Source organism: Marinobacter lipolyticus SM19 (assembly GCF_000397065.2).
Taxonomy (GTDB): Bacteria; Pseudomonadota; Gammaproteobacteria; order Pseudomonadales; family Oleiphilaceae; genus Marinobacter; species Marinobacter lipolyticus.
This window is the reverse complement of the sequence record NZ_KE007326.1, coordinates 110995-168665: the sequence shown is the minus strand read 5'-3', so window position 1 is coordinate 168665 and position 57671 is coordinate 110995. Positions and strand designations below refer to the sequence as shown.

Sequence of the window (57671 nt, the reverse complement as noted above, 5' to 3'; positions counted from 1 at the left end):
GCGCTACTGCGAGCATCGACCGGGTGTTCTTTACTGGATGGTTCAGCCAGGCAATGACTACTGGGTAGGCAGCGGCACGTTCATCTGTGTGCGGCCGTGGAATGAGTGGGTGATGCTCTATATGTATGATCCGGCCGAGGGTGAGCCTGATCTGAGCGAAGCGGCTGTCACCGAACGGGCTCGCCGGGTTATCGGTGATGAGACAATCCCGATCGAGATACTTTCAACCAGTAAATGGCAGATTAACCACGTGGTTGCGCAGCGATACTCAGAGGGCAGAGTGTTCTGCGTCGGAGATGCTGTCCACCGCCATCCCCCTGCCAACGGACTGGGCTCCAATACCTCGGTGCAGGATGCCTACAATCTGGCCTGGAAGCTGGCCATGGTGATTCATGGCAAGGCTGGCCCTGGCCTGCTGGACAGTTACAGTGAAGAGAGGCAGCCAGTCGGTCGCCAGGTCGTCGACCGTGCTCTGGAGAGTGTACGAAACATGCGGCCCATAGCCGATGCCCTGGGTTTCAAACCCGGGCAGAGCGAAGAAGAGGGTTGGGCCAGCCTCCAGGAACTCTCCACCGACAGCGTTGCCGGGCAGGAGCGTCGTGCCGAACTGGACCAGGCCATTCAATTGCAGAACTATCAGTTCAATTGTCACGGCGTTGAACTTGGCCAGCGTTATCGAAGCGCTGCGGTCGTCACTGACGGAACGGATGAGCCTGGCTATCAGCGTGACGCCGAACTCTACTACCAGCCCACCACCTGGCCGGGTGCCCGCCTTCCTCACGCCTGGCTGACAGACCCTCAGGGTCATCGGGTTTCTACCCTTGATATCACCGGCAAAGGGCATTTCACCCTGTTAACCGGGCATGGCGGTGATGCCTGGTGCCAGGCGGCTACCACGATTGCTCGGGAGCTCGGTATTGAGCTTCCCGTACGACGCATCGGTCCCGGTCTGGACTATGCCGACAGCTACGGCGATTGGGCCCGACTGCGTGAGATTGATGAGGACGGGTGCATACTGGTGCGCCCTGATAACCATGTCGGTTGGCGCTCTCTCCACCGCCAGTCTTCCTGTGAGCAATTGTTGATGGACGTGATTCAGCACCTGCTGCATCGACGATAAAGCTTACTCCTTTTTCCCGATAGACAACGCCTTTTGCCAGGACCTTATGGACCTGGCCAGGAAGCATAGTGCCGCAAATAAGGTGGTTACCCCCTGCGGCTGGATTAGCAGCAAATAACTGGAGTTTCTGGAAATGACTGATAAACAACAAAAACCCTCTTCCATTTCCCGGCGTCATTTCATCAAGACCAGCGGAGCAGGGGTGGCTGCCGTCGCGTTGGGCGGGCTGTCAGCGGGCACGGTTTCGGCCGCTCCAGAGGCCTATGACAGTGAACATGACATTGTTGTCTGTGGGGGCGGAGGCAGTGGTCTGCCGGCTGCACTGTTTGCCCGCTGGCTGGGCAATGACGTGGCAATCCTCGAAAAAGCTGCCAGTCCGGGCGGTACGGCCGCCAAGGCTGCGTTCTGGTATTGGGTTCCGAACAACAAAGCGCTGCGTGATGCCGGTAATACCGACCCCAAGCCGGAATTCATGCGCTATGTCGCACGTCTCAGTCGGCCGCAGTCCTACGACCCCTCATTGCCAAAACTCGGTCTGAGTGACTGGGAATACGAAATGTGTGAGGCGATCTATGAAAGTGCCTCGCCGGCTGTAGAGCTTTTGGCGGAGAAGGGCGCGCTGCCCTATCGCCATGTGCCCGATGTGCCTGATTACTGGGCGGATCTGGCTGGAGAGAACGCGCCCATGGGCCGGGTGCTGATCCCGAAGGATACCAGCCCCAGTATGGCCGATGGCGGCCAGGTAGCCATTCGTACTCTGACAGTGGCGGCTCGCCGGGACGGTGTAAAAATCCAGACCGGGCAACGGGTTGTTAGTGTCATCCGTAATGAGAAGGGCAGAGCGGTTGGCGTTGAGGTGGAAACCGAGGAAGGGACGACACGCCGGGTACGTGCCCGCAAGGCGGTGATTTTTGCCAGCGGTGGTTTCACTCACGATCCGGAACTGCGCCGGAATTTTCTGAGCATGCCGGTCTATGGCGGGTGCGCCGCACTGACCAATGAGGGGGATTTTGTGCGGATCTCCAGCAGCCTTGGCGCGCAGCTTGGCAACATGAATTACGCCTGGTCCTGCCCGATCCTGCTGGAGAAGGCGCTGGCCAAAGATGGCTCCATGTCCGGCATTTTCACCATGACCGGCGATTCCATGTTGATGGTGAACAAATACGGACAGCGAGTGGTTAATGAAAAGACCTTGTACAACGAAATGGTGCCCACCTTCTTCCAGTGGGACGGCACCAGGGCGGAATATCCTAATCTGGTGATGTGTTCCATCTGGGACCAGCGCGCCCAGGACCACAGTGCCAGCAAGGATTATGGTTCCCAGATCGTTCCCGACGGCACAGACAATCGCCACATCATCAAAGGTGAAACCCTTGAAGATCTGATCGAAGGGATCGCCACCCGTTTACACCAGTACCGGTCAGACACTGGCAATCTCAAGCTGTCACCAGACTTCCTGAATAACCTCAAGGCAACCATTCACAGGTTCAACGACCTGGCCCGCAATGGCCAGGATCTGGATTTCCAGCGTGGTGAACGCGCCGTTGAGCGGATGTTTAACGGTCACGTGGCACCCGGTAGCAAATCCAGTAACCCCACCATGCACCCGATCGCGAGCGAGGGTCCCTATTACGCAGCACTGATTACTGGCGGCACCCTGGATACCAAAGGTGGGCCAAGAACGAACACCCACGGTCAGGTGCTGGATTACGCCAACCGCCCAATACCGGGTTTGTATGGGATTGGTAATTGCGTTGCGTCACCTTCCGGCCGGGCCTACTGGTCAGGCGGAGCCACCCTCGGGCCGATCATGGCATTTGCTTATCGGGCTGCTAACCAGGCCCATGCCGAGCCTCTCTCTCAGGATTGATAGCGCCTACTTACAGGAGATATGCAAATGCGTAGCACGACGAAAAGGCTAGTGATAGTGGGGCTGATTCTAGCGGGGTGGCAAGCCATGGCGCAGGGGAAAGAGGTCAGCCTGTCGGAAAAACTGACGGCCAGTCATTGCGGGGCCTGCCACACCTTCAAGCGCGATGAACCACACGGAATGGGTCCGAACCTGCATGGCCTGCTAGACAGGCCCGCGGGCTCAGCGCCCGGTTATGACTACTCGGACAGCTTCCTGCAGCGGCTTGGCGGCCAGCCCTGGAGCCGCGAACTTTTGGACGCCTGGCTTGCCGATACCCAGGCCCTCGCCCCCGGCAGTGCCATGACGTACTTCCAGGATGATCCCGGTAAGCGTGAGCTGATTATTCAGTATTTCGAGTCCAGTAACTGAGCGCAGTTCCCAATGAGTTCGGAGTGTTTGGAGGATCAAGTGAAACGAGTAATGAAATTTCTTATTTCCATGGTGCCACTGATGGTTGTCGGTGGACTGTTATATGCGGGCCTGTTTATCCGGCCGGAACCGGCGGGTTCAAGCGTCCTGAAACCCATCTTTGAACGAGGGGACAGCTTCTACGGTATTGCTCTGCCGTCGGCGGACGCGTTCTGGGCGGCGGGCAGCGGCGGAAAGATCGTGCACAGCACCGATCAGGGCAAATCATGGGAGCTCCAGCCAACTCCGGTCAATGACACCTTGCAGGATATAGAAGCCTGGGATTCAGAAAGGGCCGTTGCTGCCGGAAACGACGGAGTCGTGCTGACGACGAAGGATGGTGGCAGGTCCTGGCATGAGGTTGAGGTACCCCGTTCCGACATTGCCAACAAATTCGTTCGGGTCAGAACCATGCCGGGTGGTGTCGCCTGGGTTGTGGGCGCTGGTGGTATGGCGCTGCGCTCCAACGATTTCGGCATGACCTGGGAGTCGACCGCGGAGCAGGAGGATATCTCCTGGAATGACATCTTCTTCGTTGGTCGTCGCGGATGGCTGGTTGGCGAGTTCGGGAACCTCCGGGTTTCAGCCGATGGCGGGGACTCGTGGCAAGTTGTAGACAGCCCGGTGGAAGACAGCCTGATGGCGATTGCATTCAGGGATTCGCGTCATGGAGTGGCCGTCGGTATGTCCGGGCTGGTGATGACAACCAGCGATGGGGGCAAACAGTGGACGGTAAGGGCCCCGGTTACAGCGGAGCATTTGTTCGATGTGACATGGAACGGAACGCGTTGGATAGCCGCAGGTGGAGATGGCGTTGTACTCACTGCGGGTACCAGCGCAACGGAATGGAAACCTGCACGGAGCAGTCAGCAAACGCGTCGTTGGTATACCGAAGTAACGCATCAAAAAGACGGCTATTACCTGGCCGGCGCCACGTTGGCATGGGTAGAGAACGGGGCGCTGAAAATCCTTAGTCACTGATCAAACAATAATAGTTGGGGCCAAAGTGAAAGATTCCAATTTTCTGAAACTTCAGCATTTCGTTGAAGCTTGTATTCGTTATCGGCTGTTTGTTGTGTCTGCCTACATGGTGGTGACAGCGATCATGCTGGTTGCCGCGTCGCGGGTAGAAATCATGACGGTGTTTGAGGACCTGTTGCCACAGGATCACCCGTACGTGCAGGTTCATCAAAAGATCAAGAACACCTTTGGTGGTTCGAACCTGGTCAGCATTATGCTCGAAGTCGAGCAGGGTGACATTTTCAACCGGAACTTCCTGAGCAAGTTGCAGAAAGTGACCAAGGATCTGCAGCAAGTCGATGGCGTTAATCCGTTTCAGATTACCTCGTTAGCATCGAAGAAGCTGAAAGAGGTTCGAGGCTCGACCAACGCCATCGATGTGCGTTCGTTGATGTGGCCTGATGTACCAACGGATGATCAGGGGCTCGCGGAGCTGAAAGAATCGGTGCTATCCAATTCCCTGGTTCATGGGGCTTATGTTTCGCAGGATCTGAAGGCCGCGCTTATCACCGTTGATTTCTACGACGATGAGCTGGACTACTCGCGGATTTTCTCCCAGATCAGTGGCATTGCCGATACGGTGCAGGATGACGATGTCAGGGTCCGGATAGTCGGAGAGCCCATCCTGTATGGCTGGGTCAATCACTACCTGCCGGAAACGTTGCAGATATTTCTGCTGACGATCTGCAGTCTGATTGCCCTGTTGTTCGTCATTGCCCGGACCTGGAGGGGTACGCTGTTACCATTGTTGGCCGGGACAACAAGTGCCATCTGGGCACTGGGGTCCGCGCAATTGTTGGGATTCAACCTTGATCCCCTGGTCATCGTCATTGCCTTCCTGATCACCGCGCGCGCTATTTCCCATTCGGTTCAGTTAGTCACCCGTTTCGACGATGAGCTTGCCCGAGGCGCCGAAAGTACTACGGCGGCGGCCCAGGCAAGCATGCTCCAGCTTTTCAAGCCTGGTTTTCTGGGAGTCATGACCGATGCCGGTTGCATTATGGTCGTCATGCTTACCCCCATCCCCCTGCTGGAGAAAGTGGCGGTCATCGGAACCATCTGGGTATTAACCATTATCCTGACCGCCTGTGTCCTGACGCCTGTTTTGCTGTCCTGGATCAAGAAACCCGATGGCTATGTGCATGGATTGGACTTGTCCGCAGCTATCCAGCGTGTGCTGAGCCTGTGTATCCATATCGCAACCTCCCGCTGGCGCTTCGCCATGCTGTCGATGGCCGTATTGACCTTTGTCGTCTCCGGCCTCTACGCGACGAAAATCCAGGTGGGCGATGCTGAGCCGGGGTCGCCCATTCTGTGGCCGAATTCCACATATAACCAGGATTCTGCCGCCATCAACAGCCAGTTCCAGGGCGCCGACCAGATGCTGGTTGTGTTCTCAGGCAATGAGCCTGATGCGGTCAAGGAACCGTTTGTGCTCAGGAACATGGGCGAGCTGCAGAAGTTCATGGCTGCCCAGCCGGAAGTGGGGGGCAGCTTGTCGGTCTCCGATGTTATCCCGTCAGTGCGCAGTGTGCTTTGGGAAGGGAATCCACGTCATCTGGAGCTTGGTGCGGATCGGCGTGAGAACGGCGAACTTCTCTATATGTACACTTCCGGTTCTGATCCCGGCGATATGGCCCGCTTTGCTGATCCCCAGTACCAGGATGCCGCACTGACCTTCTACTTCCGTGACCACAAGGGAGAGACCATTCGCACGGCGATTGCCCGAGTCAAAGAGTATGTGGAACAGAACCCCATCGCCGAGGGCGAGTACCAATTGGCGGGTGGCCTGATCGGTACGCTGGCCGCTGTTAACGAAGTGATTCTGGTCGGGCAGGTGGAAAGCATCGCTCTGGCGCTGTTGGTTCTCGTTATTTTCTGCGCCATAGCCTACCGCTCGACCGTGGCGGGATTGTTCTTCATGGTCCCGGTCGTGCTCGCCAATACCGTCACCTTCAGTTATATGGCCTGGCAAGGCATCGGCATGAACATCAGCACATTGCCGGTGGCTGCCCTGGGTATAGGTCTGGGAGTGGATTATGCCATCTACATCGTCGATGGCATCCGTGAGCAGTTACATAAAGACAGCGATCTCAAAAAGGCGATCGTCAATTCTCTTCGCACCGCCGGCAAAGGCGTACTCATCACCGCGCTGACACTCACAGCCAGCGTTGTCCTGTGGTGGGCCTCATCCCTCCGATTCCAGGCCGATATGGGCATTTTGATGGGCATCTGGCTCTTCGTTTCTGCAGTCAGTGCCCTGCTTATCGTGCCCTCAATGGTCTATGTCCTGCGGCCGGATTTCATTACGGCTGGAAGTGTCCGCCCGGCGGATGTTGCAAGTGAAACACAGCCAAAACCTCAAAAACCGTTCGCCAGTCCGGCGACACAGACAATGGAGAAAGTCATGTAGTGGAAGTGAAGCGTGCTGGCTAGTGCAGAGGGAATGTGTAGTTCGGGCTCCGAAAGCCCCCGGCCAACTTGATAGGTAAACAACAAATATAAGTCAGTTATCGAGGATGGAATATGCAGACACTGAGTAAGTGGTATCGCCTCACGGGTCGTGGTGGCGCCGGAGCCTTAATTACTTGCATGGCTCTTGGTTCTGGCGTGGCCCATGGTGCCGATGAAATATTGGGCTGGGACACGAGTAACTTCCGTATTGGAGGGTATGTGCGTGCCTGGACGTCCTTTAACTTACAGAACCCTCCCGAAACGCCCGAAGACGATCGTTGGGATCCGTCCATGGTGCGTGGTTCATTGATGCTGGATGCGGATCTCAAAACCGGCCCCCTGTACTGGAAGGCCATCGGTCGGGCAGATGCCGAGTACAAAACGGATTATCTGGAACGACTGGAGGATCAGAACCAGGCTGCGACGCCCGGTGGCCCCGGCAGTGACCTGACAGATACCTACAACCAGGGCGAATTGCGGGAATTCTACTTTGATTACTCAGCCACGGACCGGGTCAGGTTCCGGGTGGGTAAGCAACAGGTGGTCTGGGGAGAAACTGATTTCTTCCGGGCTATGGATGTGGTCCATGGTTTCGACTACCGCTGGCGTTCCTTCCTGGAGCCGGAGAGTGATGAATTGCGTAAGCCCCTGATTCTGGTTGATACAACGATCGACATACCGGAAGCCGGTGGCAGCCTGCAGTTGCTTCTCCGTCCTGGCCTGGATCGTGATAAGGACATTGGCAATACCTACGACCTGTTCGGTGGGCGTTGGGCGTTGCAGCCGAACAAGGGCATTGATTTCCTGGCTCCTGGCTTACTCACCACTAACCATGACCATTCCGATGGTGATGCCGATGATCCAACCGGTGGTGTCCGCTGGTCTGGCTTTGCCGGTGGGATAGGTTACTCGATCGCTTACCTGAAGACGTTCAATAACGACCCGGTGGTCAACTCGGCCTTTGCTCCCTATAAGGAGGCACCGGAAGGTACGCTGGGTGACTTTATCCATCCCGAGATTGACCTGTTCGGGGTCACGCTCAATGGCTATGTCCCATCGATCGATTCGGTACTCAGCACTGAAATCGTTTACACCAAGGACGCCGCATTCAATGTCGGTACAAACTTCTTTGGCGGCGCGTTGCCCGGTTTTGGTGGCATCAAGAAGAAAGATGTTCTGCAGACCATGGTTCGGCTGGATAAGAACCTGAACCTGCAGTCATTGCTGGGAACCCAACGCCCGTCATTCTTCTCCGTGCAAGTGTTTGATAAATGGATCCAGTCCTATGACCGAGACGATGACATCGTAGAGCTGGTGGGCTTCGGAGCGCCGATCAAAGAACACACCACACTGCTGACCGCCATCCTCGGACTGAACTACAAGAACGACTCTATCAACCCGATGCTGGCTGTGGGTACCGATTTGAGTAACGGCGGTGGTTTTGTGATTCCGAGTGTTGAATTTGTCATGGGCGACAGCTGGCGACTGCGGGCAGAGGCTGATTTGTTCTTCCACGACGGACAGAAGGAACCCGGCGAGATTGAGCGGGACACCCATCTGTTCGGTGGATTTGCCAACAACAATCAACTTCTCTTCCGTCTGACGCGCCAATTCTAATCTGGGAGCTATCTCATGCTGAACGTAAAAAAACTCTGTGTCCCTTTCCTGTTTTCGGCCGTGGCCAGTCTGTCTGCGTCATGGTCCGTTGCGGCTGAATTGCCGGCAGGTACCGTGATTGATAAGTCCAACCTGGACGAGGTCATGAACGATACGTTTGAAGGCCACACCATTGCCAGTCTGTTGACCGATAAACTGGAATGGCAGATCCGTAACTGGAATCTCCAGATTCCGCTCAGCCACTCGGCTCCAATAGAGTTAGACCCGAGCTACATTGAAGCCACGGAAAAGTACGGCGGCCAGGCCACCTATGACCCCGAAACACGGGAAGTTACCGGGTGGGTGGCAGGCATACCTTTCCCCAACGTATCGGATGACGACCCCCACGCCGGCGAAAAGCTAATCTGGAACTTCTACTACGCATCGCCCGAAGGCGATGTGGTGGATAACAAAGCGACCTTCCTGCTGATTGACGGCGAGAACGGGTTGGAAAAAACCCAGGACTGGCTCTTTCAGCGCTACTACCACAAAGGTCGCCTGAGTGGGGGGGAACCGGTTCTGGGTGATGGTTCCATTCTGACGAAAACACTCTTTGTGGCGACAGCACCGCAGGACATCAAAGGGGTGGGCACTTTTACGGTTCGTTACGATGAGCCGAAAGTTGAAGACAGCTGGGCGTATATTCGCTCCGCCCGACGCACCCGGCGCCTCTCTGGCGGCGCCTGGATGGACCCGATCGGTGGCCTGGACTTTCTCAACGATGACATCTACGTGTGGAATGCCCGGCCTTCCTGGTATCCGGAAATCAAGGTGGTTGGTCGACGCTGGATTCTGGCGATCAGTGATGCGGATATGGGGTACAACCCTGATAAAGCAGGAACCCCGGAGGAATGGGCAACGGTGGATCTGAAGAATCCTCCTTACTGGAACCCTGTCCAGAAATGGCAGCCACGGGAAGTGTGGGTGATTGAGGGCACTGCCCCTGAAGAGCATCCGTACAGCAGGAAAGTGGTGTACATGGATGTTGATTATCCAAAGCTGTACCAGGGCGAAGCTTATGACAAGAAAGGTGAATTCTGGAAGTTCATTAACTTTCAAACGACGCCATCTGTCGGGAAGGATGGGATGAAGTATATCTCCTCGATTCAAGGTCATGTCATCGACTTCAAATCGAAGCACGCTTCGATATTCCTTTTCCGCGATTACAGCCTGAACGATCCTGACATTTCGCCTCGTGATATATCACTGAGCGCTCTGGAGATGATCGCCCGCTAACGGCCGTCGGGCTTGCCCGGAAGTGGCAAGCCCGCTTAGCCAGGGTTGAATCGATATTCGGATCAGCCATCTGGCGTGACAACTGGATTCAAAGACTTTCATGGTTAGAGGTTAGCTCTATGGAAACCAAAGTGATGACGGACGAACAGCGCAAGTCCATTGCGCTGGAATATTTCAGACGTATGGACCGTGGTGACAGCATCATTGAGCTGTTCGATGACCACGCCCAGGTGTTTTTTCCTAAATGGGGAATTGCGACCGGCAGGGCGGAAATCGAAACGTTGTTCGGGGACCTTCTGGGCATCCTCGCGGAAGTTAATCACAACGTGGCGTACACCAACCTGGTCCAGCAAGGCGATCTTGTGGTGGTGGAAGGTACCACCTCAGGAAAAACCAAGAGTGGTGTTGAATGGAGAGCCGGCGTAACACACGCGGGGCGCTGGTGTGATGTTTTTGAGATCCGGGATTTCAAGATCCAGCGCTGTTTCATATACCTGGACCCGGATTATGAGGGTGCCGATACCGAGCGTTATCCATGGTTAGCTGATGGCAAGGTCAGAGCCCTCTGAGCAACAACTGAAACAGCATTAGCGCCGGGTATGAATCAATGCCCGCCGATGTCCTGCCACCCACACATTTGAGCGTTGTTGTGCCTCTTGATAGGTCAGGGATGACCTCTTTTTTATGGCATCAGCCTCGACGCGCCGCTTCAATGGTCGCTATGTCGATCTTTCCCATCGTCAACATCGCATCGAATGCACGCTTGGCCGCGGCAGGATCGGGATCGGCGATCGCTTCTGTCAAAGCCACCGGCGTAATCTGCCAGCACAGCCCCCATTTGTCTCTGCACCACCCGCATGCGCTCTCTTCGCCGCCGTTGCCGACAATCGCGTTCCAGTACCGATCGGTTTCCTCTTGATCATAGGTGGCAACCTGAAACGAGAATGCTTCGCTGTGCTTAAAGGCTGGGCCGCCATTGAGCCCAAGGCAGGGAATGCCCAGGACAGTGAATTCCACCGTTAGAACATCTCCCTCCGATCCGGCCGGATAGTCTCCCGGCGCGCGAAGGACGGTACCAACCGATGAGTCGGGAAAGGTTTCCGCGTAGAAGTTCGCTGCCTCTTCGGCACCGCCGTCGAACCAAAGGCAAATGGTATTCTTTGCGTGCTCCGTCATGCTATTTCTCCTTGTTGTGTCTTACTGGCAATGTTCAATCTGACTGCTGATCATCCATTGAACGCCAAAACGATCCTTGGTCATTCCGAAACGATGTGCCCAGAATGTCTTTTCAAACGGCATAATGATCGCACCTCCGTCTGAAAGCGCATGGAAAACCCGCTCCGCCTGATCTGTATCTTCGTATTCGAGATGAATCTGGGCGCCCTGGGGTGGATGGTAGCAATCTCCCGACATATCCGCGCCCATTAGCCGACGGCCCCTGAGATTAAGGGACGCATGGATGACGCGATCATGCATTTCTGGGGGCACATCTTCAGCCGCCGGTGTTTCCCCGTAGGCAATCACGGCCTCCATGTTGCCACCGGTCACCGCTGCATAAAATTCCATGGCTTCCCGGCAGTTACCGGCAAACGCCACATGCACATTCATCTCCCGGGGTAGTTGTCCCAGAGATCGGTGTTGCTCAAGTGCCGGGCTGGGCTCGAAATCTTCAAGCGTAAAATACCTTCGTAACTCAAGGGTAACATTGCCGTTGGCATCTTCCGGGGGCCATTGTTTCGCCCAGGCGATAGCCTCTTCCAGGGAGTTCACCTCGAGCACGCTGTAGCCGGCCAGCTGCTCACCGGCTTGCTCGAACGGACCATGCACAACGGTCGGCTCGCCGTTGCGGAACAGAATGCGGCAACCTTCGCGGGTTGGTCTCAGTCCATTGCCATCGATGAACACTCCGGCCTGTGTCATACGGTCATTGTAGTCGGCCATCGCCTGAAAGATGTCTTCCGTGGGTAATACGCCATTCTCGGTGTCGGCATCGGCTTTGCGCATCAACATGTATTTCATACTGTCGTCCTCCAATGATTGTTGGTTGTCTTCACTGGTAAGTCGGACAGTGCGGGTGGAAATCGACACCGCTCGTTATATCTTATCTTCTTGGATTGGGACTGAGAGACTGATAAATACAGGCGAGCCCCTAAGGAGAGAATATGTTGGATGCAATGGTATTGAGGGCAAGCCGCCCGAACTTTCTGGTACTTGCACCCTTGTGCGTAGCGCTGGGCATTGTTTTGACCTGGCGGCAGATGGCAGCACTGGATGGCGTGCACCTGGCGTTGGTCCTGGTTGGGGCGCTGCTGGCCCATGCTGCGGTCAACCTGTTGAATGAGTATCAGGACTTCCGCTCCGGGCTTGACCTGGCCACCACCCGCACCCCGTTTTCCGGTGGCAGCGGCGCGTTACCGGACCGGCCAGAGGCGGCGCCAAAGGTTCTGGTTGCAGCACTGATGACCATGGCCACGATGTCGGCTATCGGCCTTTATTTTCTGTGGTTACGCGGCCTCCCCATGCTGCTGCTCGGGGTGGGCGGGCTTGTCCTGATCATCAGCTACACCCAATGGATCACCCGTTCACCCTGGTTATGTCTGCTCGCACCCGGACTGGGCTTTGGGCCGGTGATGATTTGGGGCACGCAGGTGGCCCTGGGCGCCCAGCCGGATGCGAGTTCTATCCTGGTGGCCGTGATGGTGATGCTGTGGGGCAGCGAGTTGCTGCTGATCAACCAGCTCCCCGACGTTGCGGCGGATCGGCAGGCCGGTCGTCGCCATCTGTCGATAGTGCTTGGCCTGAAGGTGGCTGCAGCGGTGGTGGCGGTGTTGTCGCTGGGAAGTTATCTGCTGCTGGGTGCTGCCATGATAGTAGGGGTGCTACCTGCGGCCAGCGGGCTGGCAATGTTCACGTTACCGGCGGCGCTCTGGGTGGCCTGGCGGTTGCCCCATGCGCTGGATGACAACAGCAAATTGTCCCCGGTGCTCGGGGTGAACGTTGCCACACTGCTGACCACGCTGGTGTTATTGGGGGTAGGGTTGTGGCAGGGGTAAGGAACAGATGCAGGTTTCTGTTTAAGAACAAACCGGAATGACCATAAAGCTGATAATTCGAAACCAACTAAGGTAGTCCTGCAAAGCTGCTATTGTTTTTGCAGGTATCGATGTTGGAAGTAATACCTGATGCAAAGTGAAAAAAACCAATAAAACGGGACTGTCATTGCACTGATTTCAGTAAAAACTGCGTTGGATCAGGGATGACGCCGTTAAAAAACAAGGACCGCATCATGACACTAACTCACAACTGGCGCTCGCTGGCAGCGATCGCTTTATCTGCAACTCTATCGACCTACGCACTGGCAGACGAAAATCACGTCTCCGATGGCGATAAAGCTGACAACAAACACCTACTGCACGATACGCCACTACCGGATGGGCATGTACCGGCCAACACTAACTACGGCTTCAGTGTGATCGGTCGTGATACCCTCGGTGGCATTTCGAGCGGGCTCTACACCGATATCTGGGCTCACGAGGGGTACGCCTACATCGGCACCTTCCAGGAGCCAGACTGCACCCGCGCCGGTGTCTACATTTCAGACATTCGCGACCCTGCCAATCCGGTTACGGTTGGCATGATCAAGTCTCCCCCACAGACCCGGATCAATGACGTTAAAGTCACCCGTATCGGTGACCGGGATGTACTGATCCACTCACTCGAACCATGCGGCCCACTGGTTGGCAATGGGCTGGCGGTTGGCGGCGGTAACGGGGGCCATCAACAGGGACAATTCGGAATCTCTCTCTGGGATGTCAGCAACCCCGCCAAGCCCCACGCGTTAAAACAGAACTTTCTTGATTTCCCGGTGCACAATACCTTTGCGTGGACCACCGCAAGCGGCAATACCTACCTGTTGATCGTTGATGATATCGCCACCGACGACCTGAAAATCGCCGATATCACCAAGCCCCAGTCTCCCAAGCTGATCACCACTACGGGCATTGAAACCTGGCTCGCCACTAACCCGGAGATTGCGGATGACGGTCAGCTGTTTATGGGCAGTTTTGCCGCATCGCTACTGCACGACATCTGGATCAACGACATGGATCCGGGGCCCGGTGAAAACTGGCAGGCGGTGTTGTCCTACTGGGATGCAGGGTTTATCACACTCGACATCAACGATCCCTACAACCCGGTCTTTCTCAGCGATTCCACCTACCCGGATCCGGACCCGGTGCATGGTATTTCTCCCCCGGAAGGCAACGCCCATGCAGCGGTGTTTGCTGGCCCCGGCTTTGACAAGATCTTTGCTGGGGACGAGGACTTCGACTCGCTATTCACCGCCGTGACTGTGGATGGCGAAGCCTACCAGGCAAGCCAGGGCAGTGACGTGCCACAAATCGGCCCGGGCGCCGACGTCGAAGAACTGATGGAGCAGACCGCGTTTGTCGGCCAGGCCTGCGGTGGCACATTAACGCCGGCTGCCGATGTGGGCGCTGGCATTGCGCTCATTGAACGTGGCGCTTGCTCCTTTACCCTGAAAGCCCAGACCGTCGAAGCTGCCGGCTATAGCGCTGGCGTGGTCTTTAACTCAGCAGCGCCCGACAACTGCGAAGCAACGGTGTCAATGCTGGTTGAGGCGGGCATCCCGATGCTGTTCGTTCCACGCTCCACGGGCTTTGCTGCACTAGGGATCGCTGGCTACGACCCGAGCCTATGCCCCGGAAGCGAAGGCTCCAATCCGGCCCTGCCTGCACCCGGCTCGCTGGGACTGGTGGCCACGCTGGGCGCCGCTTTCGATGGCTGGGGTTATCTCCATACTCTGAACAACACCTCAAGCCAGGTCACGGTGCAGCGCGGCATGGGGCCCGACGCAGAAACCGTTACCGTGGATTATCTGGGCGAGATGGGTTATTACGCCCCGGCCGAGGTCACCGACCCGGCACTGGCGACCGGCGCTGGCGACCTGACCATGCATAACCTGGAAATCGATCCTTCGAACCCGAACCGCACCTTCATCAGTTGGTATTCACTGGGCATGCGCGCGGTCGAATGGCGTGAAGGACACTTGCATGACAACAGCAAGGGCGAAGGCGTGGTGTCCTGGAACATGCACGAAGTTGGACGTTTCATCGCCGGCGACGAATACGGCGACGCGGCGGGCTCGAACTTCTGGGGAGTCCATGTCACGGAAGTGGATGGTGAACAGTACATTCTCGGTACCGATCGCAACACCGGACTGTGGATCTTCCAGTGGACCTGCGAAGACGCCACGGACGTGCTTTACTGCAATGGACCGGTGACACCCTGAACCTCAGAATGGTACCCGGGCAGCGCAATGCTGCCCGGGACCTGTCAGATTAAGCCGAGTCCCGATCCCACGTTATATTATTCTTGGACCTGTCAAAATAAGGGGCAAACACGGAAAGCGCTGCAAAACTTCGCCCTTCTTCCAGTATCGGACCGTGGAGTGTATTTTGTGGAATGAATACTAGATCACCCTTGCTCACTTTTTTTACTTCGTCACCAACTTTAAAGTCAACATTGCCTTCAATGATAACGAGTATCTCATCGTGGTAATGCTGGGTATGAAGTGCATTTCCACTGTCACGAACTATGCCGACATTTGCAGTCAGATGCTTTCCATCAAAAACGAAGGCTCTTTTGATCGGGTCGTTTTTTGTCGATTCGTCTGTTTCGAGCGACTCAACTATCTGATTAAGATTTTGAAAGTACATACTTTAGTTCCCTCCTTTGACTGTTACCTGGGGCCTAACAGCAATTAGAGAGCAGCCGCACTGACGACAAAACTGACCACTTCATCATGACGCTTTTGTTTGTAATCTAATAGCTAAAATAGTCCAAAAATCAGAAATCCTCCATGGTCAGGGATGCGGCATCGATCCAGCGTAGAACGTTTCGCAGTCGCCACCTGTAATCGCCCGCACCCCGCGTTTGACCAGGTCGAGCATCGGTCCGGTCACCGCGACCAGAACGTTGGGCTGCTCGATCTCGGGTTCGTGGAACGGGCCGGTAATCCGTTGTTCAACAACCGCACAGCCATCGGAGTCGATGACCGCTACCTGCATGTCCTGGAAGCGGTAATTTACGAAGTCCAGCGACCCGGTCAGGGCCAGGCGGTTTTGTGGGGTTCGGAAGGCCACGTCACGCGCCTGCGCCACACCCCCTTCAATAGCCCATTCAGAGATCATCTGATCAATGGTTGTGCTCCCCCCGCTGCCCTGGAGCATACCGGTAAACGCATAACCGCGCGTCACGACAAGACCAACCGGCCCAGCAATGAATACCGCACCAACATCAATCAGATTGAAGTTCTGGGTTTTGGTGTAATCCTCCAGCTCGTCATCAAGGTCATACCCTTCAATGGTCAGTTCCCCGGAGCGCAGACTGAGCATGCCGGTGGCGCTTTGTCGGAGGTCCTGCCAGGTGTTGCCTTGCGCATTCAGAGTCAGCTCAAGATTGACTTTGCCGGCGGCGGCCTGATCCGGGTTCAGCTTGCCCATGAACGCCCCGAAATCAAATTCGGCAAGCCCGTATTCAAGCCGGAGAGCGGGTGTGGGGGACGAAAGATTGGCCTCGATCCATCCCGAGGCTTCTCCCTCGAAGGCAGTTGCGTTCATCGGTTTCAGTTCGAAAACGCCGTTGTCGCCGCGGACCTTCGCCGACAATTCGGAAACCTTGAACCGGCCCTGGCTAAGCGTATCGCATTGCAAGTCGCCTTCGATGGCAAGAGTTTCAAACACTTGTTCCGGCATGCCACCATCATGGTGGAGATGGCTTAGGTCCAGGTCGCAATGCTCAAACAGCCATTCCATTTCCGAAGCTTTATCAAGATAGGTAATCCGGGCATCGGACACCTGCAACCGCCGCAACGACAGTGCGTCGCGCTCCCCCGGCTCGGGCTCGTAAAAGTTGAACACACCCGGGCTGGTGCGCTCGACCATCAGTTCCGGCCGCTTTATGTGGAGATCAATTGGGGGCACGTTACCGGTCAGTAGGCTGAAGGTGGCAAGCCCCACACTGACACTTTCAGCCGTGGCCACTACCTGCCCATGTCTGCTTAGCTCGAGCCCTGCAATTGTGACGCTTGGTCCCTGTAGCAGGCCGAAGTGCAGGGGCTGACCGATCTGCACGTCCAAGTTCAGGATGTCGCTGAGCCTGGTCTCTATCCGTTTTTTGACCTGATCAGTATCAACTATCAACCAAGCCACCAGTACGGCTGCGATGAGCAGGGCGGCCAGCACCGAGACAACCAGAACCGCCATTCGTATTCGTGTTGCCATCATTCCATCAACCACCTTGTATAGGCCCGGCAGGGGCGTGAACAAATGAGGTGAGTGCTAGGGCGAGACTGCCCAGCTGGTGTAGCCAAGCTTCATAATACGGGCGACTTCGTCCTCTGGCACCGCCCACAGGTTTCCCTGCTCCAGGGGGTCGTAATGGAATGCGTAAAGGCGGGAGGTAAATTCGGCGATGGGCAGGGAGGCTTCGCCGCGATACTCGCCGTGGCCCCGGGTGGAGCAGGTAATGCCCTGGCCCCAGTCCTGGCCGCTGTCGTTGTTGGGGTTGAAGAAGTAGACCCGTATTTCGTCCTGGGGGCTTAGCCCGACTCTCAGGATGTTGATGGCATGGCGACCTACGAAGCGGGCGGCGCTGTCTGTGACGGCAATGCCGGCCGGCTGGGCATGGATCACTGGCATATTGCCGTTGTAAAAAGGGTGGTAGCTGGCGTAGAAGTGCCGAATGAAGCCTTCGTAGTCGCGTACCTCGCCGGTGTGAATATCAGCAACTACACGGAATCCCTGGCTGACCCACCAGCCATAGAATTCCGGGTTGATCCAGCGGTGGGCATCGTCATCCCGGTTTTTACAACGGCGCCACATTTCGCCGTAAATGCGATCAAGGTGGGGGATAACGATCAGCGATAGCGGGTCCACATCAACCGGTGTTCCCTCGACCAGCCCGGGCTTCAGATCTCTGGAAGAGACGTTCTGGCCCTCGAAACGGCTGAGCACTTCGTTGTCCCGGGCCGCCCAGGTCAATACCTGGAGCAGGTAATCGGCTTCGTTGGCTGACCATATCGACAGACCGATGGCAGACTGGCAGGTGGGGTTGTTGCCCTGGCCCACACCCAGCGGCTGCCCCAAAAGATTGATGACACCGGCCAACAGGAATACCCGGGGCGGCCGGGCATTGCCAAGGACTTCTTGAAGGGTGTGTGCGGTCTCTGCTGACAGGCGGAGTTTGATTTGCCGCCACAGGGCCTGGGCCACTGGTGACGTAAACAGTGAACCTCGTTCCAGCATCATCGTAAGGCCATACACAGCCTGGCAGGTTTCCGGATAGATGGCTTCGTCGATCAGGGCATGGACCAGTTCCGTGTAGCAGTAGAGGTCATCCAGCCCGGTCATGGTCAGCCCGAGTGCGTCGGGTATCAGATCGTCCTGGTCACTGTTGCGCAGGTATCTCAGCATAACTGCGTGATAAGGGGAGGCCAGGCCGGTGTCGTGCATACTGCGGGCAAAGTGCGTGGCTTCGGACAAAAGTGTTTTGTCGTCCATCTCCGTTAACCGCTGCTCATAGATCTGCAGGCCCGGGTCTTCGGCGCTTCCCGGTGTGGGCGCAAATAACGCGTTTACCAGGCGGGTGGCATCGGCGTTGCCGGTGGTTTTTATCGTGGGGTCATAGAGGCATTTGGCAATCTGATCAATCATCTCGCAGATGCTGTCGACCTGTACCGGTCCCTGGTCCAGCAATCGCCAGACTTCGGTCACCAGGCTGCCCAGCAGGCTCTCATAGCAAAGGTGAGAGATCAGATAGCGGTAGAGTTCCTGGACGATCGTCCCGAGCTGTTTCGGGCGTTCCCGGTCGGCTTCTGAGAGTTGGCCAGAGAGCAGGTCCAGGTTCAACGCCATCACCTGGGTCAGGAAGTGGCGTGCCTGTTCCGCCGAAATGCCGGGATGGAAGTAGTCGCCCAGAGTGACGGCGAGCATTCGTAGCTCGCTGATGGCCTCCACGATGGTCGTAACGGCCCCGGCCTCGCGCAGGGAGTGCTTGGCCAGTGCCGGCTGGAGAATACCCGGCTGAGCCCAGTCGCTGGCGCCGAAGATGCCGGCGGATTCCAGCGACCGGACCCGCCGGTACAAGGCGTCAAAGCCACCCGGCACCATCATCAGGATTCGGGCGCGCTCCAGCAGTTCAAGGCTGGAGGCCCTGGGATTGGTTTGACGAGCTCGAGCAAAGTCCGCCAGCGCCCCATCAAACGGCTTCAATGCCAGCTCGAGTGCAGGGTCGGCTTTTTGGCGCTCCATAGCTTCGATTCCCTGATATGTTCGGGGCCGGTACGGGTATTAATGACACGGCCAACGATCTGAATGTAGTCGCCTTCGATCATGGTGGCCAGAAATGCCGGATGTAACCAGTCCCGCGATCTCTGACACAAGTTTGGCTCGTGGTATCACTGCAGTCTACGCTGATTACATTCAGGAACGTAAAGAACCCAAATCTCGATGCCTGTCTTGCGGAGGTGGAATGAAGTTTCCCTCAAGCACCGCTTTTGCCCTCTTGGGAGCAACACTGATTGCGATCAGCTACGGGCTTGCGCGCTTTGCCTTCGGGCTGTTCGTGCCCCCAATCCGGGAAGAACTGGCGCTGACGCCGGACGTGATCGGCATCATCGGCGCTTTGCCGCTCATCAGTTTTGTGCTCGCCACGGTGGTTGCACCATTATCCGCTGACCGTCTTGGCGCCCGCAATACGGCGATGCTGTCCGGTGGTTTCGGTACGGTCGGTCTGGCGCTGATCAGCCAGGCTTCTGGTGCTTTATCTCTCGGCGTGGGGGTGTTTGCCTGTGGCATTTGCACCGGTCTGATGATGCCGGCCCTGACGGCGGCCATGCAGGCGCTGGTGAGACGTTCCCTGCACGGGCGGGTCAGCTCGGTGATGAACGCGGGCACCAGCATTGGTGTGATCATTGCCGTACCGACGATTCTCTTCCTGGCCGGAGCCTGGCGTTATGCGTATGCGTCCTTTGCCGTTCTGGCGGTCATCGGGATGCTTGCCACGTGGATTTTCATTCCTTCAGTGTCCAGCGTCACGCCGTCGAATGCGGCTCCACCACCTCCGATCAGCGCCCTTCAGTGGTCCCGTCTGTTCAGGCTCTCACTGTTTGCTTTCATGATGGGCTTTGTCTCCGCCGCGTACTGGATCTTCGCGCCCGACCTGGTGGTCAACCTTGGTGCCCTGCCGCCCGATGCGACCGGGTGGCTATGGCTGGCGGTTGGTATTGCCGGTCTCGGAGGTGCCGTGGTGGCGGATCTGGCCGATCGCAACAACCCGCCGATCACCCAGGCTCTCATGCTGATGATGCTTTCCGCGAGCCTGGCATTGCTCGCTGCCAGTCCTGGTAACCTGGCGATTGCGGCATTCTCCGCGCTGGTCTTTGGCCTGGCTTACATGAGTTTGACGGGGCTGTATCTGATGACCGGTATCCGCCTGTTGCCGGGCAGATTATCGATGGGGCCCGTATTGCCCTTTATGGCTGTATCGCTTGGGCAGGCGACCGGGTCGCCTCTCGTTGGCTTGTTGGTGAATGAATTCGGTTACTCAGATGCGTTTGCCATGTTTTCGGTGGTAGGCATTCTGGTGGCCATACTGTCTCCCCTGTATCCGCGCTACATCGAGCAGGAGCACGAGGAGGAGGGCGAAGAAGAGACTGGCCTCCAGGCGGCGTACGATTACCAGCTTCAGAACGAGGAGGGTGAGCCGTTCAGGTATGGAGCTCCCGAATGGTCTGAGCAAACAGCCCGGCAACCGGAAGGGTCGTGACCCGGCCCTGAACTTCCGGTTTCTGCTGCGGTGTAACGCTGTCAGTAATGAAAAGCTGATCCATAGCCCCCGCGCGGTAAAGTTGCTCCGAACCGGGTCCGAACAGGGCATGGGTGATGACGCCGAACACCCTGGTGGCTCCCTTGTCCTTGCAAGCGTCTGCGGCGCGCAACAGGGTAGTGCCGCTCGCCACCATATCGTCAAAGATGATGGCAACCTTGCCTGTCATATCTCCGATCACGGCATCGCCGGTTACTTTGCCGTTACTCCGTCGTTTTTCCAGGAAGGCTGTGGGCGGCTGTTCGCCAGCGGCATCCGTCCAGGCGTCGCGGAACCGATCCACGCGTTTTGTGCCTCCGGCGTCGGGGGAAACAATAACGACTGGCTCGTCACCTACACGGTCTATGAGTGCGTTGACAAACAGGCTGTGGGCTTCAAGATGCACCGTCCGGCAGCGGAAGGCGTTGTCGAACGCGCTTCGGTTGTGAACTTCCAACGCCACTACGCAGTCCACCCCCATGGCTTCAAACAGTTGTGCCACGTAGCGTGTGGTGACCGGGTCCTGATCCTTGGCGCGCCGGTCCTTGCGGGCATAAGCAAGATACGGCAGCAACGCGGTGACGCGCTTCGCACCAGCATCTTTAACAGTAGCGATGAAAAACAGAAGCCGTAGCAACTTGTCGTTGACGCTTAATACTTCCTCGCCAAAGAGGGTGTGGAGAACGTAAACGTCCCGGCCCCGTACACTCTGCAGTGGCCGGGACTTGTGTTCGCCATCATCAAAGGCGCGATCCTCATGGGCGGCCAGGCTGATGCCGAGCTGTGAGGCAACGGAACGACCAAACTCGTGGCTACCTTCCAGGGCAAACAAAACCGGCTCGCTGTTCATATTATTTCCTTGACGGTATGCGTTATCCGCCTTCGCGGAAGCGTCGGATAAAGGCCTCGGACTCGTCGATCGATTGTTCCATATTGCGAATCAACTCATCCACGTCCTGGCGGATACTCACCAGTTCGTTCTCCAGGGAACCGATCGCCTGGGCGTTCAGGTTGTGCTTGAGATACAGCACCTGATCCTGAAAGGCTTGCAATACGGGCTCCATGCGATCTTCAGCCTCGTGCATACGGCGGATCAGTTGACTGTACTGAGCCCGGGTCTCATCAAGTTGCTGTTCGCTGTTGCGTCGTAGAGAGGCGCTTTCGTACAGATCCAGTTCATCTTCCCATTCATCGAACAGATCTTCTGCAACTTCTTCAACCTTGTCGATGCGATTGCGGACGTCTTCCGCGCTCGATTTGCTGTCGTCATAGGCATCGCTGATCTCGGCGTACCGCTCCTTGAGCTCAGTATCCGGTGTATCCACAACGCTCTGGAAGCGCTCCAGAGAGGAACGGAAGGTTTCCTGGGCATCATTCTGGCTGTCCCGAGCGTTTTCTACCCGGTCCACCAGGATATCGCGCTTCTCGTACCCGAATTTTTCCATGGTGTTGTAGTACAGCGAGGAACACCCGCCCAGAAACAGGACACTGAGCAGCAACAGCCACAACTGACGGGCACCTTGTGGCTTTAATGAACTGACAGTGACAGGATTGGACATAAAGCAGTCTCCGGTTGGGGTGTGGGTATGAGTCCGGAAAGTGAAGCATGGCGGCAGCTTGCTGACAAGCGCTGGTTCCGGCGTTGGCCCGGGAAGCATTTCAACCCTGCCTCATAACCCTCAGGCCGGATTTTCCATTGCCGCGAACGCTTCTGCGATGGTTATCGGCGCCGTAGGGCGGGCGTACATTGCTTTCAGGTAGTGTCGCAGCCTTGGTGCATTGTCGAGCATCTTCTCTTCGTTCGCCCAGTCCAGCGTATACGCGGCGTTGAAGTCAGCCACGCTGAGTCGGTCGCCAACGAGGAACTCCCGTTCTGCCATGTGCCGTTCAAGCACCGCCACCATCTCCATGCACTCCTGCGTCGCTAGATCGACATCCTGCGGCAGTCGCTTCTCTTCCGGGTAAACGAGCGTGTGACGCGCGATGCGCCACAGAGGCTGCTCAATCTCGGTCACCAGAAAGAAGATCCAGCGGTACATCTGGGCCCTGTCTTCCATCGCCTCCGGGATAAAGCCCGCCTGGGGATATTTCTCGGCCAGATAAAGCTGGATTGCGGCCGATTCAGTTACCACCAGGCTGCCGTCGACCAATACCGGCACTTTGGCGGCGGGGTTGAGGGAAAGAAAATCTTGTCGGAGTTGCTCACCTTGCAGGAGATCCACCGGGTGCAGTTCGTACTCCAGGCCGAGTTCGTTGAGCAGCCAGATAACGCGCAGGGCGCGAGTTGGGGGTGTTCCGTATAATTTCAGCATTTCCAGCTCCACAGGTGCGCGGGCACCGTTCGTTCGATGGGTTCTTAATCCAGTCGAACGGGAGCATGGGAAATCGACAGCGCTGATCATCGCATGGGTTGAATTGTTATTCCGGTCAGACCAAAATATACCAATTATTGGTACCGATGAGGTGGCACGATGCAAAAAAATACCAGCATCACTTTAGGCCAACACTTTGATGCGTTCATTACAGAGCAGCTCGAAAGTGGCCGATACAGCTCGACCAGCGAGGTTGTTCGTGCAGGGTTGCGGTTGCTTGAGGAGTCCGAAACCCGCTTGACGACGCTCCGAAAACTGCTCAAGGAAGGTGAGGACAGTGGTTTTGAAGAGTACTCCTATGACTCGTTCATTCAGGAACTGGACAACGAAGGACGCTGATGCCAAATTTCAAGCTTTCCAGGAAGGCCAAAGCTGATCTCAAATCGATTGCACTTTACACGGAACGTGAGTGGGGCCGAGATCAACGAAACCATTACATTCTTCAGTTCGATCAATGCTTCCACCTCCTGGGGGAAAATCCGAACCTGGGGCAAACCTGCGATGAAATCAGCCTTGGCTACCGACAATACCCTCAGGGAAGCCACATCATTTTTTATCGACTAGCCGCAAAAGGTATTGTTGAAATTATCCGAATCCTGCACAAGCGTATGTTGCCTGAGGGGCATCTGTTGTAGGGGGTTAAATACCGTATTCACGCTCGACCTTCGCTATCCGAACCCGAAAGTTGGAATACCATTGCTGGCGACCAATCCGCTGGGCCTCTTGATGCTCAGCATTCTTCTTCCAATTGCGGATGGCCTCAAGGCTTTCCCAGTAGGAGACCGTAATGCCCAGATTCTCCCTGGCGGATTCCATGCCCAGATAGCCTGGTTGCTCGGCGGCTAATGCTGCCATACGTTCGGCGATTTCAGCGTAACCGTTGTCACCGTCTGTGCGATGGCTGCTGAAAATGACGGCGTAGTATGGGGGCTTGGGGGTGTTGCTGATTTCTGACATAGATCACTCCGAGCATTTAATGAAGGTCCCTCCTGCGCATCATGCCGCTTTCTTCGCTTTTCCGCTATTGCCCGACTGGTCGCGGATCCTGTGCAAGTGTTTCCAGGCAAGCTAACCTGCCCCGACCTGTAACGCCGGGGCAGCGTCAAACATCACCCCTGCCTATGCGCCCGATACTCCCCCTGTCGCTCCAGCATCCAGCCCGGATACTCAGCCGGCAGGCGGCTGACATCGTCCAGGGCCGCCAGTTCGTCGGCTGAGAACCGGATTTGTGCTGCCAGGATATTGTCCCGTAATTGGTCTACCCGCTTGGCCCCGACAATAACACTGGTCACCGCGTTCTGGTGCAACAGCCAGGCAAGCGCAACCTGAGCTACGCTGACGGGCTGGCCGTCGACCTGCTTGCCGGCGGCGATCTCCCGCATCACGGCAATGACCGCGCTGCCACGCTCCCGGTTGGCCGGTGGGAAATCAAACCTGGCGCGCCGGTTTTCCTCGGAGATGTCCGGCCCTTCGTACTTGCCGGAGAGGTAGCCGCCCGCCAATGGGCTCCACACCATCAGGCCGATGTTTTCGGACTCCAGCATGGGGATCACTTCCCGTTCGAGATCCCGGCCCACGAGGGTGTAGTAGGCCTGCAATGACAGAATCGGGCAAAGGCGGCGGGCCTGGGTAATGCCAACGGCTTTCATCACCTGCCAGGCGGCCCAGTTCGACAGGCCGACGTAACGGACATGGCCTTGCTGCACCAGGGTATTCAGCGCCTCCAGGGTTTCTTCCATCGGCGTGGCCGGGTCGAAGCCGTGGATCTGGTACAGGTCGATGTAGTCGGTTTGCAGGCGCTGCAGGCTGGCCTTGCACTCGCTCATGATGTGGCCACGGGAAGCGCCGCGAGCATTGGGGCCGTCGCCCATCGGGCCGAGCACCTTGGTGGCCAGTACGACATCTTCGCGGCGGACGTCCAGATTCTTCAGGGACTGGCCCACGATGCGCTCACTGGCGCCACCCCCATAAACGTTGGCGGTATCGATAAAGTTGATGCCCGCGTCCAGGGCGGTTTTCACCAGCTGATCGACCTGTTCCTGCTGCAACTGGCCGATCAGCCCCCACATATCGTCACCGCCGCCAAAGGTCATGGTGCCCAGGCACAATTCCGATACAAACAGACCCGAGTTGCCCAGCGTTCTCAGACGCAGGGGCGCGTCATGGGTGGATTGGGGTAGGTTGGGAGTTGTCATAGCCGATCACCTCTTCGTTATGGAAGAACCTGCCGGAGCAGGACCGTGGGTTCATACTAGGTGACGCATGGCCAATCGGGCTGGCGGAAACTCTCAGACGATTGCACAATCCTCTCAACCTGATATCAGCCCGGGGATGCTCCTACTGAAGTGCGGCGCCGGACAGTCTATGATTCCACCAGAACAGGAGACCATCATGACCGCCCAGCCCAACGTCATTCCCATGCAACCGGAGAACCCATCCCTGACCCGGCTCCGTGATCTTGTCGAGCAGCAATGGCTGACCCATGGCCCGGAGAACGCGATCGACGGTTTGCGCCTGACCCGCGCCCTGGAACCCAGCGGCACCATTCGGGCCCTTTATCAGACCTCGTTCTGCATCGTATTGCAGGGGGCCAAGGTGACGGCGGTCGGGGAGTCGGCCTTTCATTATCGCCAGGGCGAGTGCCTGCTGGCGTCCGTCAATGTGCCGGTGAACTCCCGGATCGTGCAGGCCGCCCCCGATAAGCCGTATCTGGCGTTGAGCCTGTCAATTGATCCGGCAATGATTTCCGAGCTGCTGGTGACCCATCCGGAGATGGCGTACCGGGGCCCAAAACAGCCAGCGTTGGTCACGGCCGGGATGCCGGATGAGCTGTACGATCCTGTCATCCGCTTGCTCCGGTTGCTTGATCAACCGGATGACCGTGAAGTACTGGAGCCGCTTGTCCGCCGGGAAATCTGTTGGCGTATATTGCGGTCGCCGCTGGGGCCGGCCCTGCAGCAGATCGGCCTGAAGGACAGCGACACCGCCCGCATTGGCCGGGTAACGGCCTGGATGCAGGCGAACTATCAGCAGCCCTTCCGGGTGGCCGAGCTGGCGGCGATGGCGAGTATGAGCCCGGCGACCTTCCACCGGCATTTCAAGAGCATCACCCGGTTAACGCCGGTGCAATTCCAGAAGCTGGTGCGTCTGCAGGAAGCCCGGCGGCTGCTGTTAAGCGATCAGGAAGTGGCGAGTGTTGGCTACCAGGTCGGCTATGAAAGCCCGTCCCAGTTCAGCCGCGATTACCGAAAACTGTTTGGGGCGCCACCGGGGCGGGATAAAGCTGTGATGCGGTCCAGTGTGGCGATTGAGTGCGGGGTGTGAGGGGAGGCTGTCGGGCTTGGCGATTTCTGATATGTATTCCTCGGGGCGTGGAAAGCCCCTGGCAGGGATGACTATGGTTGAGGACTAAAAAATTGCTTCCGGTTACAGAGTGATTCGGTAGTATCGCCCATGCTCTCCATCCTTGTAACCAACCTGTTTCACCTGCCAACCCAATTTTTCGGCTACTTTCTGGCTGGCAACGTTATTCTCGGCGATGAAAACCTGGACCGCTTCTAAATCCACCTCTGTGGCCAGCTCTGCAACGGCTAACTGACAGGCCTTGGTCGCGATACCTTTTCCCCAGAACTCCGATTTGATGAAGTAACCAAAATCGAGCACTCCATTGATTTCTTTGATGCCGCAAAACCCAATGAACTCATTGGTATCTGCGTTCGCGATAACAAACCGGGACGGATTGTCGAGCGCACTTCTGAACCAGGAGTCCGCCTCATCTTCCGTAAGGGGGCGACGAGGCCCCAGAAACCTCATAACCTCGGAATCTCCCAGCATCGACACAACAGCGGCTCTATCTTTTTGTTGAAGTGCCCTTAATCTCAACGAATTCATAAAGCATGGCCTAACCTACCGAAATCATCCCTTGCCGCCCAGCAAACCAATCAACGCGATCCTCAATGTTACGGAATGCACGCGAATCGGCAACAGGCATAATTAGTCATTTGTATCTCTGACTCGGGACTCACTATTTGGCCAGTTGTCGAACTGTGGCAGCAGATCTGTAATTTGATGCCAGCTTGCCTTTGAACCCGTAAAAATATGGGCCTCGGGCTCACCTTCGATGTCACCTTCCAGTCCACCAAGTGGGATGCCGACGACTTCCGGACGATCTTTATAGGTACTGATTAAAGGTGAACCACACGTCTTGCAAAAATACTTGGTGACGTTCTCGGACGAGGCATACGGTGTGAGATTGTGCTCTCCCGACAGCCACCGAAACTGGTCACTACGGATTGAGGCACGAGTGCGGAAAGCAGCACCGTGCCAACGCCGGCACTTGGAGCAATGACAATTGAAAATAGGACCGAGCCGCCCTTCAATTTCATAGCTCACCGTTTCGCACAAACACTTCCCTGTTAGATTGCTCAAAGGTCCATCTCCCTGCATCACAGCAATTTGATATTGGTCACACTGAACATAGAAACGTGACCGCTGAATTATTACGCTTTTGTGTTCAAGCCAATCAACAAAATAGCGGAAAAATCAAAGGCCTGCCATGCCGAACGGTAATACTTTGTCATATCACCACGTAACCACGAAGCGCGTTTGGTTGAGGGCAAAGAAAAAACCCCGACAAACAGCCGGGGTCTGAAAGTGAGGAACAGAGCAGGGGGGGGTGGCTTACTGCTTCAACCCCATCTCCTCAATAGAAATCTCCCGCATTTTGAACTTCTGGATCTTTCCGGTGACGGTCATCGGGAATTCATCCACGAACTTGTAGTTCCTGGGGATCTTGAAGTGGGCGATCTTGCCCTTGCAGAATTCTCGCAGTTCGTCGCCGGTTACCGGGTCCGCGTCCGGCTTCAGTTTCACCCAGGCGATCAGTTCTTCACCGTATTTGTCATCGGGGATGCCGGTAACCTGCACTTCTTCGATAGCTGGGTGGGTGTAGAGGAACTCTTCGATTTCTTTCGGGTAGATGTTCTCCCCGCCGCGGATGACCATATCCTTGATACGGCCAACGATCTGGATGTAGCCGTCTTCGTCCATGGTGGCCAGGTCGCCGGTGTGCATCCAGCCGGCGCCGTCTATGGCTTCGCGGGTTTTATCTTCGTTGTTCCAGTATTTCAGCATCACGCTGTAGCCACGGGTGCACAGCTCGCCGATCTCACCACGCGGGACCACGTTGCCGGTGCCGGGGTCGACGATTTTGGTTTCCAGGTGGGGCTGGGTGCGGCCCACGGTGGTGACCTGCTTCTCGAACGGGTCGAGGGAGCTGGTCTGGGTGGATACCGGGCTGGTTTCGGTCATGCCGTAGGCGATCTGAACCTCTTTCATGTTCATCTTGCCGTTGACCTTTTTCATCACCTCCGCTGGGCAGATGGAGCCGGCCATGATGCCGGTACGCAGGGTGGACAGGTCGTAGCTTTCAAACTCCGGCTCGGCCAGTTCGGCGATGAACATGGTGGGCACGCCGTACAGGGCGGTGGCTTTTTCCTGGTGCACGGCCTGCAGCACGGCTTTGGGCTCGAAGCCTTCGCCCGGGTAGATCATGGTGGAGCCGTGGGTAATGCAGCCCAGGTTGCCCATCACCATGCCGAAGCAGTGGTACAGGGGCACGGGAATGACCAGGCGGTCTTTCTCGGTGAAGCGCTGGCTCTCTGCCACAAAGTATCCGTTGTTGAGGATGTTGTGGTGGGTGAGGGTGGCGCCTTTGGGGTTGCCGGTGGTACCGGAGGTGAACTGGATGTTGATCGGGTCATCGAACTGCAGCTGGCCCTGTACCTTGTCCAGCTCTTCCTGGCTGACGTCGCTGGCAAAACCCACGAACTGGTCCCAGGTCCACATGCCGTCGTGCTTTTCCTTGTCCAGGTTAATCACGGCGCGCAACTCGGGCACCTGCTGAGCCTTGAGTTGGCCCGGGGTACTGGCCTTCAGTTCCGGGGCCAGCTCGTAGACCATCTTGCGGTAGTCGGAGGCCTTAAAGCTGTCCGCCGTGACCAGCACGGAAATACCAGCCAGGTTCATCGCGTAGTCCAGTTCGTGCACACCGTAGGCAGGGTTGATGTTCACCAGGATGGCGCCAACTTTGGCGGTAGCAAACTGGGTCACCGTCCACTCGTAGCGGTTGGGTGACCAGATGCCAACGCGGTCGCCCGGTTTGACGCCGATGGCCATAAAGGCGCGGGCGGCTTCGTTTACTTTTCCGACAAACTCTTTGTAGGTCCAGCGAATGTCCTGGTGCAGGCACACCAGGGCTTCGGTATCAGGGTATCTCTCGGCGGTTCGGTCGAGCATTTCGCCGATGGTCATGCCTAGCAGTGGTGTCTCTGAGGTGCCACTGGTATAGCTTGGAAGAGTCGTGCTCATTGTCTCTGCCTCCATTGTTTTTGTAGTCAAGGGCGAGCAGTGTCTAACCTGCTAGCGAGTCTGGCTGTGATACTCCGGGTTTGGTTGCATATCGCTTGCGATGGCCACGCGATTGGACATGTTGTAGAAACCGATCAGGTTGCTCAGGTCCCAGATGGCGCGGTCGCTGAGACCAGCGTCCCGCAAGGCCTGAATGTGTTCTTCGGTGACGGTGGCCGGTGAGCGGGTAAGGTGGGATGCAAAATCCAGCATCGCCCGCTGACGCGTGTCGAGTCTGGCGCTGCGGTAGTTCATCACCATGTGTTCACCCAACTCGGAATCGCCGCTCAGTACCCGCACGGCGGCGCCGTGGGCCACCAGGCAGTAGTAGCACTTGTTCTCGGACGAGACCACCACCGCCACCATTTCCCGTTCCAGCTTGCTCAGCTCGCCTTCGCCCAGCATCAGTTCGTTGTACAAGCGGGTGAAGCCCTCGAGCTGTTTCAGGTTCTGGCTGTAAGCGGTCAGTACATTGGGGATCATGCCCAGTTTTTCCTGGCAGATCTGGAAGTACTTCTGGGTATCTTCCGGCATGTCCTTGATCTCGGGGATCGGGAGATCCAGCGCCACGACGTTCTTGTTCTGATTCATGCGCAATTCCCTCCAAGGGCCTGACCGACTTTGGAACCGTTATGGCGTTTGAGCTGGCGGCTGATCCAGTCGCCGGTGGCGACCAGTTTGTCCAGGTCCACGCCGGTTGCGATGCCCAGGCCGTTCAGAAGGTATAGCACGTCCTCGGTGGCAACATTGCCGGAAGCGCCCTTGGCGTAGGGGCAGCCGCCAAGGCCGGCGACGGACGCATCAATCACCGCTACGCCTTCTTCCAGTACCGCGTAGAGGTTACCCAGCGCCTGACCATAGGTGTCGTGGAAATGGGCGGCAAGCTTCTCGACCGGTACCTGCGCGGCCACCGCTTCGAGCATGCGTTTGGCTTTCAGCGGCGTCCCTACGCCGATGGTGTCGCCCAGGGAGATTTCGTAGCAGCCCATATCCGCCAGAGCTTTGGCGACTTTGGCGACCTGTTCGGGGGCGATGTCGCCTTCGTAGGGGCAGCCGAGCACGGTGGAGACATAGCCCCGTACCGGAATGCCGGCTTTATTGGCGGCTTCCATCACCGGCGCAAAGCGGTCGAGGCTTTCGGCGATGGAGCAGTTGATGTTCTTCTGGCTGAAGGACTCGGATGCGGCGCCGAATACGGCCACTTCGTCCACCCCCGCCGCCAGGGCATTCTCGAAGCCCTTGAGGTTGGGGGTGAGTACGGAGTAGCGAACGCCCGGTTTACGGTTGATGCCGGCCATGACTTCGGCGGCATCGCCCATTTGCGGCACCCATTTCGGGGACACGAAACTGGCGGATTCGATATGGTTCAGGCCGCAGTCGGCCAGCCGGTCGATCAGCCCGGTCTTGATACGGGTTTTGATCACAGGGCCGGGTTCGTTCTGCAGGCCGTCCCGGGGGCTCATTTCCACCAGTCTTACCTGTTTCGGAAAGGCCATGTTACGCCACCTCCTCGTCACTGGCTTCGATGGCGATCAGATCCGCGCCTTCGGAGACCTGATCCCCTTCAGCGAAGAAAATGTCGGTCACCACACCGTCGGCCGGGGCCTTGATGGCATGTTCCATTTTCATGGCTTCCATAATCACCAGGGTCTGGCCGGCGGTGACAGTGTCACCCACCTTGGCCTGGATGGCGACGACGGCGCCGTTCATCGGCGCTGACAGGCTGCCTTCGCCGGCCATTTCCTCGAGGCCGTAGGTTTCCCGGTACACGGTGCACTGGAAGGTGTCGCCTTCGTAGAACAACACCAGTTTGTCGTTGTGCAGGTTGCCGTGAATGCTGATGCGATGGCCGTTGATCACCGCCTGCAGGTAGTCGTCGTCCAGCCGGGAGGTGAGGTTGTATACACTGCCGCCGACATGGACCTGGTAACGGTCGTCCCGTTCCAGCACCTTGAGTTCGTGGATATCTTCACCCACCTGCAGTTTCAGTGGCTGGGCGTATTCGGAGTTCATGCGCCAGCTGTTCTGGCGGCCGAACGGTGACCAGGGATCGGTGCTGACCACTTCCCGGGACTTACGCTGTTCCAGTACGAAGCCGGCAGCCAGTACCAGGGCCTTGTGGGTGTCCAGTTTGGATTTCGGGAACAGCAGTTCGCGGTGGTCGTCGATAAACCCGGTGGTCAGGTCGGCCTCGCGGAACGGCTGGGCATCGGCCAGCGCGTGCAGGAAGCGGATGTTGGTCTTCACGCCGGCAATGCGGTAATGCTCCAGGGCCTGCACCATGCGGTTGATGGCCTGGTCCCGCGTCTCGTCCCATACGATCAGCTTTGCAATCATTGGATCGTAGTGGATGCTGATTTCGTCGCCTTCGGTGACGCCGGTGTCCACACGCACGTGAACGCTTTCGTCCGGGGTGCTCAAGTAGCGCAGGTTACCGGTGGCGGGCAGGAAGTCCTGGTCCGGGTCTTCGGCGTAAATCCGCGCTTCCAGGGCGTGGCCACGGGTTTTCACCTGGGACTGTTCCAGTGGCAGGGGCTCGCCCCATGCGACTTTCAGCTGCCATTCCACCAGGTCCTGACCGGTGACCATTTCAGTGACCGGATGCTCCACCTGCAGGCGGGTGTTCATTTCCATAAAGAAGAAGGAGCCGTCCACATCGTAGAGGAACTCCACGGTGCCGGCGCCCACGTAATTGATGGCCTGGGCGGCTTTCACCGCTGCTTCGCCCATGGCCTTGCGGGTCTCTTCGGACAGACCCGGGGCCGGCGCCTCTTCCAGCACTTTCTGGTGGCGGCGTTGTACGGAACAGTCCCGCTCGGCCAGGTAAACGCCGTGGCCATCCTGATCACAGAACACCTGGATTTCCACGTGGCGCGGCTGGGTCAGGTAGCGCTCGATCAGCATGTCGGGGTTGCCGAAAGCGTTTTTGGATTCCCGCTTGGCAGCCGCCAGGGCATCGTCAAAATCTTCCAGGCGCTCGACGACGCGCATGCCTTTACCACCGCCACCGGCGACGGCTTTGAGCAGCAGCGGGAAGCCGCATTTTTCGGCTTCGGCGCGCAGAGTTTCCGGTGACTGATCATCACCGTGGTATCCGGGCACCAGCGGTACGCCGGCTTTTTCCATGATGGCCTTGGCGGCGGATTTGGAACCCATCGCTGCGATAGCCGAGGAGGGCGGGCCGATGAAAACAATGTCGTTGGCTTCGCAGGCTTCGGCAAACTGGGTGTTTTCCGACAGGAAGCCATAACCCGGGTGAATGGCCTGGGCGCCGCTTTCCTTCGCAATCTCGATGATCTTGTCGGACCGCAGGTAGCTTTCGGAGCTGGGGGCTGGGCCGATGTTGAAGGCTTCGTCGGCCATGGCCACGTGCCGTGCGTCGGCATCGGCGTCGGAATACACGGCGACAACACGAATGCCCATGCGGTGGGCGGTTTGTATGATCCGGCAGGCGATTTCGCCCCGGTTGGCGATCAGGATTTTGCTGAACATTATTCTTCCTCCGGAACCCAGTTGGCCTTGCGCTTGTTCAGGAAGGCGCTGAGCCCTTCCTGACCCTCTGCACCCACCCGGATATCCGCGATGCGTTGTGCGGTGTCTTCAATCACGTCGTTGCCGATCTGCTTGTGGCTGACGGCGAATACCAGGTCTTTGGCGGCTTTCATGGCTTCGGGGCCGTTCATCGTCAGTTGCTGAAGCATCTGGTCGCAGCGGGCTTCCATGGCGTCGACATCGTCGCAGACGATGTGAACAAGGCCGTAGTCCTGAGCCTGCTTTGCGGTAAACACTTCGGCGGAGATGAAATACCGCCGGGCCTGGCGCTCGCCAATGGCACGCACTACGTAGGGGCTGATTACTGCCGGAATCAGGCCGAGCTTCACTTCGCTGAGGCAGAAGCTGGACCTCTCGGTGGCAATGACAATGTCGCAGCAGGCCGCGAGGCCCACCGCGCCGCCGAAGGCAGCGCCCTGTACCAGACCGATGACCGGCTTGGACAGGTGGTTGAGTACGTTCATCAGCCGCGCCAGTTCCCGGGAATCGTCCAGGTTTTCCTGGCGGGTGTTCTCGGCCATGCGGCGCATCCAGCCAAGGTCGGCCCCGGCCGAGAAGTGCTTGCCTTCGGAGCGCAGGATGACCACTTTGGTGGCGGCGTCTTCGTCGACTTTTGTCAGCGCTTGTATCAGCTGCTGGATAATCACATCGTCAAAGGCGTTGCGTTTGTCGGGGCGGTTAAGAACCACCTCGGCAATACCATCGGTACGTTGTCTGAGCAGAACTGCGGATTCGTTGTCTGTCATGTCAGTCTCCCCGATTACATGCGGAACACGCCAAAGCGTGTTGGCTTGGCCGGGCGGTTCAGGGTGGCGGACAGGCTCAGGGCCACGACTTCCCGGGTCTGGGCCGGGTCGATGACACCGTCGTCCCACAGGCGCGCGCTGGCGTAGTAGGGATGGCCCTGTTCCTCGTACTTGTCGATGACTGGCTGCTTGAATTCGGCTTCTTCTTCGGCGCTCCACTCCTGGCCTTTGCGTTCCATGCCCTCGCGGCGGACCTGGGCCAGCACGCCGGCGGCCTGTTCACCGCCCATTACGGAGATGCGGGCATTGGGCCACATCCACAGGAAGTCGGGGCTGTAGGCGCGACCGCACATGCCGTAGTTGCCGGCACCGAAGCTGCCGCCGATCAGTACGGTGATCTTGGGTACGTTGGCGCAAGCCACGGCCATGACCATTTTGGCGCCGTGCTTGGCGATGCCTTCGGCTTCGTATTTCTGGCCCACCATGAACCCGGTGATGTTCTGCAGAAACAGCAGCGGGATGTTGCGCTGGCAGCACAGTTCTATGAAGTGGGCGCCTTTCTGGGCGGCTTCGCTGAACAGGATGCCGTTGTTGGCGATGATGCCCACCGGGTAGCCATGAATATGGGCGAAGCCGGTGACTAGGGTCTGGCCGTAGTAGCGTTTGAATTCGTCGAATTCGGAACCGTCGACGATGCGGGCGATGACGTCGCGCACGTCGAACTGTTTGCGCAGGTCGGTGCCGACGATGCCGTAGATTTCTTCGGCGTCGTACAGCGGTGCCTTGGGCTTGCGGATCTCCACGTCTGCCGGTTTGCGGCGGTTGAGGTTGGATACGCTGCGCCGGGCGATTTCCAGGGCGTGGGCGTCGTTTTCGGCGTAATGGTCGGCGACACCGGAAATCTTACAGTGGACGTCGGCACCACCCAGATCTTCGGCGCTGACCACTTCACCGGTGGCGGCTTTAACCAGTGGCGGGCCGGCCAGGAAGATGGTGCCCTGGTTGCGGACGATGATGGATTCGTCGGCCATGGCAGGCACATAGGCTCCGCCGGCGGTACACAAGCCCATGACTACGGCAATCTGTGGGATGTCGTCGGCGGACATTCTGGCTTGGTTGTAGAAGATGCGGCCGAAGTGGTCGCGATCCGGGAAGACTTCGTCCTGTCGTGGCAGGTTGGCGCCGCCGGAGTCTACGAGGTAGATGCAGGGCAGGCGGTTCTGCAGGGCGATTTCCTGGGCGCGCAGGTGTTTTTTCACTGACAGCGGGTAGTAGCTGCCGCCTTTGACGGTGGCGTCGTTGGCGATGATCATGCATTCGGTGCCGGAGACGCGGCCTACGCCGGCAATGACGCCCGCTGCGGGGACGTCTTCACCGTAGACGTTGTAGGCGGCGAACTGGCCGATTTCCAGAAAGGGGGAGCCGTCATCAAGCAGTTGGTTGATGCGTTCCCGGGGCAGCAGTTTGCCACGTGCCAGGTGTCGTTCTTGGTAGGTGGGGCCACCGCCTTGCTGGATGGTGGACACTTTGTCCCGCAGGTCGGCCACGGCGGTTGCCATGGAGTCCATATTGGCCTGGAATTCATCGGACCTTGGATTGATTTTGCTCTGGAGTATAGTCATAGGGCTTCTTGTCCGTGCATCGGAGTCCGTGCGTCGGGCATGCGGGCAGAGCGATTCGGGAACCGCTACGAGCACATCCATGTGCGCTTCTCTCAGGCCATCCTTGGCCTTCGAAATTCCCGAATCGCTCTGCCCGCAGCCCCTCGTCAAACTTGGGTGCTGTCTTCCGGTCGGTGAAACTTACTTGTTCAGGAACAGTTCCCGGCCGATCAGCATACGGCGGATTTCAGACGTGCCGGCGCCGATTTCGTACAGCTTGGCGTCACGCAGAAGGCGGCCTGTCGGGTATTCGTTGATGTAGCCGTTGCCGCCGAGCAACTGGATCGCGTCCAGGGCCAGTTTGGTGGCCATTTCGGCGGAGTAGAGGATGGCACCGGCGGCGTCTTTGCGGGTGGTTTCGCCGCGGTCGGCGGACATGGCGACCATGTAGACGTAGGACTTGGCGGTGTTCATCCAGGTGTACATATCCGCCACTTTGCCCTGGACCAGTTCGAATTCGCCAATGGCCTGGCCGAACTGTTTGCGTTCGCGGATGTAGGGAACGGTGACGTCCAGTGCTGCCTGCATGATGCCCAGCGGGCCGCCGGAGAGGACGAGGCGTTCGTAGTCTAGGCCGCTCATGAGGACTTTGGCGCCGTTGCCAATACCGCCCAGGATGTTCTCCTTGGGCACTTTGCAGTCTTCGAACACCAGCTCACAAGTGTTGGAGCCGCGCATACCGAGTTTGTCGAGTTTCTGATGGCGGCTGAAGCCCGGGTAATCGCGTTCTACGATGAAGGCGGTGACGCCCCTGGAGCCGGCCTGGGTGTCGGTTTTGGCGTAGATGACGTAGGTGTGGGCGTCCGGGCCGTTGGTGATCCACATTTTGTTGCCGTTGAGGACGTAGTGGTCGCCGGCGTCTTTGGCGCTCAGTTTCATGGAGATAACGTCGGAACCGGCGTTGGGCTCGGACATGGCCAAGGCGCCAACGTGTTCACCGCTGACCAGTTTTGGCAGGTACTTCTGTTTCTGTTCTTCGGTGCCGTTGCGATGAATCTGGTTTACACAGAGGTTGGAGTGGGCACCGTAGGAAAGGCCGACGGAAGCAGACGCACGGCTGATTTCTTCCATGGCGATGACGTGGGCGAGGTAGCCCATATCGGAGCCGCCGTATTCCTCTTTCACGGTGATACCCAACAGGCCCATGTCGCCCATTTTGCGCCACAGGTCCATGGGGAATTCGTTGTTGCGGTCGATTTCCTCGGCGCGGGGCGCGATTTCGGAGGCGGCGAAGCCGTTGATCTGCTCGCGGAGCATGTCGAGGGTTTCGCCGAGGCCGAAGTTGAACTCTGTGTACTGTGATTTCATTGTTGGCTACCTTGTTGTTCTGGCAATTTATTTCTGTTCAGCGGGTTCTGGCGCCTCTTTCTCGGCACCTTTCTGTTGCCGCTTGCGCTTCTGTAGATCTGCAAGAGCTTCCCGGCATCGTGCTTCGGCGGTGTCCATTTCCATCTCCGCCTGGGCAATGTCGTTCTTTTGCTGTTCCAGCTGGGCGCGTTTGTTGTCCAGGATGGTCAGCATTTTCAGTAACTGCTTTTCGTTGCCGGTGAGTGTTTCATCCCACAGGTCGAACAGTTCTTTGGTCTCCGCCAGGGAAAAGCCCATGCGCTTACCCCGGAGAATGAGTTTCAGCCGGACTCGGTCTTTCGAGCTGAAAATCCTCGTCTGACCTCGTCTGGCGGGCTTCAGCAAGCCCTGATCCTCATAGAAGCGGACGCTTCGTGTTGTAACGTCGAACTCCTTGGCGAGTTCGCTGATGCTGTAAGTTGTTTTCTCGGCCATAGCGATTTCCTTTTTAGACTAAGGTTAGATAAAGTTTACGTAAACGTAAAGTAAATTTTGGGCGTAAAAGGGACGATTTTCAGAATTGAATTTTTTAACAAATTTTGTGGCGGAATATGTCATGGCATGGGAGCCGGGCCTGGAACACACTTTACAACAACCAGATTTGAGTGTCTGACAACAAGGAGAACGCTATGGAATTCCAGAACGTACCGGCCATTGTGACCGGTGGTGCATCCGGTTTGGGCGAAGGGGCTGCGCGTGCGTTGGCCGCGGCGGGCTGTAAGGTCGCTATTTTTGATGTGCAGAAAGAGCAGGGCGAGGCCGTGGCCCGGGATATCGGTGGGTTGTTTGTTCACTGCGATGTGACCTCATCGGATGGCGCCGAGGCGGCGATGGCTGCGGCCCGTGATGCTCATGGGCTTTGTGGTGTGGCGGTGAACTGCGCCGGTATCGGGCCAGCGGCGAAGATTCTCGGCCGTGACGGGGTGATGCCGCTGGAGAGTTTCAGCAAGGTTATTCAGGTCAATCTGATCGGCACCTTTAACATACTTCGCCTGGCGGCAGTGGATATGGCTCAGCGCGACCCCAACGCCGATGGTGAGCGCGGCGTGATTATTTCCACCGCGTCTGTCGCCGCTTATGAGGGGCAGATCGGTCAGGCTGCCTACAGCGCGTCAAAGGGTGGTGTGGTAGCGCTGACCCTGCAGGCGGCCCGGGAACTCGCCCGTGAAGGTATTCGCGTGAATACCATTGCACCGGGACTGTTCATGACGCCGATGCTGGCTGGCATGCCCCAGGAAGTACAGGACAGTCTGGCAGCCACCTTGCCGTTCCCCAAACGCCTTGGTAAGCCGGAGGAGTTTGGCATGATGGTGGACCAGATGGTTCGCAACCCGATCCTCAATGGTGAAGTCATTCGCCTGGACTGCGCCCTGCGTATGGCGCCCAGGTAACGCTTTTGTCGTGACGCAGCTTCTATAGAGGCTGGTTGAATTTGTATGGGCTCAATCTGCTCTGGATTGGGTCCATATATACGACATAACGTATAAATAATCCTTCCTTAAATTCAGGCGGCGCGCCTGTTTAACCTGACATTGTTAAAAAAGCTCATGGCGACGATCAAGTCTTTACATGGGTTCCATTTAATATGTATCGGTTAATTCGTTTTTATAATATCTATTCCTGTCTGATTTCCTGTTAAGAAATAAGCGGCTCTTGTTTCTCCTTTCGTGTATGTAATAGAAGTTATCTTATTTAATATGCTGACGGTTAAAATGGCATATAAAACAATAGCATAAAGTTTATGTGCAATATTTTTTTGCACACCTCTCAAAAAGACATGTCTTGGTTTTTGATATTTGTGATTATCTTTTTGTAAGCGGCATTTAACGTTTTGTTGCGATAGCGTTCTGGTTGTTGAGACGCAGCGGACGCTTTGAGTCCTTTCTGAATTATTTGTCCGCGACCGTGTTCTCCAAAACCACACTGGAAGGTCAGGTGAAGTGGGTCAGGCTAACGGTGATTTGTTGGCAGGTTTGATTTCTGACACCTAATGATTTCTTTCGGTTTATTAATAATCGGGTTTAAAACGGTTCTCCAGCAGGATTCGCTGGATGACAGTCAGGGAGCTAATGAAATGAGAGTCAGTATTTTTGGTTTGGGTTACGTCGGGGCTGTGTGTACTGCCAGTCTTGCCCAGCGTGGTCATCACGTTGTTGGTGTGGATGTCTCTTCCGTCAAGATCGATCTGATAAACAGCGGCAGGTCACCGATTGTGGAACCCGGACTGGAGGAGTTACTCCGGGCCGGTCGTGAGAACGGCTTTATCAACGGCGTGACGGATGGCCACGTGGCGGTTCAGGAGAGTGAGCTCTCGATGATCTGTGTGGGCACACCCAGTAAGCCCAATGGTGATCTCGATCTTCAGTTCGTGGAAAAGGTGTGCGGAGATATCGGCGCTGCCTTGAGGGATAAGGGGGACTGGCACCTGGTGGCTGTTCGGAGCACGGTTCTGCCCGGAACGGTGCGTGAAGTGGTGATCCCGGCACTGGAGAAGGCCTCTGGAAAACGCGCCGGTGTCGATTTTGGTGTTTGTGTTAACCCGGAGTTCCTTCGGGAGAGTACCGCCATCAAGGATTATGACCACCCGCCCATGACAGTCATTGGCGAGCTCGATGAGCGATCCGGTGATTTGCTGGCGCGGCTATACGCAGACCTTGACGCGCCGATCATCCGCAAACCCATCGAGGTTGCGGAGATGATCAAATACACCTGCAACATCTGGCACGCGACCAAAGTCAGCTTCGCCAACGAGATCGGCAATATTGCCAAATCGATGGGCGTGGACGGCCGCGATGTCATGGACGTTGTCTGCCAGGACAAGAAGCTGAACATCTCACGCTACTACATGCGTCCGGGCTTCGCCTTCGGTGGTTCATGCCTGCCAAAAGACGTGCGGGCGCTGACCTATCGTGCCAATCAAATGGACGTGAAGCACCCGCTGTTGAGCTCGATCATGAGTAGCAACAATGAGCAGGTTGCCCACGCATTCAAGATCCTCACCAGCTATGGCTGCCGCAAGGTCAGCATGCTGGGCCTGAGCTTCAAGTCCAACACCGATGACCTTCGTGAGAGCCCATTGGTGGAACTCGCCGAGATGCTGATTGGTAAGGGATACGACTTGCAGATCTTCGACCGTAACGTGGATTACGCCAGAACCCACGGCGCTAACCGCGAATACATCAACCAGAAAATACCGCACCTGTCGAACCTGATGCACAGCGATTTACGTGGCGTGATTGATCATGGCGACGTGATCGTGGTCGGCAACAACGATGAGCTATTCGAGACGGTCATTTCGGAAGTTCCGGAAGGCAAGCGGGTGATAGACCTTGTGGGATTCATGAAATCCACAAGCACCGAGGTGTTGGAAGGCATCTGTTGGTGAACCTGAACCCGGGAATGAGGTCCTGGCAGTCTTTTTCGGGTCAGGGCCTCATAACCAGAAAATGCACGGAACGTTAATTCAGGGACGTACGGCATGTCTTATATCTCAGACAACATAATGTCCAGAACGGGCGGTTGGCTACTGTTCCTGGCTGCTCTTGGAGCGTTGGCGGTCTCCCTGCCCACGACGTATACGGTTCGAGGCGGCGTCCACTTCCTTCTGGTCGTCGGGGTGATCGGTATCTGGCGTTACTCCGTTGGTCTCACGCACTTTGTGCGTGCGATGTATTTCCTTAAATGGGCGTATCCACGGTTTCGACGCGAGGCCGAGAGATTGGGAGAGTCCGCCGCGCCATCTCATGTCTACCTGATGGTGACCAGTTTTCGAATCGATGCGGGCACAACCGCAATGGTATACGACTCGATTATTCGGGAAGCGATGGAGTGTGGTTGGCCGACCACCGTTGTGGCATCCGTGGTTGAGCTCTCCGATGAAATGCTCATGCGAGCCATGTGGCGAAAGCTGGACCCTCCGGGGCACATCAAATTAAAGATCGTGCGTATCCCCGGCACTGGTAAACGTGACGGCCTGGCCTTTGGATTTCGGGCGATTTCACGGGATCTGCCGGATGAAAATGCCGTGGTGGCCGTGGTAGATGGCGACACTGTTCTCGAGCCTGGCGTGGTTCGTAAAACTGCCCCCTATTTCAGGTTGATGCCAAATATTGGCGCGCTTACCACCAACGAGTTTTGTGAGGTGCGCGGCAGTTACCTGATGTCGGAGTGGCACAAGCTGAGATTTGCCCAGCGGCACATGAATATGTGCTCCATGGGACTGTCTTATCGGGTGCTGACCCTGACCGGCCGGATGTCGGTGTTCCGGGCCAGTGTCGTCACTCGACCGGAATTCATCAGCGATGTGGAGTACGACTCCCTGAAGCATTGGCGGCTGGGTGAGTTCCGCTTCCTGACCGGTGACGACAAGTCCAGCTGGTACAGCATGATGCGCCTGGGGTACGACACGTTCTATGTACCGGATGCCGCTATTCGCACGGTAGAGCATCCACCTGATCCGAGTTTTATCCGCTCCGCTCGTCAGTTGATGTTTCGATGGTACGGCAACTCACTGCGGCAGAACTCAAGGGCCACCAAGCTCGGCCCACGGCGCCTTGGATGGTTCACCTGGTACGTGCTGTTTGATCAGCGCATTTCGATGTGGACCAGCATTCTGGGGCTGACCGCGGCCATAGTCGCAGCCATCAAGTACACGGGCATTGTGTTGGTTGCCTATCTGTTGTGGATCGGGCTCACCCGTTTGTTGCTGACGATGTTGCTCATTGCGACCGGACATTCTGTTGGGCCGACCTATCCATGCATTCTGTATTTCAACCAGATCTTTGGGTCTCTGGTGAAGATCTACGTCTTTTTCCGACTCGATCGACAGTCGTGGACGCGACAGAAGACCCGATTCAGCGCCGACAACGCGTCCTTCCAGCAACGCATGAACCGATGGTCATCAAGGATCATGACGTTATCCGCGGGCAGCATCTTTCTGGCGCTTGTTATGAAGCTGGTTTAGCGGAAGCGGAGATTTTACAGATGTACATCAATTATCGATCGAATAAACACAAGGGCTAAAGCAATGAATACGGCAGCAGTTGCACCCCAATTTGTCCATGAATCTGAAGCACAACGACAGTATGCCCGGGTCAAAATTCCGGCCAAGCTGTTTATGAATCTCGATGGTACGACACAGAAATTTCCGGTGGCTGATGTGTCTGCGGGCGGCTTCAGTGTGAACACCGGACTGGAATCGCTGCGTCAGCGCAGGCTATACAACGGTCGCCTGGTATTCAAAGTGGACGGCTTCGATTTTGCCGTCGACGTGAACTTTGTACCGCGAAGTTTCGATCCGGCGAGTGACCGCTGTGGTTGTGAATTTCAGGATCTCGGAGCACGGGAAGTTTCGGTCCTGCGATACCTCATTACTGCATTTCTCAGCGGGGAAGTAGTTTCAGCGGGTGATGTGCTTAACACCCTGTCCCGTGAAAACTTCACCAAGGCACGAAAGAGCAAGGGCAGCAATGACCTCGGGTTCTTTGGCAAGGTCCGGGCCATGTTCGGAAGCCTTGTTGTGATGCTTGCCGGCTTATCCGCCATCAGCTTCGTCGCGTCGGAGTTGTGGGATATCTACTTCGTCACCAAGGCCGAATCGGCCATGGTGGCCTCCGAACAGATCCCGGTACGCATTCCCAAAGACGCCAAGGTGACGACCCTGGTCAAGCCCGGGCAGGAGGTCAAGGCAGGTGAGACGATTGCGACCTTCGATGCGCCAATGATGTCGTACGTGAACGATCTGGTTGGCGAGGGCAGCTATAGCGTCGGTCAGATTGAGGAATTACTGGACCAACGCGTTCGGGGAACGCTCACCAGTCCCTGTGATTGCAAGGTCGTAAACCTGAGGCCGGCGGAGAACCAATACATGAGTAAAGGGGAGCAGCTTGCGGTGATGGCTCCCATGGATTCGTCCGCGCACATTATTGCCAATTTCCAGTTTGATCAGGGCGAGAAGCTGGAAGAAGGGCAGCAGGTAACGTTGCGCCTTCCCAATGGCAGGGAGCAGGCCGGGCGGATTACGTCCCTGTATGTGAACTCCCAGGCTCAGGGCGGGCCGATTGACGTTATCAGTGCGTCCATTGAATCGGCCGAACCTCTGCCGATCGAGGCAATCGGACGCCCCATCGGGGTCAGAGTTGACCAGTTCCGCATGCCGAGTCTGCAGAAGGTCGTAGACCGGTTCTCGGAAAGCTGAGGGAGTAACAAGGGATGATTCGAGTAGCGTGCATTGTCGGTCTGTTCAGCCTGGGTCTTTCCGGTTGTGGCAACCTCCCCGACATAGAGCGGGCCGAGAAAGCGGCGGCTGCTGGTAACGTGGAGGACGCCCGGTCGCAGCTGGAAGAGCTTGCAAGGTTTGGCCTGGCGGATGCCCAGGTTGAACTGGGGGATCTGTATGCCGATCAGGATACTCCGGCGGCGCGTCAGAAGGCGCTGGAATGGTATCAAAAGGCTGCCGAGCAGGGCAGCGACAGGGCGTCCATCCGGATAGGCAAGATGAACGCACGGGAAGGCGATACCCCGGAGCAGCGGGCCAATGGTGCTCGCTACCTCCGGAGAGCACTCGCGGAAGGTGATAAGACCGCGTTGATTCCTTTGATCAACCTGTACATGAATTTTCCCAAAGAGTTCCCCAATGGCAAGCCTGTTGAGTTAATCAAGCAGGCTCGCGCCGCCGGTGACCCGAAAGGCGATATCGCGCTGGCCCGCTACTACGTATTAAGCGGCCAGTTCGAGAATCGCACGGACGAAATTGAAAGTTTGTGTGTACCCATTGCAGAGGCCCAGCCGGAATGTTTTCAACTGTTGGCCAGGGTATATCTGGCTGAGGGCCGGAACGAGGATTTCGAGACACTGGTTGGTCGTGCCAGGCAAGCCTGGGAGCAAGGCACCATCGAAGATCGCGACCTGTATCTGTTCGCTCGCTGGCTGTCGGATGACGAATCTCCACAGAAGCAGGTCGCCACCACCAACGAGCTTTATCTCATGTTGACTCCGGGTTATGTGCCCGCACTGACCGCCCGCGCCAAGCTGATTATGGAAAACAACTACCTCGCGGAACCGGAGGTGGTGATTCAGATGCTGCAGCAGGCGCGGGACAACGGTGACCTGAAAGCGTCGCTTTCTTTGGCCCGAGCCTATGAGCGGGGCCGCATCGTGCCGGCAGACCCGGAAAAAGCGGTCCGCTACGCGATGGAAGTGCGCGAAAAATACCCATCTGCGGAGTACCTGCTTGGACGCATCTACAAGCGTGGATACCTCGGAGAACCGGATCCGGAGAAAGCAAAACACCACCTCCTGACGGCTGCTCGCAGAGGCTTCCCGAAGGCCGATTACGCGCTTGCTGAACTCTATTGGGAGGCCAAGGGCATCGAGGTGAACCGGCTCTATGCATGGAGTTTTGCACAACTGGCTCTGGACGGCGGGGTTGAGCGCGCCAGAGAGCTGATGGTGGAGATGGTTTTATCAGTGCCGGAGCACACCAGGATGAAAGCCAAGGCTCTTTACAAACAAGAGCGTGCCGCCCGTCGCCAGATGTTCGCCAAAGGTGCGTTCGGTCCGGCACAGACCACGGAACAAGGAGGATAAGCTCAATGCAGCTTATGAAGAACTATCGATTAACTCGTTTTGCACTCTCTTTCAGTTGTCTGGCTTCGGTAAGCGCTGGGCCAGCCATGGCGCAGTCAACCGGAGACGGCGAGGAGAGCCAGGCGTATCCGAGGCTGATTGAGCAGAATGTGAGATCCAAGCTCAGCCTGATCAGTGAAGGCGACCGTCGACTCGGATTAGGGGCGAATGGTGATGCCAAATCTGACGAGGCCGGTATAGATATCAAGCCGGAGTGGGTCTGGCAGTTATCGCCGCATTGGCGCTCCAAACTGCTTCTCCAGGCTTTCGGGGCAACTGGGCAGGTAGACGTCAGCGACGAGATTGGCGGTACCAGTACCGACGGTTTTTTTGCGCTACGGGAAGCCTGGCTGGATTACAACGGGCTCAGCGACTATCCGGGGGAGTCGATTCGCTTCGGTCGCGAGCGTCTGAAAGAAGACACCGGTATGTGGTGGGATGACGACATCACCCTTGTCCGCTGGATTTTTGATACCTCTTTGCTGGACACCACTGTGGGCGTTGCTCAGAAGCTTGCCGAGTTGCGGACTGATAACAATGAGCTTCAGGACGATGAGCAGGATATTGGTCGCATCTTTGCCAATACGCGCTGGCAATGGCGAAAAGGTCACTATCTGGGATTTCTGGTTACCCATGGTCAGGGCTACGGCGATCAGGCGGAGGAGTACGCCGCGCGTGGTCTGACTCCGAACGATAGCTTCACCGATTCGCTGACCTGGACGGCTATTCAGGCGGACAGGAACTATTTCGATTGGCACTCCCACGATGCCTTTCAATACTTTGCCTCCGTGGCGGCAGTGAATGGCACGGACACCGTGGTCGGCGAAGACCCCAGCGCTCCCAGTGGATTCAGCGACCGCGAACGTGATGTTTCCGGGTGGGCAGCGGATCTTGGCGCGCGCGCCCAGTTGCTGGATACGCCCCGGTGGGTCATCGGTGCTCACGGTGCGATTGCGTCCGGCGGCTCCGGTGGAGGGGAGCCAGGCGACAGTGATGCCTTTCAGCAAACCAGTCTCGAAAGTAACCGCTCAAGTTTCACCGGTACCCGTTCCCAGGTACATCGGTTTGGAGAAGCGATCCAGCCTGAGTGGAGCAATCTCAAGGTATTCACGTTTTATACCGCGTTATCGGACAGGGACGCCTGGGATGCCAATCTTTTGTATCACCGCTACTGGCTGAGTGACGAGATGGGCACGGTTCGTTCCGACCTGGTCGAGCCAGGATTTACCGGGGCCAGTGATGATCTGGGGCAGTCGGTGGATCTGGTGTTGGGTTATTACGGTGACAGCGCTTCCACTTCCTGGGCGGCATTTGATGTTCGTCTGCGTGGGGGCGTATTCATGCCGGGCGATGCATACGGTGATGATGCCGATAGTTCCAGGCATCGGGTAGTTGTGGACTTGTCGAAGCGGTTCTGAGGAGAAGCCATGAAAGCCCGAGTATACAAATGGGTTCTGTACATGCTGATAACCATGCTGGTCGTACCGGTGCAGGGCGTTGCGGCAGGTAACTCAAACGCCAACGGAATGGCCAAACCGCCACCGGCGATTGCGCCATTAATTGACGACTATGGCATTGAGATCAAGTCTGGTGAAGATCTGTACCTGCCTGAACCGGAATTACCGGATACGTCGGCCTACAGCCGTGATGCTGTTGAAGCAAGACTTGCAAGCAGGTCGGATGCGCCACCGGATGTGAGCGTGGAGCGTATCGGTGGTATCAGTGCTCTCGGCGACTTTGTAGATGAAGGCCGGGCACGGGAGTGGGTGGTTCGTCAGTTTTCACATCCCCAGGCCATTCTCGTCAACAGCGGCAAAGTGACCCTGGAGGATGTCTATCGCCAGGTGAACGACCGGCGATACATGGAGCGCAATGAGGACGGCTCTTACATCATCCGTTTGCCTCTCACCATTCGCCAGGATGCTACGTTGGTCATGCGCGACCAGACGTTGAGATTATCCGAGGAACGTGGCGCTTTCATTGCCAACGACGGCTGGCTGTTTGCCATAGACAGCAAGATCATTGGCTGGCGTGAGCAGGCCAACGGGCCGGCTACGTTCCAGAAAAAAGAAAACTTCCGGCCATTTTATGTGGGGTGGGGTGGCAGCGAGAACTTCATTCTCGGAACCACCATGGCCAACCTGGGATATCTCCAGAGTAAATCCTACGGTTTCACCGTGGCCCAGTATTCCGAATACGACAACGCCCGGCTGCAGCGCACTGCGCCACATGCCTGGCTGGTCGATTCCACCTTCGAGGATCTCTACTACGGCTTCTACTGCTATGAGGCCGAAGATGTGGCCATCGTCAACAACGTCTATCGCGACAACATCGTGTATGGCATTGATCCTCATGACTATTCCAGTGGGCTGATTATTGCCGGCAACGAGGTCTACGGCACGAGAGAGAAGCACGGAATCATCATATCGCGGGAGGTGGACAACAGCTGGATCGTGGGAAACCGGAGCTACAAAAATGGCTTGTCCGGCATTGTTCTGGACCGCCAGAGTTCCAACAACGTGGTGGCCAACAACGTGTCCTATGACAATCAGGGCGATGGGATCGGGCTCTATGAGTCACCGGACAACCTGCTCTGGGGTAACCGCGTGATGAATAATCTGCGCAACGGCATCCGGGTAAGAAACAGCAGCAATGTGGATGTGTACCACAACGTCGCTGTCCTCAATGGCACCTGGGGGATATATGGCCAGCTGAAAGACCTGTCAGCCACTGACCGTAACTTCAAGGAGGATTTCTACGAATACGAAGTGTCTCTGAGGGTGGTCGGTGGAGAACTGTCGTCCAACGCCAGTGGGCCGCTGTCGACAGACAACCCGGCGTATATAGCGCTTTACGACGTGGGAATGCGTTTCCCCAGATCTGACGTGGGCATCCACTTCGAGGGTGTGCTCGGAAAATACCAGATGCAGATATTCGATGCGCTTCTGAACCAGAAGCGCGCGGTTCGGATCGAGCCTTCGGCGGTTGTATCCGGGCAGGTATCGCAGGCGGAGAACTGATATGGTTTTTTCATCCAACATCTTCCTGTTTCTGTTCTTGCCTGCCTTTCTGGGTGTGTACTACCTGACCCCGTTCAGGTACCGCTCACTGGTAATCCTGATCGGTAGTTACGCGTTCTACGCCTGGTGGCGGGTGGACTTCCTGTTGCTGTTCGTGGCGGTGACAATTTGGAACTACGTGATCGGTCTGGGAATACACCGGGCCGGTATCGGTACCGCGCAGGCCCGCAAGTGGGTTGCGGTCGGTGTGGGCGGCGATCTGGCCACACTCGCTTACTTCAAGTACGCCAATTTTGGCGTTGATAGTCTGAATGACCTCCTGGTTGCTGCCGGCAGTCAGCCCCTGGAAATGGCGAACATCATCCTGCCGATCGGTATTTCCTTCTACGTGTTCCAGGCGATTTCGTACGTGGTGGATGTTTATCGGGGGGATACTGAACCGACGCGCCGGTTTATCGATTTCGCGGCGTTCATCGCGCTGTTTCCCCAGCTCATTGCCGGGCCGGTGCTGCGTTACAAGGACCTGGCGGATCAGTTCACCCACCGCACCCATACCATGGAAAAGTTCGGCGAGGGTGCGGTCAGGTTCATGCAGGGCTTTATCAAGAAAGTCTTCATTGCCGATTCGATAGCGCCATTGGCGGACAGTGCTTTTGCTTTGTCTGACCCAAGTACGGCAGACGCCTGGCTGGGTATTCTGGCCTATACCGCACAACTGTATTTCGACTTCTCCGGATATTCCGACATGGCCATTGGTCTGGGCCTGATGATGGGGTTCCGGTTTACCGAAAATTTCAACCAGCCCTACATCAGTCAGAGCATTACCGAATTCTGGCGTCGTTGGCACATCAGCCTTTCCACCTGGCTGCGGGATTACCTGTACATCCCCTTGGGCGGCAATCGCAACAGCACCGTCAAAACTTACCGCAATCTGCTGCTGACCATGCTGCTTGGTGGGCTCTGGCACGGCGCGAACTGGACGTTCCTGTTGTGGGGTGCCTGGCACGGCCTGTTGCTGTCGGTTGAGAGGGCGCTGGGTGTGTCGGGCAGCCCGTCCGGGTTCCGGGTTTTCCGATGGGCGCTGACTTTGCTGTTCGTAATGCTGGGCTGGGTCACCTTCAGGGCCAGCACGTTAACCGAAGCCTTCGGATTCTACGGTGCCATGTTCAGTTTTGACGGTGCTGGTCTGAGCGATGTCTTTCTCCAGGGCATCCGTGATCTGAATCTGGCGATTCTGGTCGTGGCCTACGGTGTGATCGCGATGATGGGGATCAGGGACCGGTTGGGAGGGCGTAACGTGGGTCCACCCGTATCGGGGTGGCGATCCGCTGCAGCTCCGCTGCTGGTGCCGGTGTTTGCGCTGGCCGTTCTGAAACTGTCCGCCGAAAGTTTCTCACCGTTTCTGTACTTTCAGTTCTGAGGGTGAAATAGATGACCAAAACATCTGCACGAATCACGGCATTTCTCTTTATAGCACTGGTCCTCGTTCTGGGCGCTTTGTCCCTGCGGCCGCTGTTTGGCTATAAGGCGAAAACAGGACTCAGTCCGGTTAACGGTGAGTTGGCCAGACATCTGGAGAGTCATTACGACGAGCAGTTTCCTGCCAAGGATCTGGGCACGAACCTGTGGGCTGCCATCAACTACACGCTCTTTGATGAGGGCAGACAAGGCGTCGTGGTCGGCCAGGACGAATGGCTGTTCACCGACGAAGAGATCTACCCGGCCAGCCGTGACGGAGAGGTGGTCAACCGTAACCTGCATCGTGTTCAGCAAATCGCCGACCACTTGCTGGCCGAGGGTATTCCCCTGGTCGTGCTAGTGGTACCTGCCAAGGCTCGCATCTATTCGGAGAAACTGGGAAGCACTCGTCCCGAGCCGGTGATGGCGTCGTTGTATGAGGCGTTCCAGCAGTCATTGGCACAAGCGGGAATTCCGGCCCCAGAGCTGAAACCCGCACTGGAGCAGGCGCAACGTCACGGCGAGCCCGTTTTTCTGAGAACGGATACCCATTGGACTCCCGCCGGCGCGAACCTGTTCGCCAAAGGCGCCGCCGAGTATATCCGTGCCCGGTTCAATGGCCTTTCCTGGGGCGAAAAAACCTTTGTGACTTCCTTAGGCCAGCCTGTGGAGCATCGGGGTGACTTGCTGAATTACATACCGGTGGATCCTGCTTTCAGCGAATACGGTCCCGCACCGGATCAGCTGATACCGCGAACCACTCGCGCTGATGGCGATGATCAGGCGGATGCCGACGCCCTGTTTGGTGATGACTCAACCAGCACGGTGCTGGTGGGCACAAGCTACAGCGCCAACGAATTGTGGGATTTTCCTGGCGCCTTGCGCAAGCATCTGGGCCGGGACCTGATCAACGTGGCCGAAGAGGGCGATGGGCCCATCGTGCCCATGGTCAGCTATCTGAACTCTTCCGACTTCCGGGATCAACCGCCGCAATTGGTGATCTGGGAGTTTCCCGAGCGTTACCTGGCTCAGCCACTGGAGTCCGGGCAGGCCCTGGCATGGTTCCGTCAGGCCGACAACATGCTGACCGCACAAGCGGATAGCCATTCTGAAACCAACCCCTGAGGATGATGAAAATGAGAGCACTGATGCATACCGCTTTTTTTGCCCTGATCAGCAGCTTGCTGGTCTCCATGAACATGGCCCAGGCCGGAGAAGATGCGCTGTATGCCGCTGAAGCACCGGACGGGGCGGCGTTCATTCGTGTGATGAACGCAGATGCCAGCGGCGCCCTGGCCCAGGCCACCGTTGGCGACAAGGTAATCAAGGAAGTGTCCCCGCTGGAAGCGAGCCCTTACATTTACCTTCCGGAAGGCCGGTATCAGGTGGATGTGGCCGGCCAGCAGACCTCCGTCACCATGAAAACGGACGAGTTCTACACCGTGGTTGTGCTCGATTCCGGGCAGGTGAAAGTGATTAAAGACGTCACTTTCGACAATCCGCGAAAAGCATTGTTGTCTTTCTACAACCTGACCCGTAACGGCGGAGTCACCCTGAAAACGTCTGACGGCAAGGTTGCAGTGATCGATGCGGTGGACTCTCTTGATGTGGCCAATCGCGAGATCAACGCCGTTAAGATTGCGCTGGGCGCCTTCCAGAGTAATAAGGCGTTGGCTAAGACCGGCGAGGTCAATCTTCAGCGCGGCAAGGTATTCAGCGTGTTCGCGATTGATGTCGGCGGCAAGCCCCGGCTCGTGGTTGCTGAAAGCCGGGTGGATACGTCGGTATGAAGCGCGTGTTCAGAGGTCGTGGGTTATGGGCGCTGGTCCTGTTCGGTCTGCTCGGTGGTGCTGGGATAAATGCCAGCGCCACGGAGGCGCCTGAATATGACATCGAACGTTGTTGTGACCTTTGTCCGCTGACGGCGCACCCCTCCAGCTACGACACCAGTTATCTGAAGAATTTCAAGATGCTGGTTCAAGGCAAGGATGGCTGGCTGTTCCGTTCGGAGGCTGAACTGGTGGAGCAGTTCGGACCGGATCTGGAGGGGCTGAAACATCTGAGGCGTTTCGCCCGGCACTTGAAAGAAACCACTGGTACCGAGCTGGTAATGGTGTTCCAGCCGACAAAAGGGCTGGTTCATCCGGACCTCTTGCCACAGATATCACCGGTACCTTTCAGCTGGAGTGTTGCCCGCAAAAACTACGCCGATGCTTTGGAGCGGTTCCGCCAGGCTGGGCTGGTGGTGCCGGATTTGACGCCACTGCTGAATGAAGAGTCACGTGAAGATGCTTTCTTCTTCAAGCGGGATCATCACTGGACACCCTACGGTGCGCGCCGGACCGCAAAAATCGTGGCGGAGCGCATCAAGGACATGCCGGCCTATCAGACGCTGTCGCAGCAGGAGTTCGTGACTCGTCGGTCGGGCCTGATCAGAAAGGATGGTTCGCTGCAGGATGCGGTGAAACGGATCTGTGGTTTTGAATACGGCTCGCAGTACGTGGATGAGTTCCGTACTGAGTCGTCTGGCACAGGCCAGTCTGCGGAAGCCAGCGCTCTGTTTGGTGACCAGGAACTGCCACCAATCACCCTGGTGGGGACCAGTAACAGCAAGGGCGCCCATGATTACAATTTTGTGGGCGCTCTGCAGGAGTTCCTGGGAGTCGAGGTCCTCAACGTTGCGGTAGCGGGTGGCAGTTACGACGGCTCCATGTATGAGTATCTGCTGTCCGATAACTTCCGGGAATCACCGCCGAAGATCATGATCTGGGAAGTGCCGGGCTATCACAACCTCGACAGTGTGGAGTTCTATCGCCAGGTCACGCCGATGATCAGCGGCGCCTGCGAGAACCAGAAACCGGTGCTGCAGAAAACCACGCGCGTCAAGGCCGGAACCAACGAAGTGCTTTACAACGGTGGTGGCCAGTTCATTGAAATGCCCAGCAACGAATACGTCGTTGACCTGCAGTTCAGCGACCCGGGCGTTAAAGAGGTCGATGCGTTTATCTGGTACGTCTTCGGACGCAAGGATCGTGTTGACATGGAATATGGCTCGCGGGTTGAAACCCCCGGCCGGTTCGTCTTCGAGCTGCCCGAAGGGCCGGAATGGAACGATGAGCTGTTCATGTCGCTGGATCTTGAGCTCAAGCCAGAAGAGGTCACCGAGGGATTGACCGTGACTACGAAAATCTGCCGGCGTCAGGACATCTGACGCATATTCATCCAACGCATAGAGAGGACGACCATGCGAATCCAACAACGCTCTGAACATCGACACTGGGGCCGGATGCTTCTGTGTACCGCGATCTCTGCGGCCTTTGGTGTGAGCAGCGTAAATGCGGGCCAATGCCTGGGCGGAGAGCTGCGAGCCCCGGTTGGCTACTACCAGACACCGGAAAACGATGGCGGCGGAGACTATGATTGCGAGCGGGTAGAACCGCATGTCGGGTCTTTGTCGCTTACCAGCAAATATGAGGGCAGCGATAGCGCGAGGAACGAGCTGAACGAGCAAGCCTATGAGGAGTACAAAGAGGCAACCAACAAAATACGTAGCTTTGAGAAGGCTGTGATTGCAGCGGCGGATGACTATCAGGTTGATGGTTACGGTTCCGAAGCAATGCACTGCGTTCTGGACAACCTGGATGAGTGGGCCTCGGCTGACGCATTGCTGACCGACGACATCAACCATGTCGGCCAGGCAGTGCGTAAGTGGGCACTGGCTGCGGCCGCCAACGCTTACCTCAGGATGCGTGCCTCCGCCCCGGAAGCGACAGCGGACCTGCAGCGAACCGCTCGAATTGAAGACTGGTTCCGTCGCTTGAGCGACGGAGTCCGCGAGTACTACACCGACCGGGAACCCCGGAAGGTTAACAATCACGATTACTGGGCGGCCTGGGCCGTTATGTCGTCAGCTGTCGCGACCCAGGATTGCGGCGACTGGAACTGGTCGGTGTCCAAGTTCGACGAGGCGATGGGGCAGATTACGGATGAGGGCTATCTGCCCAAGGAGCTTAGCCGGGAGACTCGGGCGCTGGAGTACATGAACTACGCCATGCAGCCACTGACCATGATTGCTGTGTTTGCGGAAGTAAACGGCAATTCCGTTTATGGCCGCTACCGGGACGAATTTCCGAGCATGGCCCAGAACGTTGTCGCGGGGCTGGCGGACCCGCAGCGTATCGAGAGCATTACCGGGTACGAGCAGATTGTTGATGGACTCTATAAATCCTGGTCACTGGCCTGGATGGAACCCTGGCAAGCCACCTGGGATGCCCTTGAGGGGATGCCGACATTCCTCGACGAGCATCGACCGATGAAGTCCACCCGATTGGGTGGCGATATCTCTTATCTGTATCAGATCAACCCGCTGTGGCCAGACGGCTCGCAGCCCAATCCACCCAGCAACATCATGCTTAGCAGTAGTTCGTAAGGGGCTCTGACTTCACAGGTCGCCCCGATGAATACGTTAACTGACGTTTTTGCAGTACGTCATTCATGAGCAAAGGAGCAGAACGATGATTCCAGTCATACTTTCAGGTGGTAATGGTTCACGGCTTTGGCCTCTGTCGCGCCAGGCTTACCCCAAACAGTTCCTTCCATTGGTGGGGGAGCAGACTATGTTGCAGGAGACTCTGTGCAGGCTCCCTGTCGCTGAAACCGAGGCACCGGTGGTCGTGGCTAATGACGAGCACCGGTTTATTGTCAAAGAGCAACTGGAGGCAATTGGCCGTAAGCCCATGACGACGCTACTGGAGCCGTTTGGTCGTAATACCGCGCCTGCGGTGGCACTGGCGGCTATCGAGGTGGCGCGCAAAGATCCCAAGGCCATCATGCTGGTGTTGCCTGCCGACCACGCGATTGAGGATGTCGAGGCATTTCAGAGCGCCATTGCCCGGGGCCAGGAAGCCGCGCGATCGGGTGGCCTGGTGTTGTTTGGCATTACGCCGACCCGTCCGGAAACCGGCTACGGCTATATTGCCGCCGGCCGGTCTGATGAGGCACCAGGTGCTGCCAGACCTGTTTCACGTTTCATCGAAAAACCCGATGCCGAGAAGGCTGCAGCGTTGCTGTCCGCCGGTGGCTACTTCTGGAACAGCGGCATGTTCATGTTCCGGGCAGACACCTACCTGGCAGAACTCAAGAAACACAGCCCCGATATCTATGATACCTGCCTTCTGGCAGCCCGGCGCTTTGAACGGGATATGGAGTTCACCCGAATCCCGGCGGAAATCTTCGAGCACTGCCCGGACGATTCCATTGATTACGCGGTGATGGAAAAAACATCGAAAGCCCTGCTGGTACCCATGGATGCAGGCTGGAGCGACGTTGGCTCCTGGTCCACTATCTGGGAAGTGACCGACAAGGACGAGCAGGCCAATGCGGTTCTGGGCGATGCCTGTCTGGAAGACAGCAATGGTTGTCTGGTGCACTCGTCGGACAAACTGGTGGCCATGGTCGGCGTGAAAGACCTGGTGGTGGTCGACACCAAGGATGCACTGATGGTGGCCCACCGGGACAACGTGCAGGACGTCAAGAAACTGGTAAAGCGGCTGAATGGTGAGCAGCGCACGGAAACCCGCACGCACCGCCAGGTGTACCGCCCATGGGGCAGTTACGACAGCATTGATATGGGCAACCGGTTCCAGGTTAAGCGCATAACCGTTAAACCGGGCGAACGTCTGTCGCTGCAGAAACATCATCACCGGGCCGAGCACTGGATCATTGTACGAGGTACCGCCGAGGTGACTCGTGATGAAGAAACGTTTCTGCTGTCAGAAAACGAATCCACCTACATTCCCATTGGCGCCGTGCACCGGCTATTTAACCCGGGCTGCATTCCTCTGGAGCTGATTGAAGTCCAGTCCGGCGCTTACCTTGGCGAGGATGATATTGAGCGATTGGATGACCGATACGGTCGTGCCACGCCCAAGCCCGAGGTTGAGGAAGACAAGATTCCAGTCATGTCAGAGATGGTGTAAGGCTGGTCCGGCCCCTTATGCAGTGCCTCTGACTGGCATAAGGGGCCGTGCCACTGATCTAAGGATTGATGGAGAATACGTTATGGACGTTTCCTGTTTTAAAGCCTATGACCTGCGCGGTCGGGTTCCCGAGCAGTTAAATCCGGAACTGGCGGAGCGTATCGGGCGGGCTTATGTAGAGTTAACCAATGCCCGCAAGGTTGTGGTGGGGTACGACATCCGGTTGTCCAGCCCGGAGATCGCAGCCGCATTGAGTGCCGGACTGATGGCAGCCGGTGCGAATGTATACGACATCGGCCTGTGCGGGACCGAGCAGGTCTATTTTGCCACCAGCCACTACAGCATGGACGGTGGCATCATGGTCACGGCCAGCCACAACCCCAAGGATCACAACGGTATGAAACTGGTCGGCCATCAATCGCGCCCGATCAGTTCGGATAACGGACTGAATGCCATTCGTGACAGGGTGTCTCTGCCGTTTGAGGATGCCCGGGTTCCCGGGCGCCGGGAGAGGCTGGCGGTGGAAGGCGATTATATCCATCACTTGCTTGGCTACATCGACGGCAGCACGATCAAACCGCTGCGGGTCGTCGTCAATGCCGGCAACGGCGGAGCCGGGCCTGTCATAGATTCATTGGCACGCTGGCTGCCTTTTGAGTTTGTACGATTGCATCATGTACCCAACGGACACTTTCCCAACGGGGTTCCGAACCCGCTTCTTGAGGAAAATCGCGCGGTCACTGCCGAGGCGGTTATTCGCGAAGGTGCTGACATGGGCATTGCCTGGGATGGCGACTACGACCGGTGTTTCTTCTTTGACGAGAAGGGCCGGTTTATCGAAGGCTACTATATTGTGGGACTGTTGGCGGAGCAGTTTCTGCGCAAGGTCGGCAGGGGAAAGATTATCCATGACCCACGCCTGACCTGGAATACTCAGGACATGGTCCGTGCGGCGGGTGGCATTCCCATCGAAAGCAAGACCGGACACGCATTCATCAAACAACGCATGCGTGAGGAAGATGCCTTGTATGGTGGTGAAATGAGCGCCCACCATTATTTCCGGGACTTTGCCTACTGTGACAGCGGCATGATTCCCTGGCTTCTGGTTGCCGAACGGTTGTGTCAGACCGGTCAACCCTTGTCATCGTTGATCGATGCCCGTATTGAAGCCTATCCCGCCAGCGGTGAAATCAATCGCTCAGTTGATGATCCGGCGCGACTGCTTGCCAAAATTGAGGAGATCTATGGCCAGGATGCGTTGTCTGTCAGCCACGTTGATGGTCTGAGCGTTGAGTTTGAGCGCTGGCGTTTCAACCTCCGGATGTCGAATACCGAACCGCTGGTCCGGTTGAATGTGGAGTCGCGGGGGGATATCGCGCTGATGAAGGAAAAGACGGCTGAGTTGCTGGATGCAATGGTGCGGTTGAACCCGTCCTGACGCCCTATACCAATGCCTCGGGGGCAGCCCGGTGACGTTTCGTTGATGTTATTTTTTATCAAATTTTCTGCATGGTTATGTCATGGTGCCAAAACGGCGACTGCGGCAGACTGATTGTCATCTACCATAGTTGAATCGTTTACTGGCGGGAGAAACCCATGACCAGCAATGTTGATAAAGAAGAGCTCGAGATGTTCCGGGAGTCCGTCATAAAGGCTCTGGAAGCCGAGGTGAGACCCCATTACGAAGCCTGGGAAAAATCCGGGATTGTGCCCCGTGAGCTTTGGAATACCCTGGGAAATGCCGGCATGTTGTGTGTTGATGTGCCGGAAGATTGCGGCGGTTGCGGCGCGCCATTCCAGTATTCCGTGGTCGTCGGTGAGGAACTGGCGCGGCTGGGCTTCGGCGCACTCTCCACCAACGTGATGGTGCATTCCGACATTGTTGCCCCCTACCTGAGTCACATCGGTAATGAGGAACAGAAGCAGCAGTGGCTGCCTAAAATGGTCTCCGGCGAGGCGGTTGGCGCGATAGCCATGACCGAACCTGGCGCCGGCAGTGACCTGCAGGCGATCCGCACCAGTGCCGTGAAAGATGGGGATGACTATATCCTTAACGGTTCCAAGACCTTTATCACTAACGGCCAGCACGCGGACATGGTGATTGTGGCGGCCAAGACTGATCCCAGTGCCGGTGCCCGCGGCATCAGCCTGTTCCTGGTGGACACCTCCCTGCCGGGTTACAGCAAGGGCCGCAATCTGGACAAGATCGGCCAGCATTCCGGTGACACCTCGGAACTGTTTTTCTCCGACATGCGCATCCCCGCCTCCGCCTTGCTCGGCGAGGAAGGGCAGGGCTTTATGTACCTGATGCGGGAACTGCCCCGTGAGCGACTGGTGATCGGCGCCCTCGGCGTGGCTGCCGCCCGTGGCGCTCTCGACCTGACTGTGGCGTATGCCCAGGAGCGGGAACTGTTCGGCCAGAAACTGGCCCAACTGCAAAACACCCGCTTTGAGATTGCCCGTATGGAAACCGATTACCGGGTGAACCGCGCCTTCGTGGACCAGTGTATCGATCAGTACGACCGCGGCGAACTGGATGCCCCGACCGCCTCCATGGCCAAGTACAGCGCCACCGAAATGCAGTGCCGGGTGGCGGATGGCTGCCTGCAACTGTTTGGCGGCTACGGTTACACCACGGAATATCCGATTTCCCGGGCGTTTATAGACGCACGAGTGCAGCGGATCTATGGCGGCACCTCGGAAGTGATGAAAGAGATCATTGCCCGTTCGGTACTGGGCAAGGCCTGATTTCCGCGGGCCAACTCACAAGATAGAGGGGCGAGTGTGGGGAAGTCTTTCAGGGACCGTCC

At 57.0% G+C, this 57671-nt stretch carries 49 protein-coding genes (1 of these 49 running past the window's edge); 29 read left to right on the top strand and 20 right to left on the bottom strand.

Going from position 1 to position 57671, the window contains the following annotated elements; all coding sequences use genetic code 11:
• The 8 genes from MARLIPOL_RS12805 to MARLIPOL_RS12770 all read left to right on the top strand — a co-directional run.
• Positions 1 to 1120 carry the 3' portion of an FAD-dependent monooxygenase gene (locus MARLIPOL_RS12805; RefSeq protein WP_012138588.1) on the top strand. It extends 647 nt beyond the left edge of the window, so 1120 of the gene's 1767 nt are visible here — the last part of the coding sequence; its start codon lies off the left edge, out of view; it ends in the stop codon at positions 1118 to 1120.
• 133 nt (positions 1121 to 1253) lie between these two features.
• Positions 1254 to 2990: an FAD-dependent oxidoreductase gene (locus MARLIPOL_RS12800; protein WP_012138587.1), complete on the top strand. Its 1737-nt coding sequence runs from the start codon at positions 1254 to 1256 to the stop codon at positions 2988 to 2990.
• A 27-nt stretch (positions 2991 to 3017) separates the two neighbouring features.
• On the top strand, positions 3018 to 3401 hold the full coding sequence (locus MARLIPOL_RS12795) for a c-type cytochrome (RefSeq protein WP_012138586.1): 384 nt from the start codon (positions 3018 to 3020) through the stop codon (positions 3399 to 3401).
• Between the two features lie 51 nt (positions 3402 to 3452).
• Positions 3453 to 4421 carry a WD40/YVTN/BNR-like repeat-containing protein gene (locus MARLIPOL_RS12790; RefSeq protein WP_012138585.1) on the top strand — a complete coding sequence of 323 codons (969 nt, stop codon included), beginning with the start codon at positions 3453 to 3455 and terminating at the stop codon, positions 4419 to 4421.
• A gap of 25 nt (positions 4422 to 4446) precedes the next feature.
• Positions 4447 to 6873 carry an efflux RND transporter permease subunit gene (locus tag MARLIPOL_RS12785; protein ID WP_012138584.1) on the top strand — a complete coding sequence of 809 codons (2427 nt, stop codon included), beginning with the start codon at positions 4447 to 4449 and terminating at the stop codon, positions 6871 to 6873.
• Positions 6874 to 6986: 113 nt separating this feature from the next.
• Positions 6987 to 8531 carry a DUF1302 family protein gene (locus tag MARLIPOL_RS12780; RefSeq protein WP_145768789.1) on the top strand — a complete coding sequence of 515 codons (1545 nt, stop codon included), beginning with the start codon at positions 6987 to 6989 and terminating at the stop codon, positions 8529 to 8531.
• Positions 8532 to 8546: 15 nt separating this feature from the next.
• On the top strand, positions 8547 to 9806 hold the full coding sequence (locus tag MARLIPOL_RS12775) for a DUF1329 domain-containing protein (protein ID WP_012138582.1): 1260 nt from the start codon (positions 8547 to 8549) through the stop codon (positions 9804 to 9806).
• A gap of 119 nt (positions 9807 to 9925) precedes the next feature.
• Positions 9926 to 10375 (top strand): nuclear transport factor 2 family protein, encoded by a 450-nt coding sequence (locus MARLIPOL_RS12770; RefSeq protein ID WP_012138581.1) that lies wholly within the window; start codon positions 9926 to 9928, stop codon positions 10373 to 10375.
• 121 nt (positions 10376 to 10496) lie between these two features.
• Here MARLIPOL_RS12770 and MARLIPOL_RS12765 read toward each other — a convergent pair whose 3' ends face one another.
• On the bottom strand, positions 10497 to 10982 hold the full coding sequence (locus MARLIPOL_RS12765) for a VOC family protein (RefSeq protein ID WP_012138580.1): 486 nt from the start codon (positions 10980 to 10982) through the stop codon (positions 10497 to 10499).
• Between the two features lie 21 nt (positions 10983 to 11003).
• Positions 11004 to 11825, bottom strand: coding sequence for a YciI family protein (locus MARLIPOL_RS12760; protein ID WP_012138579.1), 822 nt, complete (start codon positions 11823 to 11825; stop codon positions 11004 to 11006).
• Positions 11826 to 11968: 143 nt separating this feature from the next.
• Between MARLIPOL_RS12760 and MARLIPOL_RS12755 the strand changes: the two genes are divergently transcribed.
• Entirely contained in the window at positions 11969 to 12859 is an 891-nt protein-coding gene (locus tag MARLIPOL_RS12755; RefSeq protein ID WP_012138578.1) for a prenyltransferase, read from the top strand.
• A gap of 233 nt (positions 12860 to 13092) precedes the next feature.
• Complete coding sequence (locus tag MARLIPOL_RS12750; protein ID WP_012138577.1) at positions 13093 to 15117, top strand: PA domain-containing protein; 2025 nt, start codon at positions 13093 to 13095, stop codon at positions 15115 to 15117.
• A gap of 49 nt (positions 15118 to 15166) precedes the next feature.
• Here MARLIPOL_RS12750 and MARLIPOL_RS12745 read toward each other — a convergent pair whose 3' ends face one another.
• The 3 genes from MARLIPOL_RS12745 to MARLIPOL_RS12735 form a co-directional block, all read right to left on the bottom strand.
• Complete coding sequence (locus tag MARLIPOL_RS12745) at positions 15167 to 15544, bottom strand: cupin domain-containing protein (protein WP_012138576.1); 378 nt, start codon at positions 15542 to 15544, stop codon at positions 15167 to 15169.
• A 147-nt stretch (positions 15545 to 15691) separates the two neighbouring features.
• Entirely contained in the window at positions 15692 to 17113 is a 1422-nt protein-coding gene (locus MARLIPOL_RS12740) for an AsmA family protein (protein ID WP_082446183.1), read from the bottom strand.
• A 54-nt stretch (positions 17114 to 17167) separates the two neighbouring features.
• Complete coding sequence (locus MARLIPOL_RS12735) at positions 17168 to 19138, bottom strand: hypothetical protein (RefSeq protein WP_012138574.1); 1971 nt, start codon at positions 19136 to 19138, stop codon at positions 17168 to 17170.
• A gap of 220 nt (positions 19139 to 19358) precedes the next feature.
• Between MARLIPOL_RS12735 and MARLIPOL_RS12730 the strand changes: the two genes are divergently transcribed.
• Entirely contained in the window at positions 19359 to 20654 is a 1296-nt protein-coding gene (locus MARLIPOL_RS12730) for an MFS transporter (protein ID WP_012138573.1), read from the top strand.
• On the opposite strand, the gene MARLIPOL_RS12725 is transcribed toward MARLIPOL_RS12730, so the two are convergent.
• The 3 genes from MARLIPOL_RS12725 to MARLIPOL_RS12715 form a co-directional block, all read right to left on the bottom strand.
• Complete coding sequence (locus tag MARLIPOL_RS12725; protein WP_012138572.1) at positions 20596 to 21543, bottom strand: ribose-phosphate diphosphokinase; 948 nt, start codon at positions 21541 to 21543, stop codon at positions 20596 to 20598. The two genes, MARLIPOL_RS12730 and MARLIPOL_RS12725, sit on opposite strands and share 59 nt — an antisense overlap.
• Before the next feature lie 22 nt (positions 21544 to 21565).
• The gene (locus MARLIPOL_RS12720) at positions 21566 to 22252 is read right to left on the bottom strand and encodes a DUF2959 domain-containing protein (RefSeq protein WP_012138571.1); all 687 of its coding nucleotides are present in this window, start codon (positions 22250 to 22252) and stop codon (positions 21566 to 21568) included.
• Between the two features lie 120 nt (positions 22253 to 22372).
• Positions 22373 to 23005: a glutathione S-transferase family protein gene (locus tag MARLIPOL_RS12715; RefSeq protein WP_082446181.1), complete on the bottom strand. Its 633-nt coding sequence runs from the start codon at positions 23003 to 23005 to the stop codon at positions 22373 to 22375.
• Between the two features lie 159 nt (positions 23006 to 23164).
• On the opposite strand from MARLIPOL_RS12715, the gene MARLIPOL_RS12710 reads away from it, so the two are divergent.
• The gene (locus MARLIPOL_RS12710) at positions 23165 to 23404 is read left to right on the top strand and encodes a type II toxin-antitoxin system ParD family antitoxin (RefSeq protein WP_012138568.1); all 240 of its coding nucleotides are present in this window, start codon (positions 23165 to 23167) and stop codon (positions 23402 to 23404) included.
• Complete coding sequence (locus MARLIPOL_RS12705; protein WP_012138567.1) at positions 23404 to 23700, top strand: type II toxin-antitoxin system RelE/ParE family toxin; 297 nt, start codon at positions 23404 to 23406, stop codon at positions 23698 to 23700. The genes MARLIPOL_RS12710 and MARLIPOL_RS12705 overlap by 1 nt, the downstream gene beginning before the upstream one ends.
• A 4-nt stretch (positions 23701 to 23704) precedes the next feature.
• Here the strand turns inward: MARLIPOL_RS12705 and MARLIPOL_RS12700 are convergent, their stop codons facing one another.
• Together MARLIPOL_RS12700 and MARLIPOL_RS12695 are read right to left on the bottom strand one after the other, a co-directional pair.
• On the bottom strand, positions 23705 to 24022 hold the full coding sequence (locus tag MARLIPOL_RS12700) for an antibiotic biosynthesis monooxygenase family protein (protein ID WP_012138566.1): 318 nt from the start codon (positions 24020 to 24022) through the stop codon (positions 23705 to 23707).
• Between the two features lie 152 nt (positions 24023 to 24174).
• The gene (locus MARLIPOL_RS12695) at positions 24175 to 25260 is read right to left on the bottom strand and encodes an aldo/keto reductase (RefSeq protein WP_012138565.1); all 1086 of its coding nucleotides are present in this window, start codon (positions 25258 to 25260) and stop codon (positions 24175 to 24177) included.
• Positions 25261 to 25456: 196 nt separating this feature from the next.
• On the opposite strand from MARLIPOL_RS12695, the gene MARLIPOL_RS12690 reads away from it, so the two are divergent.
• Positions 25457 to 26389, top strand: coding sequence for an AraC family transcriptional regulator (locus MARLIPOL_RS12690; RefSeq protein ID WP_012138563.1), 933 nt, complete (start codon positions 25457 to 25459; stop codon positions 26387 to 26389).
• Positions 26390 to 26491: 102 nt separating this feature from the next.
• Here MARLIPOL_RS12690 and MARLIPOL_RS12685 read toward each other — a convergent pair whose 3' ends face one another.
• From MARLIPOL_RS12685 to MARLIPOL_RS12645, 10 genes are all read right to left on the bottom strand, one after another.
• Positions 26492 to 26956, bottom strand: a complete 465-nt coding sequence (locus MARLIPOL_RS12685; protein WP_036191639.1) for a GNAT family N-acetyltransferase — start codon at positions 26954 to 26956, stop codon at positions 26492 to 26494.
• Positions 26957 to 27058: 102 nt separating this feature from the next.
• Positions 27059 to 27511, bottom strand: a complete 453-nt coding sequence (locus MARLIPOL_RS18990; protein ID WP_082446179.1) for a GFA family protein — start codon at positions 27509 to 27511, stop codon at positions 27059 to 27061.
• Positions 27512 to 27745: 234 nt separating this feature from the next.
• Complete coding sequence (locus MARLIPOL_RS12680; RefSeq protein ID WP_012138560.1) at positions 27746 to 29434, bottom strand: AMP-binding protein; 1689 nt, start codon at positions 29432 to 29434, stop codon at positions 27746 to 27748.
• A 51-nt stretch (positions 29435 to 29485) separates the two neighbouring features.
• Positions 29486 to 30064 carry a peroxidase-related enzyme gene (locus tag MARLIPOL_RS12675; protein WP_012138559.1) on the bottom strand — a complete coding sequence of 193 codons (579 nt, stop codon included), beginning with the start codon at positions 30062 to 30064 and terminating at the stop codon, positions 29486 to 29488.
• Entirely contained in the window at positions 30061 to 30969 is a 909-nt protein-coding gene (locus MARLIPOL_RS12670) for a hydroxymethylglutaryl-CoA lyase (protein WP_012138558.1), read from the bottom strand. Before MARLIPOL_RS12670 ends, MARLIPOL_RS12675 begins: the two co-directional genes overlap by 4 nt.
• Position 30970: 1 nt before the next feature.
• Complete coding sequence (locus MARLIPOL_RS12665; RefSeq protein WP_012138557.1) at positions 30971 to 32965, bottom strand: acetyl/propionyl/methylcrotonyl-CoA carboxylase subunit alpha; 1995 nt, start codon at positions 32963 to 32965, stop codon at positions 30971 to 30973.
• Positions 32965 to 33771 carry an enoyl-CoA hydratase-related protein gene (locus tag MARLIPOL_RS12660; RefSeq protein WP_012138555.1) on the bottom strand — a complete coding sequence of 269 codons (807 nt, stop codon included), beginning with the start codon at positions 33769 to 33771 and terminating at the stop codon, positions 32965 to 32967. The genes MARLIPOL_RS12665 and MARLIPOL_RS12660 overlap by 1 nt, the downstream gene beginning before the upstream one ends.
• A gap of 14 nt (positions 33772 to 33785) precedes the next feature.
• Positions 33786 to 35393 (bottom strand): carboxyl transferase domain-containing protein, encoded by a 1608-nt coding sequence (locus tag MARLIPOL_RS12655; protein WP_012138554.1) that lies wholly within the window; start codon positions 35391 to 35393, stop codon positions 33786 to 33788.
• Between the two features lie 180 nt (positions 35394 to 35573).
• Positions 35574 to 36740 (bottom strand): isovaleryl-CoA dehydrogenase, encoded by a 1167-nt coding sequence (locus tag MARLIPOL_RS12650; protein WP_012138553.1) that lies wholly within the window; start codon positions 36738 to 36740, stop codon positions 35574 to 35576.
• A gap of 27 nt (positions 36741 to 36767) precedes the next feature.
• Complete coding sequence (locus tag MARLIPOL_RS12645; RefSeq protein WP_012138552.1) at positions 36768 to 37214, bottom strand: MerR family transcriptional regulator; 447 nt, start codon at positions 37212 to 37214, stop codon at positions 36768 to 36770.
• Positions 37215 to 37408: 194 nt separating this feature from the next.
• Here MARLIPOL_RS12645 and MARLIPOL_RS12640 point away from each other — a divergent pair, with 194 nt between their 5' ends.
• The 15 genes from MARLIPOL_RS12640 (at position 37409) to MARLIPOL_RS12570 (ending at position 57609) form a co-directional block, all read left to right on the top strand.
• Positions 37409 to 38170, top strand: a complete 762-nt coding sequence (locus MARLIPOL_RS12640) for an SDR family NAD(P)-dependent oxidoreductase (RefSeq protein ID WP_012138551.1) — start codon at positions 37409 to 37411, stop codon at positions 38168 to 38170.
• A gap of 683 nt (positions 38171 to 38853) precedes the next feature.
• Positions 38854 to 40164, top strand: coding sequence for a nucleotide sugar dehydrogenase (locus MARLIPOL_RS12635; protein WP_012138550.1), 1311 nt, complete (start codon positions 38854 to 38856; stop codon positions 40162 to 40164).
• Positions 40165 to 40257: 93 nt separating this feature from the next.
• Positions 40258 to 41742 carry a glycosyltransferase family 2 protein gene (locus MARLIPOL_RS12630; RefSeq protein ID WP_012138549.1) on the top strand — a complete coding sequence of 495 codons (1485 nt, stop codon included), beginning with the start codon at positions 40258 to 40260 and terminating at the stop codon, positions 41740 to 41742.
• 63 nt (positions 41743 to 41805) lie between these two features.
• On the top strand, positions 41806 to 42975 hold the full coding sequence (locus MARLIPOL_RS12625; RefSeq protein ID WP_012138548.1) for an HlyD family efflux transporter periplasmic adaptor subunit: 1170 nt from the start codon (positions 41806 to 41808) through the stop codon (positions 42973 to 42975).
• 14 nt (positions 42976 to 42989) lie between these two features.
• Complete coding sequence (locus MARLIPOL_RS12620) at positions 42990 to 44366, top strand: tetratricopeptide repeat protein (RefSeq protein WP_012138547.1); 1377 nt, start codon at positions 42990 to 42992, stop codon at positions 44364 to 44366.
• Positions 44367 to 44371: 5 nt separating this feature from the next.
• Entirely contained in the window at positions 44372 to 45823 is a 1452-nt protein-coding gene (locus tag MARLIPOL_RS12615) for an alginate export family protein (RefSeq protein WP_012138546.1), read from the top strand.
• 9 nt (positions 45824 to 45832) lie between these two features.
• On the top strand, positions 45833 to 47425 hold the full coding sequence (locus MARLIPOL_RS12610; RefSeq protein ID WP_012138545.1) for a NosD domain-containing protein: 1593 nt from the start codon (positions 45833 to 45835) through the stop codon (positions 47423 to 47425).
• 1 nt (position 47426) lies between these two features.
• Positions 47427 to 48845: an MBOAT family O-acyltransferase gene (locus tag MARLIPOL_RS12605; protein WP_012138544.1), complete on the top strand. Its 1419-nt coding sequence runs from the start codon at positions 47427 to 47429 to the stop codon at positions 48843 to 48845.
• 11 nt (positions 48846 to 48856) lie between these two features.
• On the top strand, positions 48857 to 50008 hold the full coding sequence (locus MARLIPOL_RS12600; protein ID WP_012138543.1) for an alginate O-acetyltransferase: 1152 nt from the start codon (positions 48857 to 48859) through the stop codon (positions 50006 to 50008).
• A gap of 11 nt (positions 50009 to 50019) precedes the next feature.
• Positions 50020 to 50673: an alginate O-acetyltransferase AlgF gene (locus tag MARLIPOL_RS12595; protein ID WP_012138542.1), complete on the top strand. Its 654-nt coding sequence runs from the start codon at positions 50020 to 50022 to the stop codon at positions 50671 to 50673.
• Positions 50670 to 52094 carry an alginate O-acetyltransferase AlgX-related protein gene (locus MARLIPOL_RS12590; RefSeq protein WP_012138541.1) on the top strand — a complete coding sequence of 475 codons (1425 nt, stop codon included), beginning with the start codon at positions 50670 to 50672 and terminating at the stop codon, positions 52092 to 52094. Before MARLIPOL_RS12595 ends, MARLIPOL_RS12590 begins: the two co-directional genes overlap by 4 nt.
• 33 nt (positions 52095 to 52127) lie before the next feature.
• A complete protein-coding gene (locus MARLIPOL_RS12585; protein ID WP_082446177.1) occupies positions 52128 to 53312 on the top strand; it encodes an alginate lyase family protein in 1185 nt (394 codons plus the stop codon).
• A gap of 85 nt (positions 53313 to 53397) precedes the next feature.
• Positions 53398 to 54861 (top strand): mannose-1-phosphate guanylyltransferase/mannose-6-phosphate isomerase, encoded by a 1464-nt coding sequence (locus tag MARLIPOL_RS12580; protein ID WP_012138538.1) that lies wholly within the window; start codon positions 53398 to 53400, stop codon positions 54859 to 54861.
• Positions 54862 to 54943: 82 nt separating this feature from the next.
• A complete protein-coding gene (locus MARLIPOL_RS12575; protein WP_012138537.1) occupies positions 54944 to 56299 on the top strand; it encodes a phosphohexomutase domain-containing protein in 1356 nt (451 codons plus the stop codon).
• Positions 56300 to 56457: 158 nt separating this feature from the next.
• Positions 56458 to 57609: an acyl-CoA dehydrogenase family protein gene (locus MARLIPOL_RS12570; RefSeq protein WP_012138535.1), complete on the top strand. Its 1152-nt coding sequence runs from the start codon at positions 56458 to 56460 to the stop codon at positions 57607 to 57609.
• Positions 57610 to 57671 lie beyond the last annotated feature (62 nt).

Coding starts and splice junctions, on each gene's coding strand:
- MARLIPOL_RS12600 (WP_012138543.1), top strand. CDS start 48,857: ATGACCAAAACATCTGCACGAATCACGGCATTTCTCTTTATAGCACTG.
- MARLIPOL_RS12680 (WP_012138560.1), bottom strand. CDS start 29,434: ATGAGCACGACTCTTCCAAGCTATACCAGTGGCACCTCAGAGACACCA.
- MARLIPOL_RS12800 (WP_012138587.1), top strand. CDS start 1,254: ATGACTGATAAACAACAAAAACCCTCTTCCATTTCCCGGCGTCATTTC.
- MARLIPOL_RS12630 (WP_012138549.1), top strand. CDS start 40,258: ATGTCTTATATCTCAGACAACATAATGTCCAGAACGGGCGGTTGGCTA.
- MARLIPOL_RS12700 (WP_012138566.1), bottom strand. CDS start 24,022: ATGTCAGAAATCAGCAACACCCCCAAGCCCCCATACTACGCCGTCATT.
- MARLIPOL_RS12580 (WP_012138538.1), top strand. CDS start 53,398: ATGATTCCAGTCATACTTTCAGGTGGTAATGGTTCACGGCTTTGGCCT.
- MARLIPOL_RS12575 (WP_012138537.1), top strand. CDS start 54,944: ATGGACGTTTCCTGTTTTAAAGCCTATGACCTGCGCGGTCGGGTTCCC.
- MARLIPOL_RS12675 (WP_012138559.1), bottom strand. CDS start 30,064: ATGAATCAGAACAAGAACGTCGTGGCGCTGGATCTCCCGATCCCCGAG.
- MARLIPOL_RS12665 (WP_012138557.1), bottom strand. CDS start 32,965: ATGTTCAGCAAAATCCTGATCGCCAACCGGGGCGAAATCGCCTGCCGG.
- MARLIPOL_RS12635 (WP_012138550.1), top strand. CDS start 38,854: ATGAGAGTCAGTATTTTTGGTTTGGGTTACGTCGGGGCTGTGTGTACT.
- MARLIPOL_RS12770 (WP_012138581.1), top strand. CDS start 9,926: ATGGAAACCAAAGTGATGACGGACGAACAGCGCAAGTCCATTGCGCTG.
- MARLIPOL_RS12640 (WP_012138551.1), top strand. CDS start 37,409: ATGGAATTCCAGAACGTACCGGCCATTGTGACCGGTGGTGCATCCGGT.
- MARLIPOL_RS18990 (WP_082446179.1), bottom strand. CDS start 27,511: ATGCAGGGAGATGGACCTTTGAGCAATCTAACAGGGAAGTGTTTGTGC.
- MARLIPOL_RS12615 (WP_012138546.1), top strand. CDS start 44,372: ATGCAGCTTATGAAGAACTATCGATTAACTCGTTTTGCACTCTCTTTC.
- MARLIPOL_RS12795 (WP_012138586.1), top strand. CDS start 3,018: ATGCGTAGCACGACGAAAAGGCTAGTGATAGTGGGGCTGATTCTAGCG.
- MARLIPOL_RS12595 (WP_012138542.1), top strand. CDS start 50,020: ATGAGAGCACTGATGCATACCGCTTTTTTTGCCCTGATCAGCAGCTTG.
- MARLIPOL_RS12570 (WP_012138535.1), top strand. CDS start 56,458: ATGACCAGCAATGTTGATAAAGAAGAGCTCGAGATGTTCCGGGAGTCC.
- MARLIPOL_RS12790 (WP_012138585.1), top strand. CDS start 3,453: ATGAAATTTCTTATTTCCATGGTGCCACTGATGGTTGTCGGTGGACTG.
- MARLIPOL_RS12720 (WP_012138571.1), bottom strand. CDS start 22,252: ATGTCCAATCCTGTCACTGTCAGTTCATTAAAGCCACAAGGTGCCCGT.
- MARLIPOL_RS12625 (WP_012138548.1), top strand. CDS start 41,806: ATGAATACGGCAGCAGTTGCACCCCAATTTGTCCATGAATCTGAAGCA.
- MARLIPOL_RS12775 (WP_012138582.1), top strand. CDS start 8,547: ATGCTGAACGTAAAAAAACTCTGTGTCCCTTTCCTGTTTTCGGCCGTG.
- MARLIPOL_RS12705 (WP_012138567.1), top strand. CDS start 23,404: ATGCCAAATTTCAAGCTTTCCAGGAAGGCCAAAGCTGATCTCAAATCG.
- MARLIPOL_RS12740 (WP_082446183.1), bottom strand. CDS start 17,113: ATGATGGCAACACGAATACGAATGGCGGTTCTGGTTGTCTCGGTGCTG.
- MARLIPOL_RS12725 (WP_012138572.1), bottom strand. CDS start 21,543: ATGAACAGCGAGCCGGTTTTGTTTGCCCTGGAAGGTAGCCACGAGTTT.
- MARLIPOL_RS12610 (WP_012138545.1), top strand. CDS start 45,833: ATGAAAGCCCGAGTATACAAATGGGTTCTGTACATGCTGATAACCATG.
- MARLIPOL_RS12670 (WP_012138558.1), bottom strand. CDS start 30,969: ATGGCCTTTCCGAAACAGGTAAGACTGGTGGAAATGAGCCCCCGGGAC.
- MARLIPOL_RS12660 (WP_012138555.1), bottom strand. CDS start 33,771: ATGACAGACAACGAATCCGCAGTTCTGCTCAGACAACGTACCGATGGT.
- MARLIPOL_RS12690 (WP_012138563.1), top strand. CDS start 25,457: ATGACCGCCCAGCCCAACGTCATTCCCATGCAACCGGAGAACCCATCC.
- MARLIPOL_RS12760 (WP_012138579.1), bottom strand. CDS start 11,825: ATGAAATACATGTTGATGCGCAAAGCCGATGCCGACACCGAGAATGGC.
- MARLIPOL_RS12605 (WP_012138544.1), top strand. CDS start 47,427: ATGGTTTTTTCATCCAACATCTTCCTGTTTCTGTTCTTGCCTGCCTTT.
- MARLIPOL_RS12645 (WP_012138552.1), bottom strand. CDS start 37,214: ATGGCCGAGAAAACAACTTACAGCATCAGCGAACTCGCCAAGGAGTTC.
- MARLIPOL_RS12735 (WP_012138574.1), bottom strand. CDS start 19,138: ATGGAGCGCCAAAAAGCCGACCCTGCACTCGAGCTGGCATTGAAGCCG.
- MARLIPOL_RS12715 (WP_082446181.1), bottom strand. CDS start 23,005: ATGCTGAAATTATACGGAACACCCCCAACTCGCGCCCTGCGCGTTATC.
- MARLIPOL_RS12695 (WP_012138565.1), bottom strand. CDS start 25,260: ATGACAACTCCCAACCTACCCCAATCCACCCATGACGCGCCCCTGCGT.
- MARLIPOL_RS12585 (WP_082446177.1), top strand. CDS start 52,128: ATGCGAATCCAACAACGCTCTGAACATCGACACTGGGGCCGGATGCTT.
- MARLIPOL_RS12745 (WP_012138576.1), bottom strand. CDS start 15,544: ATGTACTTTCAAAATCTTAATCAGATAGTTGAGTCGCTCGAAACAGAC.
- MARLIPOL_RS12780 (WP_145768789.1), top strand. CDS start 6,987: ATGCAGACACTGAGTAAGTGGTATCGCCTCACGGGTCGTGGTGGCGCC.
- MARLIPOL_RS12750 (WP_012138577.1), top strand. CDS start 13,093: ATGACACTAACTCACAACTGGCGCTCGCTGGCAGCGATCGCTTTATCT.
- MARLIPOL_RS12765 (WP_012138580.1), bottom strand. CDS start 10,982: ATGACGGAGCACGCAAAGAATACCATTTGCCTTTGGTTCGACGGCGGT.
- MARLIPOL_RS12710 (WP_012138568.1), top strand. CDS start 23,165: ATGCAAAAAAATACCAGCATCACTTTAGGCCAACACTTTGATGCGTTC.
- MARLIPOL_RS12655 (WP_012138554.1), bottom strand. CDS start 35,393: ATGACTATACTCCAGAGCAAAATCAATCCAAGGTCCGATGAATTCCAG.
- MARLIPOL_RS12620 (WP_012138547.1), top strand. CDS start 42,990: ATGATTCGAGTAGCGTGCATTGTCGGTCTGTTCAGCCTGGGTCTTTCC.
- MARLIPOL_RS12755 (WP_012138578.1), top strand. CDS start 11,969: ATGTTGGATGCAATGGTATTGAGGGCAAGCCGCCCGAACTTTCTGGTA.
- MARLIPOL_RS12685 (WP_036191639.1), bottom strand. CDS start 26,956: ATGAATTCGTTGAGATTAAGGGCACTTCAACAAAAAGATAGAGCCGCT.
- MARLIPOL_RS12590 (WP_012138541.1), top strand. CDS start 50,670: ATGAAGCGCGTGTTCAGAGGTCGTGGGTTATGGGCGCTGGTCCTGTTC.
- MARLIPOL_RS12650 (WP_012138553.1), bottom strand. CDS start 36,740: ATGAAATCACAGTACACAGAGTTCAACTTCGGCCTCGGCGAAACCCTC.
- MARLIPOL_RS12730 (WP_012138573.1), top strand. CDS start 19,359: ATGAAGTTTCCCTCAAGCACCGCTTTTGCCCTCTTGGGAGCAACACTG.